This is a genomic window from Polaromonas sp. P5_D5 (assembly GCF_054049435.1).
The window spans coordinates 1-56,425 of the sequence record NZ_JBFUMJ010000004.1 but is presented as its reverse complement, the minus strand read 5'-3'; the positions used below and the strand labels follow the sequence as shown (position 1 = coordinate 56,425).

Sequence of the window (56,425 nt, the reverse complement as noted above, 5' to 3'; positions counted from 1 at the left end):
GCATCTGCTGGGCTCGCCGGCGCTTGCGGCCGCAGTGGGCGTGGCCACGGCCATCGCGCTCATGCTGGCGTTGCGCTGCCTGCACCCGCCGGGCGGCGCCACTGCCTTGATGGTGGTGCTGGGCGGAGTTTCCGACCCGCTGTTTGCCTTCTATCCCGTGATGCTCAACTCCGTGCTGCTGGTGGCGGTCGGCGTCGCCTACAACAACGCCACGCGCAGGGCCTATCCCCACACCCAATTGGCCCCGCCGGGCCCCGCGCCGTCCGTAGAAGACCAGTTGCTTGATGCGGATCTGGACGCCGTACTGGCGCGCTACAACCAGGTGCTGGACGTCAGCCGCGACGACCTCAAGACCTTGCTGGCCGAAACCCGGCTGCGCGCGTACGACCGCAAACTGGCGGAAGTCCGCTGCGCCGACGTCATGTCGCGCGATCTCGTCACGGTGGAATTCGGCACTCCGCTGGAAGAGGCCTGGGCCCTGCTGAGGGAGCGCCGCATCAAGGCCTTGCCGGTGGTGGACCGCAGCTTCCGCATCGCGGGCATCATCACGCAGGCCGACTTCATGCGGGCGGCTGAACTCGATTTGTACGAAGGCTTTGACGCCAAGTTGAGGCAGCTGGTGCGCACCACGCGCAGCGTGTACTCCGACAAACCCGAAGTCGTGGGCCAGATCATGACCCGCAACGTGCGCGTAGCGGGCATGCACCGGCGGCTGGTGGAGCTGGTGCCGCTGTTCGGCAGCACCGGTCACCACCACATTCCCATCATCGGGGAGGGAGAGCGGCTGGTGGGAATTATTACCCAGTCTGATGTGATCGCTGCGCTGGGGCGGGCTGCCGATCCATCGGCTTGATGCGCGCGGCGGCCCCAATGATTGAATACTAATGTATTTAATTGCCGCGTAGATTCAGGGGTTTTTGCGATAAAGCAGGCTATAAGAATTAATTATTCACCGGTACAGATGATTCGCTTCTGACATCCCGCCGCAAGCGGTGCACCCCAAGGCGAAACCTCGTACTTGTCCTACGCTGCGTTTTGGCACCTGCGCCGTAAGATAAGCCGCATGTGCTTTCTTCTTCATCAAGTGCAACATGCGTGCCCGCGCGGCTTGCATGCCAAGGCGACTTCGGGGCTGGTCACCAGCTTCTCCTGCGGCACCGCATCAAATAGCGCATGGCTGGCGCCAGCTTTCCGGATGCCATGACGCAACCCAACCCGGCCCTGCTCGCATTTCTGGAGGAGCAGCGCGCCGATTACACCCGCTCGTTGCCGCGTCGTCTTGAGCAGGTGGCGGCCTTATGGCAACAAATTCTCAACGGCGACGATCTGGCGCAGGCTCTGCCAACCCTGGAACGCCATGCGCACAGCCTGGCCGGATCTGCGGCAACCTTCGGATGGGCCGACCTCGGTCTTGCGGCCCAGGCGCTGGAACTGGCCATAGAACCTCATGTCGGTGCCGGCCGGCCGCTTTCGCCGCAGGTGCAGTCCGAAGTCGGACGGGCAGTTAAGGCACTGCAGCAACGCTTTCCCGGTACTGCGTGAACGCCTACGATCAGATCGCACAAAATGTCCATGTTTTCCTCCAACGCTTTTCTGGTCAAGATCAAAATCGCATTGGCTGCAGGCCTTGTGCTGATGATGGTTGTGGGTGCGGCCTCGTACATCGGCATCGACCGCCTGATTGAAACGGCGCAATCCCGGGTGCGCACGGAAGACACGCTGGTGATGCTCGAGCGTGCGGACTCCGGCCTCCGCACGGCCGAGTCCACATTGCGACAGTATCTTCTGAGCGGCAGCCCCCAGGAGCTGGAGGAGTTCCAGCGGGCTCGGGTCGAGTTGCGCGCGATCAGGGCACGCATGCGCAGCGCCAACGTGCTGCAGGAGGCCGTAGAGTTTGACGAACTGATCAATCAGCGCGCCCAGATCGCGAACCAGTCCATCGCGGCGCGCAAGGCGTCCGGCCCCGAAGCCGCTGCGACCGTTCTTGGCAGTGATGCCAGCCGGCAATTGAGGCTGCGCACCGACGGATTGCTGGAAAACGCGCGTAATCGCGAGGTCCATAAGTGGCGTGACGCGCAGGCTGCGGCGGAGCATAGCGCCCAGTGGGCTCAGGGCTTCATCATCGCGGGAAACCTGCTGTTTGCCTGCATGCTGGCCTGGATGGTCTATGTGGTCAAGCACTATGAGCACGTGCGAAAACGCGGCGAGGAGCAATTGCGCGACACAGAAGTGATGAGCCGCAGCATTACCGAGGGTATGGTCGAAACGGTGATCACCACCACGTCCGACGACATCGTTCTGGAGGCCAACGCGGCGGCTTTGCAACTCTTTGGGTACGAGAAAAGCGATCTGATCGGCCGTGACGTGTCGGAATTGGTGCCGCCGCGGTTTCGCCAGCAATACAAGGATTTCACTTCCATGATGCGGGAGCAGCCGGAAACGTTCCGGATATCCGGGCAGGAAGTGCGCGCCATGCGCAAAGATGGCAGCGAGTTCATGGTCAGTGTGTCTTTTAGTGATGTGCAAGTCGGCGGCCGCCGCCTTTTCACCGCCTTGATGCATGACATTACCGAGAGCAAGCGCATCAGCAAGGCCTTGCGGGCGAGCGAGTCCCAGCTGCGCCAGGTCACCGATACGGTGCCGGCCCTGATTGCTTACCTCGATACGGAGCAGCGCTTTCGCTTTCACAACCGCGCTTACGAAGCTGCTTTCGGCCTGAGCTTCGAGCAGATCGACGGGCACCCCCTGGCTGAAGTCCTGGGTCCGCAGATTTACGAAACCGTCCGGGAGAAAGTGGAAGAAGTGCTGAGCGGCAAGCCGGTCCGCTACGAACGCACCCAGGTGACGCCGCAAGGCGAGCGCAGGCACTTCGCGATGCAGTATTTCCCCCGCTACGGCGAAGGCGCCGCCAAAGACAAGGTCATCGGGTTCTTCTCAATGGGCACGGACATCACCGAGCTCAGGCGTATCGACCGCATGAAGACCGAATTCGTGTCCACCGTCAGCCACGAGCTGCGCACGCCGCTGACGTCCATACGCGGCTCCCTGGGGCTGATTTCCGGCGGCGTGGCCGGTGAGCTGCCTGCGGCGGTGAAGAACCTGGTGGGCATTGCCCAAAGCAACTGCGAGCGCCTGATCCGGCTGATCAACGACATCCTGGACAGTGAAAAAATCGAGTCCGGCAAATTGCGCCTGGACCTGCAGGTGGTGGACCTTCGGCAACTGGTGCAGCAGGCGCTGGTCGCCAACGAGGGCTTTGCCGGCCAGCACCGGGTGGACCTCGTGTTGCGGGCGCCTGACGTCGCCCTGCAGGTGCGGATCGACGCCGATCGCATGACCCAGGTTTTGACCAATCTTCTGTCCAACGCGGTCAAGTTTTCGCCGCCGGGCAGCCCGGTGGAGGTCAGGCTGTCAAGGTCGGCGCAGCGCGTTCGCGTCGAGGTGGTTGATGTCGGCCCCGGCATTCCCGAGGAGTTCCACGGTCGCATTTTCCAGAAATTCTCGCAGGCAGATTCTTCCGACACCCGGCAAAAAGGCGGAACCGGCCTCGGCCTGAATATTTCTCGCGCGCTGGTGGAAAAGATGGACGGCACGATCGGCTTCAGCAGCGCGGAAGGCGTGGGAACCACCTTCTTTTTTGAGGTGCCGGAATGGACCAACCCGGTGCCACTGCTGCAACCCGTGCGGATACAGCCGGCTGTTTCAACCCGGCCTCGCATCCTGATCTGCGAAGGCGATCCCGACGTGGCCAGGCTGATCAGCATGATGCTAAGCAAGGCCGGGTTCGACTCCGATATGACACACAGCGCGGAGCAGGCGCTGGCTTGCCTGGCAGCCAACAGCTACGACGCGGTGACGGTAGACCTGAAACTGCCGGGGCAGAACGGCGTGGCCTTTATCGGCCAGCTGCGGGAGGATGAAAGAACCCGCCACCTGCCTGTTGTGGTGATCTCGGCCATGGCCGAGCAGGGGCAGTTGCAGTTCAACCGCAAGCCGCACACGGTGTCGGACTGGCTCAAGAAACCCATTGACGAGCGGTTGCTTATTCACAGCTTGCGACGGGCCGTTGTCAGCGTGGATGAAGGCAAACCGCGCGTTCTGCATGTCGAAGACGACCAGGATATCCAGCAAATCACGGCCGCCATTGCACAGGATTTTGCGACCTTCGAATTTGCCACAACGCTGGACGAGGCTCGCGCCCTACTGCGCCAGCATTCATTCGACCTGATCCTGCTGGACCTGTCGCTCGGCAGCCATTCGGGCTGGGACCTGTTCGAGGATATCGACGCCCTGGATCCGCGTCCGCCGGTGATCGTGTTCTCGGCCGGCGACGTAAACCCGGCAGATGGCAAGCAGGCCGATGCGGTGCTGGTCAAGGCCCATACTTCCAATACCGAACTGCTCAATACAATCCAGCGTGTGCTCCAGATTCCCGCCGACTACCGCCCCACCCAATCCCAACCCCTGATCTGATCATGACCAAACCACTGACCCGTATCCTGTATGTCGAAGACGAACCCGACATTCGTATGGTTGCGCAGATGGCGCTGGAAGCCGTAGGCGGCTTCACCGTTATCGCCTGCGCTTCGGGCCAGGAGGCGCTGGATGCCGCACCGGGCGCCGGCGCCGACCTGCTGCTGCTGGACGTGATGATGCCCGGCATGGACGGGCCCAGCACGCTCAAAGGTCTTCGGGCATTGCCGGCCACGGCCGACACGCCGGTGATTTTCATGACCGCGAAGGTGCAGGCTGCAGAGGTCGCGGTGTACAAGGGCCTGGGCGCCATGGAGGTGATCCCCAAGCCGTTTGACCCGATGGAGCTGTCTAGCCAGATCCAGCGCATCTGGGCAGCACAGTAGAGCCCCCACGGTGGAGTAGAGCCCCCACAGTCGTTCACTGCGTGTAACTCCTTGCCCCCCGAGGGGGCCGCCCGCCTGCGGTCTGGCAAAGCCGAGAAATTGGCACACCCCTATCGGGCTCACTGCGTGTAGCCCTTTTCCCCTTGCAGGGGACTGCGCCTGCGGCCCGGCAAAGCCGGATCCGCGGCCCCGGCTGGGTTGAAATTCAGGGACTAACCAGCGGGGTATTCACCAGCAGGGGCCGCGGGACTGGCTTTGCCAGACCGCAGGCGCCGCCCCCTGGAAGGGGGGACAGGCTACACGCAGTGAGCCTGGGCGGGGGTCAAAGTCCAAACTCATAGTCCACGCTCATGGGCGCGTGGTCGGAAAACCGCTGTTCCTTGTAGATATGTTCGCTGCGGGCCAGCGCGGCAAATGACGGCGTGGCCAGGTGGTAGTCCAGCCGCCATCCCACATTCTTGGCATAGGCCTGGCCGCGGTTGCTCCACCAGGTGTAGGCCGCGTCCGTGGCTGTGGGTTGCAGCTTTCGGTAGACATCGACCATACCGCCGCCCTTGACCGAGGGGCCTGTGCGCTCTGTCAGCTCCTGTGCGGCTTCGTTGGCCAGCTCGGCATCGCGCAGCAGCTCGGTCATCCAGGCGCGCTCTTCGGGCAGGAAGCCGCTGTTCTTTTTGTTGCCCTTGAAGTTTTTCAGGTCGATTTCCTGGTGCGCGATATTGATGTCGCCGCACAGCACGAAGTCGCGCGTTTCCTTCAGGGCCAGCAGGCGCGGATAAAACTCGGCCAGGAAGCGGAACTTGGCGGCCTGGCGTTCCTCGCCCGAAGAGCCGCTCGGGAAATAGCAGCTGATGATGGACAGCTTGGGGCTTTGTTTGCGCCCGGGTCTGTCAAAGCGCAGTTCCACATAACGCCCTTCGGCGTCGAACTCGGTGGAGCCGTAGCCCACGATGACATCGCTGGGTTCGTGCCGCGTGTACACGCCGACGCCGGAGTAGCCCTTTTTCTCGGCGAAGTGAAAATGGCCTTTCATGCCGGCGATTTCCTCGAACCGGCCGCTCATGTCGGCGGCCTGGGCCTTGAGCTCCTGCACACAAATACAATCCGGCATGGATTGTGCAACCCAGTCCAGCAACCCCTTGCTGGCTGCGGAGCGGATACCGTTGAGGTTGAGGCTGGTTAATTTAAACATGGGACTTTCAAATGAGCACGGCAGGGAAACGGGACAACAAGGGCAAAGCGCATTCTGCGGACGATGCGCTGGCACTGGAATTCGTGCAGTTTGCCGTCGAATCAGGCGTACTGCGCTTCGGGCAATTCAAGACCAAGGCCGGGCGCATGAGCCCCTATTTTTTCAATGCCGGCCTGTTTGACGACGGAGCCAAGCTGGGCCGGCTGGCGCAATTCTATGCGCGCCACCTGCTGGCCGAAGAAGAGCGCAGCGGTCTTGAATTCGACATGATTTTCGGGCCCGCCTACAAGGGCATTCCGCTGGCTGCCGCGGTGGCCGTCGAGCTGGCGCGGCTGGGGCGCAATTTTCCGTTTGCCTACAACCGCAAGGAGGCCAAGGATCACGGCGAAGGCGGCACGCTGGTCGGCGCCCCGGTCAAGGGCCGCGTACTGATCATTGACGACGTCATGTCCGCCGGCACCGCTGCCCGCGAATCCATTGCCATCATCCGGGCAGCCGGGGCCATTCCCCACGCCGTGGCGCTGGCGCTGGACCGGCAGGAGAAGGCCACCGAAAACGGTGTGGATGTGAACCACAGTGCTGTGCAATATGTTACGAATCAGTTGGGGTTGCAGGTTTGTGCGATTGCGCGCCTGACCGACTTGCTGCAGTATCTCTCCAGGCAGGGCGGCACGTCGGCTACAAGCGCTCCTGAAACGTTATCTTTGCAAGCGCACTACCAGTCGGTGCTGGCCTATCGCGAACGATACGGCGTCAATTAAGGATTCGAATTGCTCCTGCGAACCCCGCTCACGGTCACCTGTATTTCACTCATGTGCCTGGCCGGCCCTGTTGCAGCGCAGAACATCTACACCTGTGTAGACGGCAAAGGCCGCAAGATCACGGCAGACCGCCCGATCATTGAATGCATAGACCGCACACAGCAGGAGCTGAGCCCGTCCGGCGCGGTCAAGCGCCAGGTGGGCCCGTCGCTGACCGTGCAGGAGCGCGCCGCCCTTGAGGAAAAAGAGAAGGTCGCCGCCGAAGTGCGCGCACGCGAAGCCGAGGAAAAACGGCGTGACCGCGCCCTGTTGCTGCGCTATCCGCGCCGGGAAGTGCACGACCAGGAACGCGTCACCGCGCTAGCCCAGATCGACGAGGTCATCAAGGCTGCGAGCAAAAGAACGGTGGAACTGGCCGCGCAGCGCAAGAGCATCAACAGCGAGCTCGAGTTCTACGCGAAAGACCCCGCCAAGGCGCCCCTCGCGCTGAAACGCAAGATCGAGGAAAACGACAGCAGCGCCCTGGTACAGAAGAAGTTCATCCAGGACCAGGAGCAGGAAAAAAAACGCGTCAACCAGCGGTTTGACGAAGAGCTGGCCAAGCTCAAGCAGCTGTGGACCATTGCCGGCGTGCCTGCCATTGCGGCCAGTGGTGTTGCTGGCGCCGCAAAAAATTAGCGGCTCGCCCCTGGGCCGCTGCTAACGCCGTCAGAACGGTCAGCCCAGTTTCTTTTTGAGCAACTCGTTCACCTGGGCCGGATTGGCCTTGCCTTTGGTGGCTTTCATGGCCTGGCCGACCAGTGCGTTGAAGGCTTTGGTATTGCCGGATCGAACTTCCTCGACGTTTTTGGCGTTGGCGGCAAGAACATCGTCGATGATTTTCTCGAGCTCGCCGGTGTCGCTCATCTGTTTGAGGCCCTTGGCCTCAATGATGACATCTACGTCCTGACCCTCGCCGGTCCACAACGCATCAAACACCTGCCTGGCGGCATTGTTGGAAATCGTGCCATCCGCAATCCGGCCAATCAGGGCGGCAAGTTGCGCTGCGCTGACGGTGGAAGTTTCAATCGATTTCTCTTCACTGTTCAGCCGCCGCGACAACTCGCCCATGACCCAGTTGCTGGCCAGCTTGGGCTGTTTGCTGAGTGTCGCCACCGCTTCGAAATAAGCTGCTGTTGCCTTGCTTTGCGTGAGCTGGCCGGCGTCGTATTCGGGCAGGGCGTAATCAGCCACAAAACGCGCGGCCATCACACGCGGCAGCTCTGACATGTCGGCGCGGGTCTTTTCCACCCAGTCTCGGCCGATCACCAGCGGCGGCAAATCCGGGTCGGGAAAGTAGCGGTAGTCCGCGGCATCTTCCTTGGTCCGCATCGAACGCGTCTCGCCCGTGTCCGGATCAAACAGCACCGTGGCCTGCTGGATCGCATGGCCGTCTTCGATCTGCTCGATTTGCCATCGCACTTCGAAGTCGATGGCTTGCTGCATGAACTTGAAGCTGTTCAGGTTCTTGATCTCACGGCGGGTGCCCAACTCGGTACCGGGCTTGCGCACCGACACGTTGGCATCGCAGCGGAAGCTGCCTTCCTGCATGTTGCCGTCACAAATGCCGATCCAGGTGACGATCTTGTGCAGCTCTTTGGCGTACGCCACCGCTTCGGCGGACGAACGCATGTCGGGCTCGGTCACGATTTCGAGAAGCGGCGTGCCAGCGCGGTTCAAATCGATGCCGCTCATGCCAATGAAATCTTCGTGCAGCGACTTGCCGGCGTCTTCTTCGAGGTGGGCGCGCACCAGGCGCACCGAGCGTTTCTCGCCGTCCAGGAAAAACTCGACGCTGCCGCCTTGCACCACCGGAATCTCGAACTGGCTGATCTGGTAGCCCTTGGGCAGGTCGGGGTAGAAGTAATTCTTGCGCGCGAACACGCTCTGCTCGGCGATATGCGCGTTCACGGCCAGGCCGAACTCGATGGCGCGTTGCACGGCGCCCTTGTTCATCACCGGCAACGCGCCGGGCAGCGCGAAGTCCACGGCGGAGGCCTGCGTGTTCGGCTCTGCGCCGAACGCGGTGGAAGCGCGGCTGAAGATTTTCGATTGCGTCGTGAGCTGCGTGTGGGTTTCAAAGCCGATGATGACTTCGTAGCCTTGCACCAGCGGCCCGGTGGGGCGACCGGCCTGCATTTCGGCGAAGGGGTTGACGGTGGGTTGGGTCTGGCTCATGTCAAATCACTTGGAGGCTTGGGGGCTGGCGCAGGTGCCAGTCGGTGGCCAGCTGGAACTGGTGCGCGGCGCCCAGCAGCTGCGCTTCCTTGAAATAGTTGCCGATCAGCTGCAGGCCGACGGGCATGCCGCCCGCGCCAAAGCCCGCCGGCACACTCATGCCGGGCAGGCCGGCGAGGCTCGATGAGAGCGTGTAGATATCGGCCAGGTAGCTGGCCACCGGGTCGTCCGACTTTTCACCGATCTTCCAGGCCACGGTGGGTGAAACGGGGCCCGCAATGATGTCGCACTGCGTGAAGGCGGTCTGGAAATCCTGCGCGATCAGGCGGCGGATTTTCTGCGCCTTGAGGTAGTAGGCGTCGTAGTAGCCGTGCGACAGCACGTAGGTGCCGATCATGATGCGGCGCGTGGCCTCGTCGCCAAAACCTTCCGAACGCGACTTCTTGTACATGTCGTTGAGGTCGGTGTAGTTGGCGGCGCGATGGCCGTAGCGCACGCCGTCAAAGCGGCTCAGGTTGCTGCTGGCTTCGGCCGGCGCGATCACGTAGTACACGGGGATGGAGAGCTCGGTCAGCGGCAGGCTCACGTCCACCAATGTGGCGCCCAGCTTTTCGTATTCGGCCAGCGCGGCGCGCACGGCGGCCAGCACGTCAGGTGCGCAACCCGCACCGAAGAATTGCGTGGGCAGCCCGATTCTCAAGCCATTTAACGGCTTTGCACCCGCAGATTGTGCGCCGGCAGCTATCAAATCAGTAGCATAGTCAGTGACAGGCAAGTCCAGCGACGTGGAGTCGCGGTCGGGGTCGGGCCCGGCCATGGCTGACAGCAGCAGGGCGCAGTCGAGCGCACTGCGCGCCATCGGGCCGGCCTGATCCAGGCTGGAGGCAAAGGCCACCATGCCGTAGCGTGAGCAGCGGCCGTAGGTGGGCTTGATGCCGGTGATGCCGGTGAGCGACGCAGGCTGGCGGATCGAGCCGCCGGTGTCGGTGCCTGTCGCGGCGGGCACCAGACGGGCCGCCACGGCGGCCGCCGAGCCGCCCGAGGAGCCGCCCGGAATGCGTTGCAGGTCCCAGGGGTTCTTCACCGGCTTGTAGGCGCTGTTGTCGTTGCCCGAGCCCATGGCGAACTCGTCGCAGTTGAGCTTGCCCAGTGTGACCATGCCGGCTGCGCCGAGCTTGCCCACCACGGTCGCATCAAAGGGGCTGCGGTAGTTTTCCAGGATTTTTGAGCCGGCTGTCGTGGGGAAGTCGCGCGTGACGAAAACGTCCTTGTGCGCCAGCGGTACGCCCAGCAGGGGTGTGCGTTCACCGGCGGCCCGTCGCGCGTCGGCGGCTTTGGCTTGCGCCAGCGACACGTCGGCATTGGTGGACAGGAAGGCGCCCAGCTTTTCCTGCTGGATCCGGGCCAGGAAATGTTGCGTGACCTCAACACTGGAGACTTCGCGGGCGGCCAATCTGGCGGCCAGCTGGGCAACACCCAGGTCGTGGAGGTCAGAAGAAGCGGAAGAAGATTTCATGGCGCCGCTCATTCGATCACCTTGGGCACGAGGAACAGGCCGCGTTCTACGGCGGGCGCACTCACCTGGCTGGCCTCGCGCTGGTTGGGCTCGCTGGCGACGTCTTCGCGCAGGCGCAGGGCCACTTCACCGATCACCGCGGCCGGATGGGCCAAAGGTTCCACCCCGTCGGTATTGACGGCTTCCATCTGCTCGACCAGGGCAAAAAAGCCGTTGAGCTGGGCCAGGGTGTGCTCGGTTTCGTCGGGGCGCAATTCCAGCCGCGCCAGATTGGCGACGCGGGCGATGTCTTGGGGTGTCAATGCCATGGGGTAGGGATGAAGGAAATACGGGAAAAATAAACCAGAAAACAGGGGCTGAAACGAGGTGTAAAGCTGAAAAAACAGGCAGGCTAAAGCTATTGATCTATAGGGGATGCGTTATTATCCCGCCTTTGGTGTGAAATCAGGGTTGGATGCGGGCTTTAGGCGTTTTTTAGGTGCCAGAAGCAGATTTCAGAGCGCCTCTGGCTCAACTTCCCCATAATTGCTTGATCAATAAAAAGGCGATGGAGCAACGAAGTTTGCTCATGCTCAACCGGACTCCTGCATATGTTTGAATCATTCCGTCGGTACTTCTCCACCGACCTGGCCATTGACCTTGGCACCGCCAACACCCTGATTTTTGTACGCGACCGCGGTATTGTGCTGGATGAGCCCTCTGTGGTTGCCATCCGCCACGAAGGCGGCCCCCAGGGCAAAAAAACCATCCAGGCCGTCGGCCACGAAGCCAAGGCCATGCTGGGCAAGGTCCCCGGCAACATTGAGGCCATCCGCCCGATGAAAGACGGCGTGATCGCCGACTTCACCGTGACCGAGCAGATGCTCAAGCAGTTCATCAAGATGGTGCACCCGCGCAGCCTGTTCAAGCCCAGCCCGCGCATCATCATCTGTGTGCCTTGCGGCTCCACCCAGGTTGAGCGCCGCGCCATCCGCGAAAGCGCGCTCGGCGCCGGTGCCAGCGATGTGTACCTGATTGAAGAACCGATGGCTGCCGCGATTGGCGCGGGCCTGCCCGTGTCGGAAGCCAGCGGCTCCATGGTGGTCGACATCGGCGGCGGCACGACCGAAGTCGGCGTGATTTCGCTGGGCGGCATGGTCTACAAGGGCAGCGTGCGTGTCGGCGGCGACCGCTTCGACGAAGCCATCATCAATTACATCCGCCGCAACTACGGCATGCTGATCGGCGAGCCCACCGCCGAGGCCATCAAGAAGAGCATCGGCTCGGCCTTCCCGGGCTCCGAAGTCAAGGAAATGGAAGTCAAGGGCCGCAACCTGTCCGAAGGCGTGCCGCGCAGCTTTACGATCTCCAGCAACGAAATCCTCGAAGCCCTGACCGACCCGCTCAACAACATCGTCAGCGCCGTGAAGAACGCGCTGGAGCAAACGCCGCCCGAGCTGGGCGCCGACATCGCCGAGCGCGGCATGATGCTGACCGGCGGTGGCGCCTTGCTGCGCGACCTGGACCGCCTGCTGGCCGAAGAAACCGGCCTGCCGGTGCTGGTGGCCGAAGACCCGCTGACCTGCGTGGTGCGCGGCTGTGGCATTGCGCTGGAGCGCATGGACCGCCTGGGTTCCATCTTCACCTCGGAATAAGCGTCTTCACTTCATGCTGCACGCCGGGCATGAAGCGGGGCCAGCCTGACAGCGAACCATGCCTTTAGGAACCCTCGACAGATCCCCGCCGCCCTTTTTCAAACAGGGGCCTTCGGCGCTGTCCAAGCTGGTGTTTTTCAGCGCGCTGTCGCTGTTCCTGATGGTGGCCGACACGCGTTTTCGCATTACCCAACCGGTGCGCGCCGCGCTGGCTACGGCCTTGTATCCGGTGCAATGGCTGGCGCTGCAACCGGTGCGCGCTGTCAAAAGCAGCGGTGAATATTTCACCACCCTCAATCAGGCCAAAACCAGCAGCGAAGAAGCCGGCCGCAAGCTCGCGCTCCAGTCGCTGCGCGCCGGCCAGGTCGAGCAGCTCACGCAGGAGAACAACCGCCTGCGCAAGCTCATGGGCCTGCGTGAACAGCTCGGCACGCCGGTGATGGCTGCCGAGGTGCTGTATGACGCAGCGGACCCTTACACCCGCAAGGTGATCATCGACAAAGGCATGGCGCAGGGCGTTGACCTGGGCTCGCCGGTGCTGGACGAGTCTGGCGTGCTGGGTCAAGTCACCCGCGTGCATCCGCTGGTCAGCGAAGTGACCTTGCTGGTCGACCGCGACCTGGCGATTCCGGTGCTCAATGTGCGCACCGGCGCGCGCAGCGTGGCCTATGGCGACCCGACCGTTTCGGGCAGCGGCCTGGAGCTGCGCTTCATGGGCAGCAACTCCGATGTGCAGCAAGGCGACCTGCTGACCACCAGCGGCGTCGACGGCGTCTACCCGGCCGGCCTGCCGGTGGCCAAAATCAGCCGCATCGAGCGGCGCGCGGAATCGGCGTTCGCAAAAATTTTCTGCACACCGCAGGCGCTCGTGACGGGTGCGCGGCACGTTATCGTGGTCAAGCCCGGCACCGGCCAGATCCCGCCACGGCCCGACGACACGCCCGAACCTGCACCCAAAAAGAAGGGGGCTTCGAAATGATCATGCGATCGGGCCAGCAGCTGCTGCTGCCGGCCAATCCCGTCTTCATCTGGTGCAGCCTGATCGCGGCGCTGCTGCTGGACATGCTGCCCCTGGGCCGCGTGCCGTGGATGCCCGATTTCCTGGCCCTGGTGCTGGTGTTCTGGAACGTGCACCAGCCGCTGCGTGTCGGCATCGGCGTGGCTTTCATGTTCGGTCTGGGCATGGACGTGCACCAGTCCTCACTGCTGGGCCAGCATGCGCTGTCCTATACGGCGCTGAGCTTTTTTGCCACGATGATCCATCGCCGCCTGCTCTGGTTCACGGTACCGTCGCAGGCCTTGCAGGTACTGCCGCTGTTTGCGGTGGCGCATGGTGTGGAGCTGGTGATCCGCATGATCGGCGGCGGCATTTTCCCGGGCTGGATCATGCTGCTGGCGCCGCTGATTGAGGCCGTTTTGTGGCCGGTGGTAAGCGTGCTGCTGCTGGTGCCGCAGCGCCGTGCACCCGATCCCGACCAGAACCGGCCACTCTAGATATGGCCCCCACGGTCACTCACTTCGTGTGTTCCCGAGGCCTTGCAGGCCGCGGCTCGCGAGACGCTTCGCCTCTATCGCCCGTCCAAGCCTGCGCAGGCAGGCTTGGAGCCGCGGGCTCCAGCCCCTCGGGGGCCGCCCCGCCTGCGGCCTGGCAAAGCCAGTTCCGCGGCTCGGATTGGCCTTTTTCGGCTCGCTTCGCATCGCCTCTTTGTTGTGGGCACTTTCTGGCGGTTGCAGGGTCAGAGTGTCATGACTGAACTTCGCAACGTTGAAGCGGATTTGTCGCGCTTTCGTGCGCGGGTGCTGGTGGCCAGCTTTGCGGTGCTGTGTGCTTTTTCTCTGCTGGCGGCGCGGCTGGTGTATTTGCAGGTGTACCGCCATGCCGACCTGAACGAGCAGGCCGAAAGCAACCGGACGGCCATCGTGCCCATCGTGCCCAACCGGGGGTTGATCCTGGACCGCAATGGCGTTGTGCTGGCCACCAACTATTCGGCCTACACGCTGGAGATCACGCCTTCCAAGGTCGACAACCTGGAAGAAACCATTGCCGCGCTGGAAAAGGTGGTCGACATCCAGGTGCGCGACAAGCGGCGTTTCAAGCGGTTGCGCGAAGAATCCAAAAGTTTTGAATCGCTGCCCATACGCACGCGCCTGACCGACGAGGAAGTCGCCCGGTTTGCGGCGCAGCGTTTCCGTTTTCCGGGTGTTGACATCAAGGCCAGGCTGTTTCGCAGCTACCCCTATGGCGAGCTGGGCAGCCACGTGGTGGGCTACATCGGCCGCATCAACCAGGCGGAAAAAGAAATCATTGAAGGCAGCGAAGACGAAGGCAACTACCGCGGCACCGACTACATCGGCAAGCTCGGCGTCGAGCAGAGTTTTGAGCAGCAGCTGCACGGCACCACCGGCGTCGAGCAGGTCGAGACCTCGGCGGGCGGCCGCGCCATGCGCAAACTCGCCAGCAACCCGGCCACGCCCGGCAACACCGTCATGCTGTCGCTGGACATCCGCCTGCAGAAGCTGGTGGAAGACATGTTCGGCGACCGGCGCGGCGCGCTGGTGGCCATGGACCCGAAGACCGGCGACGTGCTGGCGTTTGTCAGCAAGCCGACTTTCGATCCCAACCTGTTCGTGGACGGCATCGACACGGAGAGCTGGCAATACCTGCGGGATTCGCTGGACAAGCCCCTGCTCAACCGCGCGCTGCGCGGCACCTACCCGCCGGGCTCCACCTACAAGCCCTTCATGGCCATGGCGGCGCTGGAAACCGGAAAGCGCTCCGCCAGCTTCATCGTCAACGACAACGCCTCCTGGAGTTTCGGCGGCCACGTCTTCCGCAGCCACGGCGACATTGCGCTGGGGGCGGTGGACATGTACCGCGCCATCGTGAAGTCGAGCAACGTGTACTTCTATTCGCTGGCCAACGAACTCGGCGTGGACGCCATGCACGACTTCATGCAGCCGCTGGGCTTTGGGCAGATCACCGGCATCGATATCAGCGGTGAAGTCACGGGCGTGCTGCCCAGCCAGGCCTGGAAACGCAAAGCCTATAAAAGGCCGGAGCACCAGAAGTGGTACCCCGGCGAAACCATCTCACTGGGTATCGGGCAGGGCTACAACACCTTCACCATGCTGCAGCTGGCGCAGGCCACGGCCGTGCTGGCCAACAACGGCGTCAAGCACCGGCCGCGGCTGGTGATCGGCACGCAGGACCCGGTGACGCGCGTGATGCACCCGCTGCCGGCCGATGCGCCGGAAAACCTGGGCTACAAGGCTGAAAACATCGCGATCGTGCGCAAGGCCCTGGTTGGCGTCACCCAGGAAGGCACCTCGGCACGCGTGTTTGCCGGCGCGGGTTACCTGAGCGGCGGCAAAACCGGCACGGCGCAGGCGGTCACCATCGGCCAGAAAGACAAGTACAACAGCAGCAAGATGGAAGAGTACCAGCGCGACCACGCTGTTTACATGGCGTTTGCGCCGGCGGAAGACCCCAAGATCGCGCTGGCAGTGATCGTGGAAAACGCCGGCTGGGGCGCCGGGGTGGCGGCGCCGATTGCACGGCGTGTTTTTGACTATGTGCTGCTGGGCCAGTACCCGAGCGAGGAAGACATGGTGGCGGTGCAGAAGGGGCTGGCGGCAGCGCCCATCGGCAAGCCGCGCCAGGCCGCCGACGTGGCCGGCCAGCTGTCGGCCGGCGCAGCAGGCGCTTCCCCCGGCCCCACGAACGCCGCGGCTGCCGCTGCCGCCAAAGCCAGGACGGCGGCGATTGCGGAGGCGCTCAGCAAGCTGCCGCCGCCCATGGCGGCAGCGGGCATCAACCCCGATTAAGCCGGCCGTCGCTATCGATTTGATAGCTGCTTGCGCATGCCCCTATTGGGCCGGGCGCCAATTTGGTCATTAAACGGTGATGGCCGGATTTCAAGCCAAATTTGCCGGAAACCCATACAGCACATGCGCAAGCAGCTATTAAATCAATAGCAAACGGCCTGCGCACAGTCAGCGCGCAAATGCGTCAAAACCGGTTTTCAGGATCAGCGAGCTGACCACGGCGATAAACACCCCGCGCACAAACCCGGCCCCATGTTTGAGGGCCAGGCGGGTGCCCAGCAGGCTGCCCGCCACGTTGGCCACGGCCATCGTGAGGGCGAAATGCCACCAGACATGGCCCTTCCAGGCAAAGAGCGCCAGCGCTGCGAGGTTGGTGGCGGTGTTGAGCAGCTTGGCCGAAGCCGACGCGTTCAAAAAGTCATAACCCAGCCAGCGCACAAATAAAAATACAAAAAAGCTGCCGGTGCCCGGACCGAAGAAGCCGTCGTAAAACCCCAGCACCAGCCCGATGCAGCAGGCCGCCGCGGTTTCGGCATGCCCGGTAAAGCGGGGCGTATGGTGGCGGCCCAGCTCCTTCCTGGCCAGCGTATAGAGCAACACCGCCAGCAGCACAAAGGGCAGGGTCTTGCGCAAAAAGCCCGGCGAGATGACGGTGACCAGCCAGGCGCCCGCCAGCGAGCCGGTGAACCCGGCGGCCGCCGCCGGCAACAGTGCCGCCCAGCGAAGCTCCACCCGACGGGCATATTGGGCCGTGGCAACCGCGGTGCCCCAGACCGAGGCCCCCTTGTTCACCCCAAACAGGGTGGCAGGATGGGTGGTGGGGAAAACCGCAAACAGGGCCGGCACCAGGATCAGCCCGCCGCCCCCGACGATAGAGTCCACAAAACCGGCGAGCAGGGAGGCCAACGAGACGATGAATAATTCCATGGCCCGGATTGTCCCATCGCATTGAACAGACTCATTGCTATCAAATAGATAGCTGCTTGCGCCCGACAGTCAATGGCTGCGAGGGTTTTTGAGGGTTGGGCCCCGTCAGGGCGGAGGCATAAAAAAAGCGCTGGGGTTGCCAGCGCTTTTTGCAAATCTGCATCTCTTGTGGAATGCCGCTTTGCTTGTGTACTTCTTAATGACTCTCTCGTGTCTCCTCGGCTCCTCGCGTTGCGAGCAGCAAGGCTCGTCAGCAAGTCATCCAATATAGCGGGCGCACTGTCCCAGTGCATTGGGGGTTTCCCGGCCCCGGGCTTTGGGCGGCCGCTGGTTCTGTGGATGTTTTTGGGGCACCACGCCAATCGTTTGCGCACTTTTGCAGTACATATTTTCCGTTGCAGTCCCATCACACGAGCTACTGCGGTATTGGCACGACTTATGCCTGTTGTTACCAATTGTTGGTTGATTGAACAGGCGGGCACCGTATGCATATGAACAGATTTCTGGCCTTGGGTATGTCTTTATGCTTGGGCCTGGCATGCCAGCAAGCCCTGGCACAGACCACGGCTCCCCCGGCGGTGGCGCCGCCAGCAGTCACTGCCAGCGCTCCGGAAGTCGCACCGTCCCCCGCACCGGCCGCTGTTCCTGCTCCTCCCGCCGCACCGGTGGCTGCGGCCTCTGCGCCGCCTGCAGCGGCCGCCCCGGCGCCGCTGACCCAACCGGGACTGGTCGGCGTGGAGACCCTCAATGGTGCCGACACCGCCTGGATGATGACCTCCACCGCACTGGTATTGCTCATGACCCTGCCCGGCATCGCCCTTTTCTACGGCGGCATGGTGCGCAGGAAAAGCGTGCTCAATGTCATGGCCTGCGTTGTCGCCATCTGTGCCGTTGTCAGCCTGCTCTGGTTTGCGGTGGGCTACTCCATCGCCTTCACGCCCGGCAAAGGTGCGCTTGGGCACTATCTGGGTGGTCCCGAGCGGCTCTGGTTCACCGGGCTGGACTACGTGAAGGACGCGCAGAAGGTGGCCGTGAGCCATATTGCGCCCAACATTCCCGAGTCGGTCTACGCCATGTTCCAGCTGACCTTCGCCATCATCACGGCCGCGCTGGTGGTCGGCTCGTTTGTGGAACGCATGCGGTTCTCCGCGATGCTGGTGTTCATGTCGCTGTGGACCGTCGTCGTCTACGCACCCATTGCCCACTGGGTCTGGGAGCCCAATGGCTGGCTGGCGCGCATGGGCGCGCTGGACTTTGCCGGCGGCTCGGTCGTGCACATCAATGCCGGCATTGCCGGGCTGGTCTGTGCCTACGCGCTCGGGCCGCGCCACGGCTATGGCCGTGAACCGTTTACGCCTTTCAACCTGGGTCTGACCATGGCCGGTGCCGGCATGCTGTGGGTCGGCTGGTTTGGCTTTAACGCCGGCTCCGCCGTGGCCTCCGACGGCCGGGCCGGCCTCGCGATGGCCGTCACGCACATCGCGGCGGCCGCGGGCGCTCTCTCGTGGATGGCGGCCGAATGGATTGTTCGCGGGCGTCCTTCCCTGCTGGGACTGTGCTCGGGCCTGGTCGCCGGGCTGGTCGCCATCACGCCGGCGGCGGGCTTTGTCTCGCCGCGCGCGGCCCTGGTGTTTGGCCTGGTGGCCGGCGTGGCCTGCTACTGGGGCGCCACGGGCCTCAAGCGCCTGCTCAACGCCGACGATTCGCTGGACGTGTTCGGCGTGCACGGCGTGGGCGGCATTGTGGGTTCGCTGCTGACCGGCATTTTTGCCAGCAAGGCCATCTCCGGTGTCGAGGGCAGCCTGATGACCCAGGCGATAGGCGCAGGCGCCGTCATGCTCTACAGCCTGTTCATGACGGCGCTGGCCTTGTGGGTCACCTCGCTGATCGTCAGCCTGCGCGTCAGCGAAGCCGCCGAGAGCGACGGCCTGGACATCACCCAGCACGCCGAGCGGTTGGGCACGTAACTGACAAACAACGGACTCCACTTTCAAGGATTGCGCACCATGCCCTCCAGTGAAAAAATTGCCGTTGCGGCCCACCTGCATGTGCTGTTGCGCCGCAAAACCGGCCGCGTGACCGACACCGAGTGGATGGCCGGTAACCAGGAATACGCCGCCGAAATAGCGCGTTTTGCGCGGGAAAAAGCCGCCGAGGATGGCCACGTGGACCTGGCGGTGTGGGCCGACCGGCTGGAAGAAATCATGGCCACCCCCGAGCCCAAGGCACGCGTGCCGCTGGTGCAGTTGGTGTCCGAGGTGGTGAAGGAGCGCAGCCAGCCGGTGCTTGCCCCGGCGCCAGTGCCCGACCGCCAGAGCGCCCGGTCCATCGATACCGAGGAAGAGGTCTATCCTGAATCAGGTTTTATCGAGTCGACATTCGGTGCCATCTTCGGCGAGGGCGAGTCGCCGCGGGAGCGCCGCCAGCGCGACCCGAACGCGCCGCGCTATGTGAAGGGCCTGCGATAACTTGTAGACCCCTGTCTCGGCTCACTGCGTGTAGCCGGAACCCCCCTCAGGGTGGCAACACCTGCAGCCCGGCAAAGCCGGTTCTGCGGTGTTCTTGCCCCGAACACGCCGCGCTTCGTGAAGAGCTTGCGATAGGCCGGCGCAGGGCCGGCGGCCGGTTTATTTCGCCGGTTGTGGTTGCGCTTCCCGCGCACGGTTCAGGCTGTGCGCCAGTATGTTGCGGGTGCGAATGCGGATGTTGGCGCTGGCCTCTTCAGCAAACGCAGCCACATACGGGTGGCCTGCGTTGTCCGCCAGGATGCTGCGTCGCACCTGCTCCAGGCCGGCATCGCAGGCCGCCAGTGCGGCATCGGCGAGCACAAACACGGACTGCTCCGGGTTGTCTTTCAGCGGCTGCAAGGCGCTTTGGGCGCAACGCTGGTAGTCGTTGATGGCCGCGGCCACCGGAGCGCGGGCAATCGACAGCGGGTCCTGGCTGGCGCGCGGCGCCGGGCTACAGGCAGACAGCACGCCCAGCAGGAGGGCGATCGAAAGGGTGGTCAGGTGTTTCATGATGTCAATGCGACACCGGCTGTTTCCGGCGTGGTCCGCATTGTGTCATCGGTGTGCGAACGCAGGATGCTCCCCCGGGGCATAAAGACTGCCGGAAAACGGACCGGGGGTAAATTGCGCTAGCCAGCGCAGGACGCACGCAGTAGCATGCGTGAGCTTTATATATAAGGAGGGACTTATGCGGTGGAATTGCATGTCAGGGGCCTTGGTGTTGGGGTTCGGCGCGTTTTGTATGGGCACTGCCAATGCCCAGGCGCAGGCCCAGCAACTAATACTGGGCATCAGCGAAGGAAGCTCGGGCGGGTTGGACCACGCCCAGGTGATTGCCAAATACCAAGGGCTGGCCGAGGTGATCGGCAAGGCCATGAAGGCCAAGGTCAGCGTGGTGTTTGCGCGCGAGTTCAAGCAGCTGGAAGAAGGCATGCAGACCGGCCGCTTCGACCTGGTGATGGCGCGCCCGAGCGACTACCCGGCGCGCGGCATGCGCGACTACGGCTACAGCTATATCGCCAGCACCAAGCCCGACGGGCAGTGCTTCATCATTGCGCCCAAGGGCTCGGCCCTCAAGACCATCGACGACGTCAAGGGCAAGCGGATTGCCTTGCCCGAGCAGATTGCCTATATGTCCCGCTTCTGTGCCGCAGAGCTCAGGGACAAAGGCATCCTGGTGGACAAGGAAAACGTGCAGTTCGTGCGCGAACAGGCGGCTGTCGGCTTTTACCTCGACAACAAATTCGCCGATGTGGGTGGTGTCGCCTCTTACTCAGGCATTGCCAAGAAATGGGAAAAAGAGGGCGGCCGTATTTTGCACAAGAGCGTGGCGCAGCCCTACTTCCCGCTGGTAGCCCATAAACGCGTCAAGCCCGAACAGCTCAAGGCGATCCAGGAGGAATTGCTGGCGCTGCCCGCCAGCGATGCCGGCAAGGACGTGCTCAAGCGTATCGGCATCGAGCAGTTCGACATCACGTCGGAAGCCCGCATGCGCGAGCTGCTGAAGTGGCTCAATATTTGAACCAGGCCTTTGCCGGCTGTTGCCGGCCCCAGGCTGTGCCGCAGCGTAACTGACTGACCACAAGCGCACCAGCGTCAGCAGTGGCACACCCCCGGTGTGCCGAATCGCCGTCTGCCGGGCGACCCATTTTTCTCCATCCCCTGCGGGGAAGGTCATCCTTCACCCAGTGTTTCCTCCTGCGGATTGCCTTGCGGGGCCGGTTGGTCCGCCGCGCAAACATGCCTTGGCACGCCCTAGGGTTTTCACTAGAAAAAAAAGGCTTAATCACGTTGTAATAGTTATTATTCATAACCATAATTGGCTTCCGGAAACACACTTCACATGACCCCAAAATACCTTCATCTCGAAATGCACGGCAATGTCGCCGTGGTCCGCCTGGCGCGTCCTGCCAAACGCAACGCCCTGGGTGATGCCCTGATCCTGGCACTGCGGAACCTGTTCGAAAGCCTTCCTCCCGAAACAAAAGCCGCCGTGCTTTGCGGCGAGGGTGACCACTTCTGCGCGGGCCTTGACCTGAGCGAACTCAAGGAGCGTGACGCCAGCCAGGGCCTGCACCATTCGCGCATGTGGCACGCAGCGCTGGAGCGGGTGCAGTACGGCCCGGTGCCCGTGATCGCGGCCCTGCACGGTGCCGTGGTCGGTGGTGGCCTGGAGCTGGCAAGTGCCTGCCATATCCGGGTTGCCGACGAAAGCGCCTTCTACGCGCTGCCCGAAGGCTCGCGCGGCATCTTTGTCGGTGGTGGCGGTGCGGTGCGCATCCCGCGGCTGATCGGCGCCGCACGGATGACCGACATGATGCTGACCGGCCGTGTCTACAACGCGGTGGACGGTGAGCGCATAGGCATCGCGCAATACCTGGTTCCCGAGGGCCAGGCTTTCACCAAAGCCCTTGAACTGGCCACTCGCGTGGCAGAAAACGCACCGCTGACCAACTACGCCCTCATGCATGCGTTGCCGCGCATTGCCGAGCAACCGGCAGACCAGGGGTTCTTCACCGAGGCCCTGATGGCCGCAGTGGCGCAAAGCGCACCCGAAGCCAAGAGCCGCGTGAAAGACTTCCTGGACGGCAAGGCCCGCAAGGTCCAGAAGGGCTGACCAGGCCGGGCGGGCAGGCAAGAGAGACATCCAGAAAAGAGACAGCAGACAGAAGACAGAACAGAAGAGACAACCATGAGCGCCCCGAAATTTCGTCCCATGGCCTTTGGCGTGACCCGTGTGGTCCTGCGCGACGGCGTACCCGGCGTGCGCTACCTGCGCGCAGACCAGGACCTGCAAGCCTTCCCGACCCGTATCACCGACCGCCTGCAGCATTGGGCGCTGACGGTCCCAGGCCGCAGCTTCATGGCGCGGCGCGAAAAACTGGAAGGCGGTAAAACCGGCGACTGGCGGCACATAACTTATGCCGAAGCTTGGGTCTCGGCCCGCAACATCGCGCAGGGGCTGATTGACCGGGGCCTGAGTGCCGAACGCCCGGTGGTCATCCTGTCGGAAAACGATCTGGAGCATGCGCTGCTGGCGCTGGGTTGCATGCTGGCCGGCGTGCCTTTTGTGCCGACGTCTCCGCCCTACAGTCTGGTCAGCCAGGACTACGACAAGCTGCGCCACGTGCTCAAGACCGTGACGCCGGGCCTGGTGTTTGCCGCCGACGGCGCGCGCTACGCCAGGGCCATCAACGCAGCCATCGGCGACGACGTCGAGGTGGTGTTGGCCACCGGGCAGGTCGAAGGGCGCGCCACCACGGCGTTTGCCGAACTGGCTGCAACGCCGGCCACGGATGCCGTAGGCCGCGCCATGCAGGCCACGGGGCCGGACACGATCGTGAAATTCCTGTTCACCAGCGGCTCCACCAAGATGCCCAAGGCGGTGATCAATACCCAGCGCATGTGGTGTGCCAACCAGCAGCAAATGGCGCAATCCATGCCGGTGCTGCAGGACGAGCCACCGGTGCTGGTCGACTGGCTCCCCTGGAACCACACCTTCGGCGGCAACCACAACTTCGGCATGGTGGTGTTCCATGGCGGAACGCTCTACATCGACGACGGCAAGCCGACCCCGGCGCTGATGCACGAAACCCTGCGCAACCTGCGCGAGATTGCCCCCACGGTGTACTTCAACGTGCCCACCGGCTTTGAGGCCATCGCCAGCGCCATGAAAACGGACGCAGAGCTGCGGCGCAACCTGCTGTCGCGCGTGAAGATGTTTTTTTATGCCGGCGCTGCGCTGGCCCAACCCGTGTGGGACAGCCTGTACGAGTCCGAAGAAAAAGAAGTGGGCGAGCGCATTGTCATGGCGACCGGCCTGGGCATGACCGAGTCCGCGCCGTTTGCCATCTTCGTGACCAACCCCAACGTGAAAGCCGGCGACCTCGGCGTACCCGCGCCCGGCATCGAGCTCAAGCTGGTGGACACCGACGGCAAAACCGAGGTGCGCTACAAGGGCCCCAACATCACGCCCGGCTACTGGCGCGCACCGCAGGAGACGGCAGCAGCCTTTGACGAAGAAGGCTTCTTTTGTACCGGCGACGCCGTCAAATGGATTGATGAGGGCAACATTCACCTCGGGCTCAAGTTCGACGGGCGCATCGCCGAGGACTTCAAACTGGCCACGGGCACCTTTGTCAGCGTGGGCCCGCTGCGTGCAAAGATCGTCGCTGCGGGAGCGCCTTACGTGCAGGACGTGGTACTCACGGGCATCAACCTCAAGGAAGTGGGCGCGCTGGTGTTTCCGACACCCGCCGTGCGCGCACTGGCCGGACTACCGCCCGATGCGCCGCTGCGCCAGGCCGTCGAAAGCCCGCAGGTAGTGGCGCACTTTCAGGAGATGATGAACAAGCTCGCAGAGGGCGCGACCGGCAGCGCCAGCTGCATCCGGCGCCTGCACCTGATGCATGAGCCGCCCTCATTCGACAAGGGTGAAGTCACCGACAAAGGCTCCATCAACCAGCGCGCCGTGCTGACGCACCGTGAAGCTTTGGTGGTGGCCCTGCACGATGACACGGCGCACCCCATTGTCAAACCCGCACCATAAAACCCGACGCACAAACACCATGCAACCCAAAGGATTTTTCTCCGCTTTCCAAGACGTCTGGATGCTCGACGGCATCCGCACGCCCATGGTCGACTACTGCGGCGCCATTGGCCATATATCGCCCACCGACCTCGGCATCAAGGCGGCACGCGCCGTGCTCCAGCGCTCGGGTGTCAGTGGCGGCGATGTCGATTCGGTGCTTGCCGGCAACATGGCTCCCGGTGATTTTGAGCAGTTCATGCTGCCACGTCATATCGGCCTTTACGCCGGCGTTCCCGTGGAGGTGCCGGCCATCATGGTGCAGCGCATCTGCGGTACCGGCTTTGAATTGTTCCGCCAGGCCGGCGAGCAGATCCAGAGCGGTGCCGCCAGCGTGGCGCTGGTCGTCGGCGCCGAGAGCATGACGCGCAACCCGATCGCCGCCTTCGAACACCGCACCGGTTTCAAGCTGGGCGCGCCCGTCGGCTTCAAGGACTTCATGTGGGAGGCCCTGAAGGACTCCGCCGCCGGCATCGACATGATCCAGACCGCGGAAAACCTCGCGAAGAAATACGGCATCACGCGGGAAGCCGTCGATGAATTTGCCTCCAGCTCGTTTGCCAAAGCCGTGGCGGCCCGCGAGGCAGGTTTTCACGCCGGTGAAATTGTGCCGGTGGTCACGGAAGAATTTGAACTCGCCGGCTACGCCAAGCGCGGCATACGCCTGCAGGGCAAAGTCACGGAAGTCGCACAGGACACCCACGCACGCTTGTCTCCTGTCGAGGTGCTGGCCAAACTCCGGGTGGTTCACGCCGGCGGGGTGCAGACCGGCGGCAACAGTGCAGCGCTGGTGGATGCGGCAGCTGCTGCCGTGGTGGCTTCGGGCGAGTACGTGAAGGCGCATGGAAAAAAACCGCTGGCACGTGTCGTGGCTGCCGCGGTGGTGGGGGTGCCACCCGAAATCATGGGCATAGGCCCCGCGCCGGCGATTCGCCTGCTGCTGGAGCGCTGCGGCCTGAAGCTGGACCAGATCGGCCGCTTCGAGATCAACGAAGCCCAGGGCGCGCAAACGCTGGCAGTGGCGCGTGAACTGAACCTCGATCTGCGCAAGCTCAATGTCAATGGCGGCGCCATCGCGATGGGTCACCCGCTGGCGGTCACCGGTGTCCGCCTGACGGTCACCGTCGCGCGTGAAATGCAGCGCGCGGGCCTGCGTTACGGCATTGCATCCGCATGCGTGGGCGGCGGGCAGGGCATTGCCCTGTTGCTTGAAAACCCCGAAGGGGCCGAAATTTCTTGAGCAAATAGTCGCTGCAGCGCACAACGGACGAGCGCAAGCAGCTATAAAAACAATAGCAACCGATCTGGAGAGAAGGCATGAAGATTGAAGGACTTGCGGCACTGGTGACGGGAGGCGGCTCCGGGCTGGGCGAAGCCACTGCCCGTGAGCTGGCACGCCTGGGCGCCAAGGTTGCCGTGCTGGACGTGAATCTCGCCGGTGCGGAAAAAGTCGCGGCCGACATTTGCGCTATGCACGGAAGCGGTGCCGCAGTGGCGTGCCAGTGCGACATCACCGACAGCGCCAGCCTGGCGGCCGCGCTGGAAAAAGCCGCAGCTGCGCATGGCCCGGCCCGCATCCTGATGAACGTTGCCGGCATCGGCTCGGCCAAACGCGTGGTGGCCAAAGACGGCAGCCCTGCGCCGCTCGAAGAGTTTGCCAAAGTCGTCACCATCAACCTGGTGGGCACCTACAACGCCAGCCGCCTGTTTGCGGCCGCCTGTGCCAAACTGCCCGCGCTGGAAGACGGCCAGCGCGGCGTCATGATGTTCACGGCCTCGGTGGCAGCCTTTGACGGCCAGGTGGGCCAGCAGGCTTACAGCGCCTCCAAGGGCGGCCTGGTCGGCATGACACTGCCGATGGCGCGCGACCTGGCGCAGCACGGTATCCGCGTCTGCACAGTGGCGCCGGGCCTGTTCGCGACGCCGCTGATGCAGCAATTGCCCGAAGCGGTGCAGGCTTCGCTGGCCGCCAGTATTCCTTTTCCGCAGCGCCTGGGCAAGCCCGAGGAGTTTGCCCAGCTGGCCGCGCACATCGTGGCCAACGACCATCTCAACGGCGAAGTCATCCGGCTGGATGGCGCATTGCGCATGGCGCCAAGGTGAACAGCATGAGCAAGACCGTTGTTTACGAAGTTTCCGTTGCGTTTGGCGACTGCGATCCAGCGGGGATCGTGTTTTTCCCCAATTTCTCGCGGTGGATGGACGCCTCGTCGCTGAACTTTTTTGTCAAGTGCGGCGTGCCAACATGGCGTGAGCTTGTCAAGACCACCGGCATCATCGGCACGCCGCTGCTCGAGATCAATACCCGGTTCAGCCAGCCTGCCGTCTATGGTGAGACGCTGCAGATTCACACCAGCATTGAGGAATGGCGCGACAAGGTCTTCATCCAGAAGCATGTGATCAAACGCGGTGACGACCTGATCTGCGAAGGCCGTGAAACCCGGGCCTTCTGCATCCGCCGTCCGGAGAATCCTGAGCGCATCAAGGCCATTGCCGTGCCGCAAGACATTCGGGCCCTGTGCAGCTGACGCTTCGCGTTCCGCTTTTGTTTCCGTCTTTCAGTTTTTGATTTCGGTTTTGTTTTTCGACCCGTTGGACATCATTAAAAAAGGAGACATTTCATGCAAACACGCCGTCATTTTGTGCAGGCCGCCGCAACGCTCACCGCAGCCGCCGGCTTCGCCCCGTTCTCTGCCCATGCGAGTCCGCTGGAGCAGGTCAAGATCATTTACGGATTCCCCGCCGGCAGTGCGGGCGACATCTGCGCGCGCCGTGTCGGCGACAGAATGGGCGGCACGGCCTATTCCAAAAACAACGCCATCGTGGACACCAAGGCCGGCGCCGGCGGCCGCATCGCGCTGGAGACGCTGAAGATGGCACCCGCGGACGGCTCCGTCATTGCCATGACGCCGTTTTCCTGCATGTCCCTCTATCCTCACATCTACAAAAAGCTGGCCTATGACCCGTTCGCCGATTTTGTGTCCGTGGGCACTGCGTCCATGATTCACCATGGGCTGGCTGTGGGGCCCCTGGTGCCTGCTTCCGTGAAGACCGTTCAGGACTTCCTGGTATGGGCCAGGGCCAATCCGAAGGATGCAAGTTATGGCTCGCCCGCTGCGGGATCAACACCCCACTTTTTGGGCGCCTTGCTGGGCCTGAACAACCAGGTTGAACTCAAACATGTGCCTTACCGCGGTTCCGTGCCCGGCGTGACCGATGTGGTGGGTGGCCAGCTTGCGGCCATGTTCACGCCGCACGGCGACTTCATCCCCAACCACAAGGCCGGCAAGCTGCGCATCCTGGCAACGTCCGGGAAGCAACGCTCACCCTTTGTGCCGGAAGTACCGACCTTCGCCGAGCAAGGCTTTGCCGACCTGACCGTGGAGGAGTGGTTCGGCTTTTGCGCCCCCGCCAAAACGCCGGCCGGTGTGGTCGCTGCCGCCAATGCCGCCATCAACGCAGCCATCAAGGACAAATCCGTCATTGATTCGCTGACGGTGGTGGGCCTGATTCCCTACGGCGGCACGGCAGAGGACATGGCCACCAGCCAGAAGCGCGAACTCGATCGCTGGGGCCCGCTGATCAAGAAAATCGGCTTTACCGCCGAGTCCTGATCAGAACGCGGTGCCGACGACTGATGCCGGGCGCCCTGAGGCCCCGTCATGGATCGGCACCGCTTGGCATAATCGGGGCTGGACTGGCCGCATGCCGTGCGGCGGTCCGTATTGCCCGATGACGAAAGCTTCCTGACCACCTATGCCAGCGTCCCTCAAACCAGCGCCCGCTGTCGAAGAAGTCGATACCTCCTACCTTGAAACCCTGATTGGCTACAACGCCACGCGTGCGTCGCTCAAGGTCATTGAACTGTTCATGAAACGCATGGCGGTGTATGACCTGCGTCACGTGGACTTTTCCATCCTGTCGCTGATCACGCACAACCCGGGCATCACCTCGCGCCAGCTGTGCAGTGCGCTGAGCATCTTGCCGCCCAACCTGGTCGGGAAAATCGGCACGCTGGAAAAGCGAGAGCTCGTTCACCGCAAGCCGCACCCGCAGGACGGCCGCGCTGTGGGCCTGTACCTCACCGAGGCAGGCGAGGCGCTGATGCGGGAGGCCGAGCGCACCGCCACCAGCCTCGAATCAGATGCCACCGAACGGCTGAGCGCGGCGGAAAAAAAGACGCTGGTGCGTCTTCTGCAAAAAATCTATCTTTGATCTGTTTCGAAGGGGCGGTGCTGCCTGAGGCTTGCGGGCAGCTTCGACACGGCGCTGCCTTCAAATGCCGGCCTGAATCCACCCGGCGGCCTTTTCCGCAATCATGAGCGTGGGCGAATTGGTGTTGCCGCTGGTGATCAGTGGCATCACGCCGGCGTCCACCACGCGCAGGCCGCGAATGCCGCGGACCCGAAGGTGCGAATCCACCACCGCCATGGGGTCGTCTTCCTTGCCCATTTTGGTCGTGCCCACCGGGTGGAAGATGGTGGTGGCAATGTCGCCCGCCAGCCGTGTGAGTTCTTCGTCCGTCTGGAACTGCACGCCGGGCTTGAATTCCTCGGGCTTGTATTTGGCCAGCGCGCCCTGGCTGACGATCTTTCGGGTCACGCGCAGGGAGTCGGCTGCCACCTGCCGGTCTTCGGCCGTGCTCAGATAGTTGGGCGAAATCGCCGGTGCATCCTCAAAGCGGTTGCTCTTGATGTGCACGGTGCCGCGGCTGGTCGGGTTGAGGTTGCATACGCTGGCGGTGAAAGCGTTGAAGCTGTGCAGCGGCTCGCCGAAAGCGTCCAGCGACAGCGGCTGCACGTGGTATTCGATGTTGGGGTAGGGCTGGTCGGGTGATGAGCGCGTGAAGGCGCCCAGCTGCGACGGTGCCATGCTCATCGGGCCGGTCTGCCGCAATGCGTACTCCAGGCCGATGCGGGCCTTGCCCCACAGCGTGTTGGCCATGGTGTTGAGCGACAGCCCCCAGCGCTGGTCACCGTGCACCTTGTAGACCGAACGGATCTGCAAATGGTCCTGCAGGTTGGCGCCCACGCCGGGCAGGTCTTGCAGCACAGGGATGCCGTGCTGTTGCAGCAGGGTGGCCGGGCCAATGCCTGAAAGCTGCAGGATTTGCGGCGAGCCGATGCTGCCTGCACACAGAATGACTTCGCCCATGTGCCCCGAGTCGCGTGTCGAGTGCGCCGTCACCCGCTCGTCGCCGGCCCACACTTCCACGCCGGTGCAGCGCTGGCTGCCGTCGGCCTGCGGCTCAATCACCAGCTTGCACACCTGGGCGTTGTTCCACAATTCGAAATTGGGCCGGGCATAGCAGGCCGGCCGCAAAAAGGCCTTGGCGGTATTCCAGCGCCAGCCTTTTTTCTGGTTGACCTCGAAGTAACCCACGCCTTCGTTGTCGCCGCGGTTGAAGTCGGAAGTTGCCGGGATGCCGGCTTGCTGCGCAGCTTCGGCGAACGCATCGAGGATGTCCCAGCGCAGGCGCTGTTTCTCGACACGCCATTCGCCGCCTGAATTGTGGTGGCGCAGCAGCTTCTGGTAGGGCTGGCTCTTGTCCTGCATCAGCTCGGGTGCCACGCCGCGCGCGCCGTGCATCGCGTCAGCGCCCTTGTGGTGGTCTTCGTGCAGTTTGAAATGCGGCAGCGCGTTGTCCCATCGCCAGGCCATGTCGCCCGTCAGCTGGGCCCACTGGTCGTAGTCGCGTGCCTGGCCGCGCATGTAGATCATGCCGTTGATGCTGGAGCAGCCGCCCAGCGTCTTGCCGCGTGGATAGCGCAGCGCCCGTCCGTTGAGGCCGGCGTCCGGCTCGGTGTTGTAGAGCCAGTCGGTGCGCGGGTTGCCGATGCAGTGCAGGTAGCCTACCGGGATGTGGATCCAGTGGTAGTCGTCCTTGCGGCCGGCCTCAATGAGCAGCACGCGTTTGGATGCGTCGGCGCTCAGGCGGTTGGCCATCAGGCAACCTGCCGTGCCTGCGCCGACGATGATGTAGTCAAAAACCTGGCTGTCGTCTTGCATGGATGTTTTGTCTCTTGGCTTTCAGCCGTGTGTTTTGATGGGACGGGTGGCCGTGTTGTTTTGGCCGTGCTCCTGCGCCGCAGGTTCACATCCTGCCATTCCAGCCTAACGCGAGGCTGACCGCGCGGCAGTGGCTCGATTGTGGCAAAAATGGCGCTATCCCTGCGGCGGGGATTACCCGCTGGCCTTTCCTTCCGGCACAGGGTCCCGGCGGGTTGTAGGACCAAGGCGATAGCGCGTTTTTGGGCTGTGTATTTGTGTTTCCTGCAGTTACCATGACTGTTTTGCAAATCGGGCGCCGCCCGTCATTGCAGACTGCCGGCAAGCGCCGGGCACCACCGGACGCCTTTACCGAATGCACATGGAAGAATCCACGCCCCGCATCGAACAGCAGGACACGCCGCAAGGCCGGCTGTTTGTCGTTCGCGGTGCCTGGACGGCGGCCGGCCTCACGGCCCAGGAGGTCTGGCAAGGTTTGACTGCGCAACTGCAAGCCCTGCAGGGCGGCGCAGTCCAATCCGCCGGCTGGAATCTGGAGCCGCTCGAAAAACTCGACCACCTGGGTGCGCAGGTGCTGTGGAACCATTGGGGGCGCGACTGGCCTGCGCAACTGCAAGTGCATGCGAGCCAGCGCGCGGTGCTGGAAACCGTCGCCAAGTTCAGTGCGGATCCGCCCAAACCCCGCAAGTCTGACTGGACCGGGCCCTTCATCCTGCTCGGCACAAGGGTGCTGCGCCTGGTCGACCACCTCAAAGGCCTGGTGCGCCTGATCGGCCAGCTGCTGCTCGACATCATCCGGCTTTTCAGGCACCCGCAGGAAGGCCCGTGGCGCGACCTGTCGGGCCACCTGTTTCATATTGGCGCCACCGCCTTGCCCATCACGGCGCTGGTGGGATTTTTGATTGGGGTGGTGCTGGCCTACCTGATTTCGCAGCAGCTGCGCCAGTTCGGCGCCGACGCCTTCATCGTGAACATCCTGGGCATCTCGCTGATCCGCGAACTCGGGCCGGTGCTGGCCGCCATCCTGATCGCCGGGCGCAGCGGTTCGGCCATCACTGCGCAGATCGGTGTCATGCGGGTCACCGAAGAGCTCGACGCCATGCGCGTCATGGGCATCGCGCGGGGCTTTCGCCTGGTCATGCCGCGCGCGCTGGCGCTCGCCGTGGTGATGCCGCTCATCAGCGTCTGGACCACCATCGCGGCGTTACTGGGTGGCATGCTGGCCGCCGACATTTCCATGGACGTCACGCCGTCCTATTTCATCAACTCGCTGCCGGCCGCGGTCGACGTGGCCAACCTCACGCTGGCCACGGCCAAATCCGTCGTGTTCGGGGTATTGATCGCGCTGGTCGGCTGTCACTACGGCCTGCGTGTCAAACCCAACACCGAAAGCCTGGGGCAGGGCACGACCGCTTCAGTGGTCACGTCCATCACGGTAGTTATTCTGGTGGATGCATTGTTTGCCGTTCTGTTTAAAAGCGTTGGAATATGACCCCCACGCTTGTCACTTCGTGTACTGCGCTGCCCCCCGAGGGGGCCGCTGCTCCTGCGGCCCGGCAAAGCCGGTTCCGCGGCCCCTGCTGGAAAGAGAGTGTGCCTGCGCGGTCGCTTGTTGCGTCGTTCTTCCGGAAGAGGAAAGAAGCGGGAAATCAGCCATGACCGAAGCCATCGTCGACATCAAAAAACTCTGGACCGTATTCCAGAACGGCGACAAGAAGGCCGTGGTGCACAAGGACCTGGACCTGACGGTGGAGCGGGGCGAGGTGTTGTCGCTGGTGGGCGGCTCGGGTACCGGTAAAACGGTGCTGCTGCGCCAGATACTGGGGCTGGAAAAACCCACCCAGGGCGAGATCACCGTGCTCGGCCGGCCGGCAGCCGAACTGGGCAAACGGGGCGCGGCCAGCCGCGTCGGCATGCTGTTCCAGCAGGGTGCGCTGTTTTCGGCCTTCACCGTGCTCGAGAACATCGCCTTCCCGTTGCGTGAGCTCAAGACCTTGCCGCGCGCACTGGTCTATGAGGCGGCCATGGTCAAGCTGCAAATGGTGGGCCTGAGTCCCGACGCAGCCGACAAGATGCCGAGCGACCTCTCGGGCGGCATGGTCAAGCGTGTGGCATTGGCGCGCGCCCTCATCATGGACCCGCCGCTGCTGCTGCTTGACGAGCCCACGGCGGGCCTGGACCCGGAAAGCTCCGACAGTTTCGTCTCGCTGCTGCGCTCGCTGCACCGCGACATGGAGCTCACGGTGGTGATGGTGACGCACGACCTGGACACGCTCTTTGAGCTCAGCACGCGCATCGCCGTGCTGGCCGAACAAAAAGTCATCGTTAACGATGTGCCCAAGGAAGTGGTGGCGTTTCCGCACCCCTTCATTCACGAATTTTTCCTTGGCGAAAGGGGTCAGCGCGCGATGGAATTGCTGCGCGAATACCCCTTTACTGTTTAGAAAGGCTTCGATATGGAAAACAAAGCCCATGCCATGGCCGCCGGCGCATTTGTACTGGTGGTGACCGCCCTGCTGGCCCTGCTGGCGATCTGGCTGACGCGCGACAACACCCAGCGCGACCTTTACGACATGAGCACCAGCGAAACTGTTTCGGGCCTGCAGCCGCAGGCCACGGTGCGGTTTCGCGGCGTGCCGGTCGGCAAGGTCGAGGTCATCGGATTTGACACCAAGGTCAAGGGCAATGTGCTGATCCGTGTCTCGATCGACCGCACCGCGCCGGTCACCAAATCCACTTTTGCCACAGTGGCATCGCAAGGTGTCACGGGGCTGGGTTTCATCCAGCTCGACGATGACGGAAAGTCCGCCGAGCGGCTGGTGGTGAACGACGACGACCCGCCGCGCATTCCGCTCAAACCAGGTGGGCTGGACAAGCTGCTCAAGCAAAGCGAGGTGATCTTCAACCAGGTCGAAGAAGCCAGCACGCGTTTGAACAAACTGCTGTCCGACGAGAACCAGGCGGCAGTGACTTCCGCCATCACGCAACTCGGCGAAGCGGCCAGCGGCATCAACCGTGTGGCCAAAGGCCTTGAGCCTACGGTGGCGAGCCTGCCGGGCCTGTCGCGCGATGCCACGGCTACGCTGAAATCCGTCAGGACGGCTGCCGACGACGTCAGCGCTACCGCCACGCGCCTGAGTGAAAAGGGCGGGCCGCTCGACAAACTGTCCGAGGGCGGCGCCGCGCTGGCCTCGGGGGTGGAGACCTTCAGCGCCGGCACCTTGCCCAAGCTGGGCGAAGTGGCTGACGAAACCGCCCGCGCGATGCGCCAGTTGCGCCGCACCGTCAGCGCGGTGGATGACAACCCGCAGTCACTGATTTTCGGCAACGGTCCACCGGTGCCCGGTCCGGGCGAGCCCGGTTTTTCTGCCAACGGAGAGAAAAAATGACATTCGATTTTCTCGCAATCTGCCCATCCGCTATGAATTTAATAGCTGCTCGCGCTTATCTGGAAAGGGCTGTCGGCATTTTTTCATTGATATTCATGGCGCTGGCGGTCGGCGGCTGCTCGGGCCTGCCCGACAAGCCCACGCGCGCCACCATGTATGACTTCGGCCCCGGCCTCCTGGCTGTTCAGCCCAGCACGCGGCAGGCGCCGTTGCCGCCGCTGGCGCTTGACGACATCTCCACCTCTGGCGGCGCGCTCGACAATATGGCGGTGCTGTACCGCCTGGCGTATACCGACGCGCAGCAGCTGCGGCCGTACTCGCAGGCGCGCTGGAGCATGCCGCCTGCGCAGCTGGTGCGCCAGCGCCTGCGCGAACAGCTTGGCCAGCGCCGCGCCGTGTTCAGCGCCGGTTCCAGTGTGGCCCTCAACCGCAGCCAGAACGCGGTATTGCCGCTGCTGCTGCGCCTGGACCTGGAAGAATTCAGCCACTTCTTCAGCGCGCCCAACACGAGCGTCGGCCTGATCCGCCTGCGCGCCACGCTGGTCGAGGTGACGCCCGCGGGCGAAAAGCTGGTCGGCCAGCGCAATGTCATCGTGCAGCGTCCTGCGCCCAGCAACGACGCTCCCGGCGGCGTCCGTGCCCTCACGGCAGCCACCGACGCCGCCATCGAGGAACTGGACCAATGGCTGCAGCAAACCCCCGCGCGCTGAAACGCCTTGTGCCATGAAAACGCTGGAAGAACAACTGGATGCCGCCGGGCTGCATGTGTTCGGCTGCTGCGAGCAGCTGAGCGCTTACGGCCCCGACCTGCTGCAGAATTCGCAACTGCTACAGGACTTCACGCCTGCTGAAGCCGACATCCTGGGAGCGTCCATGTTGCTGGTTCGCGCCGACCCGGGGCAGGTGATGATCCGCGAAGGCGAAGCCGGCGACTGGATGATGCTGATCCTCAAGGGTACGGTCGATGTCACCAAACGACTGGAATCAGCCGCCGAAGCGGCGCAGGCCGAATCCGGCGCGGAACCGATCGTCTCGCGCGTGGCCGTGGTGCGCAGCGGCGCGGCAATAGGCGACATGTCCATGCTCGACAGCGAGCCGCGCTATGCCACCTGCACCGCCATCGAACCCGTCGAGGCCGGCGTCTGGGGGCGCCATGAAATTGCCTTGCTGATTCGCGACCACCCCGGCGTGGGCGCCAAGCTGCTGGTCAAGATCACGCAGATGATGGCGCAGCGCCTGCGCAACACCAGCAATCAGCTAGTAAAGTTGCTTCGCAAGAAATAACCCACCCCCGTCCGGGCTCACTTCGTGTAGCCCGTTCCCCCCTACAAGGGGGCGCTGAAATTGGTACACCCCCGTCGGTCGCTCACTTCGTGTAGCGCCTTCCCCCCTCAAGGGGGCGGCGCCTGCGGCCTGGCAAAGCCAGTTCCGCGGCTGCCCGCTGGTAAATACTCCCACTGCATACGCCATTGAGCGCTGAGGTTTCACATTCCACTTCACATTCAGCTCACACAGGCCGCCCGCAGCTCATTCTGACCTCACACACGGTTTGCACACTTCCCTTCGTTGTTCAAACGAAAGGAAGTCATGAAACAAAAATTCTTCGCGCTGGCCCTGGTGGTGGTTTTGCTGGTCCTCGCGCTGTTCCAGATCAGCGGCGTGGTGCACGACCGCCAGACCTACCGGCAGATTGCCATCCAGAGCGTGGCGCAGAGCCTGGCCGGCCCGCAGACGCTGACCGGCCCGCTGATCCACCGGGCCTGCACCGAGGAGTGGGACGTCAAGTATGAGGACAAGAAAGTGCAAACCGAGCGGCGCGAGTTCACCCTGGTGGCCGCGCCGGCTTCGTTGATCGTCAAGGGCGGCAGCAAACTCGAGGCGCGCGCCCGCGGCCTGCATGCGACGCAGGCCTTTAATCTCAAGGCCGACATCGTGGCCGAATGGACCGACACCGCAGCGCTGAAGCCTGTGGCCGAACATGCCAGCTCACGCATGAACTGCGGCCAGCCGCTGTTGATGATGGCGGTGTCCGATTCGCGCGGCATACGCCATGCCAGCGTCAAGATCGGCGAGCAGGTGCTGGCGCTCAAGCCCGGCACCTTCTACGGCAGCTACCCGCGCGGCGTGCATGCGCCGCTGTCCATGGCCATGATGGGCATGGCGCCGCTGCAGGCGCAGCTGGCACTGGAACTGGTCGGCACCGAAAGCATTTCAGTCGTGCCGCTGGGCGGCGACACCCGGGTACAGCTCACGTCCAACTGGCCGCACCCGAGTTTTGGCGGGCAGTTTCTCCCGGTGGACCGCAAAGTGACGGACCAGGGTTTTGAAGCCAGCTGGCGTGTCAGCTCGCTGGCCAGCACGGCGCAGCAGGAGGTGACGCAACAGGACCCCGGCAAGCGCAGGGGCGTCTGCCCGAACTATGCCGATGGATCGGCCAACGCCTCTTGCGTCGAAGCCTTCAGCGTGACCTTTGTCGACCCCTCCAACACCTATGCGCTCAGCGACCGGGCTACCAAATACGGTCTGCTGTTCATCGGCCTGACTTTTTTGGCCGTGGGGCTGTTTGAGTTCATGAAGTCACTGCGCGTGCACCCGATCCAGTACCTGCTGGTGGGTGCGGCCATGAGCATGTTTTTCCTGTTGCTTGTGAGCCTTTCGGAGCACATGCCCTTTGAAACTGCTTATGCGATTGCCGCTGCCGCCTGTGTGCTGCTGCTGACCTATTACGCCAGCCATATGCTGGGACGCTGGTCGCGCGGCCTGCCTTTTGGCCTGGGCATCGCCACGCTGTACGGCATGCTGTTTGTGCTGCTGCGGATGGAGCAAACAGCCTTGCTGCTGGGTGCAGTGGCCTTGTTCGCCGTGCTCGCGGCCATCATGATGCTGACGCGGCAGGTGGATTGGTACGCACGGTTCAAACAGGCTGAACCGGTCAAACCTGAACAGGCAAAGGTGGCCGCGTGATGCGCGCGCCGCGGTTAGAAATGCAGCTCGACCCGCAGCCCGGGCTGCGTGTTGCGCACCACCATGCGCCCGCCGTGCAGCAGCATGATCTGCCGCACGATGGCCAGCCCCAGGCCCGAGCCTTTGGTGTGTCCGTCGGGCCGCACGGTCGAGAAAAAGCGCTCGCCCAGGCGGGGCAGGGCGTAGTCCGCCACGCCGGGTCCGGTGTCTTGCACGACGATGAAGTCTGGCCCCGCTTCCAGGGTGATCGCAGAGCCCTCGGGTGCGAACGAGCGCGCGTTTTCCAGCAGGTTGCTCAGCGCCAGGCCCAGGAGGCCGGGCTCCGCATGCACGCCGGCATGTTCCGGACGGATTACGACTTTGATCGCATGCTGGGTCCGGCCGGCGCCGGTCTCCAGCTCAAAAGACTGGAGGAAGCCGGCCCACGCAAGGCGCTCGCGCTCTACCTGTGCATGGCGCTGCTCCAGCTTCGTCAGCTCGAGCATGCGGTCCACCAGCGCCTGCATGCGGCCGGACTGGGCCAGTACCTGCCCCGAAAACTCGCGGCGCGCGTGTTCGGGAAGCTCGTCCTGCAAGAGCTCGCCTGCGCTGCGGATCGCGGCGAGCGGGCTCTTGAGCTCATGGGTCAGGGCGCGCACGTAATCTTCTATGTACTCGTGGCCCTCCAGCTTCAGGCGCATGGCATCGACTGCCATGGCCAGATCGCCAAGCTCGCCCGGTATCTGCGGAACCGCGGGTTTCTCGCCCTGGCCGACGGCGTTGGCATAGCGGCGCAGCTTGCGAATGCTCCACACCACCCACAGCGTCACGGCCACACCGATGGCCAGCGACAACACCAGCAACAGCAGGCCGCTTAGGAAAATCTTCCGTTCAGCCCGGTCGATGAAGGCCTGGATGGTGGACATCGGTTTGGCGACGGTCAGTACGCCGATGATTTTGCCGTCCTGCTGCACCGGCGCGGCAACGTACATCACGGAGCTTCGATCGTCCTGCTGCACTTCACGGGTGGCGCGCGCACCGTACTCGCCGCGCAGCGTGCGGGCCACATCGCGCCAGCGCGAATAGTCCTGGCCGGTTGCCGCGTTCTCCGAGTCAAACACCACCTTGCCGGCGGCGTCGGTCACGTACACCCGGAAGTCCAGCGACTGCTTGGACAGGCCCCAGATCTGCGCGTCAATCGGCCGCTGCGCATAGTTGCGCACGTGGCCGGCGAAGCGTCCGTTGGCGATGGCGCCGGCCGAGAGGTCGTCGCTGGCCAGTTCGGCCAGGATGTTGGCTGTGTCCACCATCATGTCTTCCATAACCTCGCGCACGCTGGGCTTGACTTCGGCCATGAAGACGCGCAGCACAAAAAAAGCCGCAAGGCCCGTGACCAGAAAAAAACCGAACAGCAGCCGTATGCCCAGGCGCATGTCAGCTGCCTTTGGTGCGGTTGATATCCAGGGAGTAACCCATGCCGCGGTGTGTGACGATGTAGTCATGCTCCGGCGCTGCTTCCTGCAGCTTGGCGCGCAGGGTTTTGATGTGAGTGTCTACGGTGCGGTCTGTGCTGTCCGAATCCGTGCCCCAAACCGCAGTGAGCAACTCATCACGCGAACGGATGCGTTCGCGATGACGCAGCAGCTCGGCCAACAGGCCGAATTCGCGGCGCGTCAGGTTGAGTGGGAGGCCGTGCAGGTTTGCGCGTTGGCCCGCGGTGTCAATCATGAAAGGACTGGCGCCAGCCGGCGCCGCTGCGGGGGCAGGCATGCGCGCGCGCCTGAGCAGGCTGCGCACGCGCGCCAGCAACTCGCGCGGACTGAAGGGTTTGCTCACATAGTCGTCGGCGCCCAGTTCCAACCCGAGCACACGGTCGATCTCCTCGCCCTGCGCGCTCAGCATCAGCACCGGCAGGCTGCCAGCAGCGCGCAGTTCGCGGCACAGATCGAAACCGCTGCCGTCGGGCAAGCCGACATCCAGGATCACGGCGTCGGGCAGCTGGAGCGCAAGCTGGCGGCGCGCATCGCCCAGCAGCAGGCTGTGTGTCACGCTGAGGCCGTCGCGCTCCAGCGTGTAGATGATGGACCGGGCAATCGCCGGGTCGTCTTCCACCAGCAGGATGCGCGCACTGGTCATTGGCCCCACCGGGCTTTGCTGTACGTTTCAGCAGGGGCCGCGGAACCGGCTTTGCCGGGCCGCAGGCGCAGCGCCCCCTCGGGGGGCAGAGAGCTACACGCAGTGAGCGAACGTGGGGGCTCCATTAGCTTCGCAGAATGGGGAACAACTTGCCGAGGCCGCCGGCCATCACCTCAACGGCCAATGCAGCGAGGATCAGACCCATCAGCCGCGTCATCACGTTGATACCGGTCTTGCCCAGCACGCGGGCAATCGGCTCGGCCAGCGAAAAGCTGATGGCAGTCACCAGCGCAATCACCACACCGTAGCCGACCAGCGCGGCAACCTGCAGGGCCGTCTGTGCCTTTTCGGCGTAAATCACTACCGTCGACATGGTGGCCGGGCCGGTCAACAGCGGAATGGTGAGCGGCACCACCGCGATGCTGGCGCCGCGCGCGGCCTTCTCTGCACCGTCTTCCATTTCATTGGTCAGGGGTTTGGCTTCGGCCGGTTGCGCATTCAGCATGTTCATCGAGCTGATCAGCAGCAGCATGCCGCCGCCGACCTGGAAGCTCGCCAGCGAGATACTGAAGAAGTCGAGGATCTGCAGACCCAACAGCGCGCTGATGGCGATAACGACAAAAGCCGAAAAGGCTGCCACCAGGATGGTGCGGCGGCGCTGCTCGTCGGAGAAGCCCTGCGTGTAGTGGATAAAAAACGGCACGATGGCCAGCGGGTTGACGATGGCCAGCAGCGTGACAAGCGGTTTGAAATCCATCGTTTTTCCTTAGAGGCAATTCAAGTGGCAAGCCCAAAAGCGGTCTGCCCAACAAATTCCAGCAGGAGCTGCGGAACCGGCTTCACCGGGCCGCAGGCGCAGCGCCCCCTCGGGGGGCAGAGAGCTACACGCAGTGAGCGAACGTGGGGGCACTACCTCCCTCCGGCGACATCAAGCAGTGCACCTGTTGTATAGCTCGCATTGTCGCCGAGCAGCCAGACGATCGACTCCGCCACTTCGCCGGCGGTACCCGGCCGCTGCATCGGCACCAGCGGCGCCAGTTCACGGGCCCGGTCGGGCAAGCCGCCCGAAGCGTGAATGTCGGTGTCGATGATGCCCGGGCGCACGCCGTTCACACGAATGCCTTCGGTGGCCACTTCCTTGGCCAGCCCGACCGTGAAGGTGTCGATGGCGCCCTTGGCGGCTGCGTAGTCCACGTACTGGCCAGGCCCGCCCAGCCGCGCTGCGGCGCTCGAGACGTTGACGATGGCGCCGCCCGTACCGCCGTAGCGCGTGCTCATGCGTTTGACGGCTTCGCGTGCGCAGAGGAACGAGCCGAACACATTGATCTCGAACATGCGCCGCACCCTGTCCAGCGTCATGGCGTCAACGCGGCTGGTGCGGTCGACCACGCCGGCATTGTTGACGAGGCCGTCCAGCCGGCCGAGCTTGGCATCCACTTTTTCAAACATGGCAAGCACCTGCGCCTCGTCGGCCACGTCGGCCTGAACCGTGATGGCCTGGCCGCCGCCCTGGCGGATTTGCCGCACCACTTCGTCGGCTGCCAGCGAGTTGCTGGTGTAGTTGACGGCCACCACCCAACCCTGGCGCGCCGCGAGCAGGGCGCTTGCGGCGCCTATGCCGCGCGAGCCGCCTGTGATCAAAACAACTTTTGACAAACCGGATCTCCTGCAGAAAATGGCAATCCCGGGTAAAAACGGGGATTGCATCGGGTCAATGTACTTGAACAGGCCCCAAAAACCGGAGACGATCATGAGCACCGTTGTGGATTATTACTTTACGCCGCAAAGCCCATGGACTTATCTGGGCCACGAACGCTTTGCGCAGATCGCCCGTGCGGCGGGCGCTACCGTGAATGTGTTGCCTATCGATCTGGGCGGCAAGGTGTTTCCCATCTCGGGCGGGCTGCCGCTGGCCCAGCGCGCGCCACAGCGCCAGGCTTACCGCCTGCTGGAATTGCAGCGCTATTCAGACTACCTGCATGCGCCGCTGAACCTCAAGCCCAAGTATTTCCCGGTGTCCGGCGATGAGGCCTCGCGCCTCATCATCGCGGTGAACCTGCACGACGGCACCGAAGCCGCGATGAAAATCGGCGGCGCCATCTTCAGCGCCGTGTGGGTGCGCGAGCGCCATATTGCCGACGAAAAAGTGTTGGCCGAGCTGCTGGCCGAATGTGGGCTGGACGCGGCGCGGCTGGAACAATCCTTCAGCCAGGCCGTGCAGGAGCGCTATGAAGCCAATACCCAGCAGGCGATCGACGCCGGCGTGTTCGGCGCGCCCAGTTATGTCATCGACGGCGAACTGTTCTGGGGCCAGGACCGGCTCGATTTCGTGGAGCGCAAGCTTAAGGCCGGGGCATAAACCGCTGGCCGTTTCCCCTCCAGTTCGCCCTTCATTCATACCGATCAACCAATTCAAAGGAACATCCATCTCATGGGCCAATTCACCAATCTCACCGCCGCCGACGGCTTCGTCGTGCCGGCTTATGTGGCGCAACCGGAAGGCAAGCCGCGCGGCGGCATCGTCGTCGTCCAGGAAATTTTCGGCGTCAACTCGCACATCCGCGGTGTGGCGGACCGCTTTGCGGCGGAAGGCTACCTGGCAGTGGCACCCGCCACGTTCGAGCGCGTCAAGCCCGGTGTCGACATGGGTTACAGCGAGGCGGACATGAAGATCGGCTTCGAGCTGAAAACTGCTGTCAGCGCGCTGCCTGGCGCCGGTGTGCTGCAAGACATCCAGGCGGCGATTGACCACGCGGCCAAGGCCGGTGGCGGCAAGGTCGGCATCATCGGGTTTTGCTGGGGCGGCCTCTTGACCTGGCGTGCGGCCAGCCTGCTCAAGGGCTTATCGGCGGCCGTTCCCTACTACGGCGGCGGCATCACGGCCGAGGAAGAAATCGAGCGCCAGCCCCAGTGCCCGGTCATGGCCCATTTCGGCGACCAGGACCACTGGATTCCGATGGAAGGCGTTGAAGCCTTCCGCAAGGCGCACCCGGAAGTCGAGGTGCATGTGTACCAGGCCAACCACGGTTTCAACTGCGACCAGCGCGGCTCCTACAACGAAGCGGCGGCGAAGCTGGCACGCGAACGTTCGCTGGCGTTCCTTGCCGCCAAACTGGCCTGACCGTGCGCCCTGCCCCCGGATTCAAGCCTTTTTGGGCTGTAGCCCTTTGCGGATGTGCGCGAGCAGCTATCGTTTTGATAGCGTTTTCGACGGTTGCCCGAGCGGCCGACTACGCCGGCCCGTTGTTTGACACGCACCTGCATTACAACGAAGAGGCTTGGAACGGAAACAGCGGTCCACACGCGCCCGCTGATGTTCTTGCGCGCATGAAGCGCAATGGCGTCAAAGCCATCGTCGCCAACTCCCGGCCCAACGACGGCACGAAGTCGCTGGCTGCCATGCCGGAAACGCGCAAGGCCGGCGTTACCGTGGTCCCGTTTATCCGCCTGTACCGTAACCGCGCCGACTATGACAACTGGTTTCGCGACGAGTCCATTTACGAAATGGTGCAGGCCGAGTTTGCCCGCGGCGTCACGGGTGACCAGGCCGGCCCGTACAAGGGCATCGGCGAATTTCATTTGTACGACAGCGCCAATGCCAACGGCCCGGTGGCCAAAAAGCTCATGCAGTTCGCTGCGAAGAACAAGCTGGCAGTGCTCTCACACGTAGACGACACGGCGATCGACTTGTTGATGGCCCACGCACCAGATGCGCGGCTCATCTGGGCGCACACCGGCATAGGCGGCGCACCTGTGGCACGCGTTGATGCGCTGCTGGGCAAATACCCGCAGTTGATGGGTGAGCTGTCCTATCGCCCCGGCCTGACCTGCGAAGGCGGAAAGCTGTGTGCGGAGTGGCGCACGCTGCTGCTCAAGTACCCAGGCCGCTTCATGATCGGTTCCGACACCTGGGTCAACCAGCGCTGGCTGTATTACGACGAGCTCATGAAGGGCTATCGCGTCTGGTTGGGTGATTTGCCAGCCGATGTGGCCCGCAAGATCGCCTGGGGCAATGCGGCCGGTATCTTCGGCCTGTAAAACCCACCCCCGTCCAGGCTCACTGCGTGTAGCCTGTTCCCCCTCGAGGGGGCGGCGCCTGCGGTCTGGCAAAGCCAGTCCCGCGGCACCTCGCTTGCAGATCGGGGAGGAGCGTGCGGCAAAATACGCCAGATGTACCAGCTTCATTTCTCTCCCAGCTCTGCCGCCATGGCGCCTCACATCCTGCTCCAGGAACTGGGCGTGCCGTTTGAAAAAGTCCTCGTCGACACCAGCACCGGCGAGCACCGGTCGGAGGCTTACCGCAAGCTCAACCCCAACGGCCTGATCCCGACGCTGGTCGACGGTGACCTGGTGTTGTATGAAACCGCCGCGATCTGCCTGCACCTGTGCGATGCGCATCCCGAGGCCGGTCTGGCCCCAGCCGTCGGCACCAGCGAGCGCGCGCATTTCTACAAATGGTTGATCTGGCTGACCAACACCATGCAGTCGGCGCTGATCATTTATTTCTACACCGACCGCTGGATGAACCCCGGCAACGACGCCGGCGTAGCCGAGTTGAAGTCGCATGCCGAAGCCAAAGTCGGCCTGATGCTGGACCAGCTGGACGCGGAGCTGGCAAGGCTGGAGAAAATCCATGATCAACCCTGGCTGTTGGGTGCGACGTATTCGGCGGTAGATATTTATGCGCTGACGCTGTGCCGCTGGACTCGCAACTTTGCGTCGTCGCCGGCACGCAACCGGCCCCACCTCGGCCCTTACCTGCAGCGTGCGCTGGCGCGGCCTGCCGTGATCAAGGCCTTCCACGCCGAAGGGCTGGCCCAGCCTTGGGTCTGAGTCTCTAACCTTTCGCCGCAGGCGGGTTGTCGCGCTGCGCCTGCTCGATCTGGGCGACCAGCTTTTCGGGGTCGGTGTTTTCCTTGAGGATGGGAATGTCCGGGTCGCCCTCGATGTTGGCGCCTACCTTTTTGGCGATGCGCTCCAGGATCTGGATCATCTTGGTGTTTTCCTGCTCGGTCAGCAGGTTGATCTGAAGGTCCAGCTGGTTGCGCCTGTCGCTGATGCGCAATTCATAGTTCTGGCTGATCAGGATGAAGGAGGACAGGAAGATGGCTTCCAGTGACACCATCAAGGTCAGGAAGGTAAAGGGGTAGGGGTCGAAATGCGCCAGCCCCGGCCATGAATTGAAGCTGATCCATAACGCAAACGCAGCCACGTGCATCCAGACAAAAGGCATGGAGCCGCAAAAACCGGCGACAAAGGCGGCGATGCGGTCGGCCCGGCTCCGGTTGGCCAGTGCCGTTTCTTCCACGCGCCGCATGGCTTCGACATTTTCGCGCGTCAGGTCATCGGCGCAGGTTGTATTGCCGTTCAGCGCCTTCTTGCCTGCTTGATTGCTCATGGGACATCCTTTTCGGGGGTGCCGGATCAGCGCCGTGCCAACTCCCGGCTGAGACGCAGCGCATCAGGCACTGCGGCGCCATTGGCCGTATTGTCAAAGATGCACCAGACAGAAGCGTCAGACGCCGCCGCAAGCTTGAGCCGGACGGCAAGCGCACCCGGGCGCCGTGTCAGCGGCGCGTCCTGGCCAGGTACTGCTTGCGCCAGAACACCGTGGCGACCACCACGACGATCAGGACCATGAACCCGAAGGTCCACCAGAAACCGGTGGACGCGTGAAGAAAGGGCATGAACTCGAAGTTCATGCCGAAGAACCCGGTGATCAGGTTCAGCGGCAGGAAGATGGCGGTGAGCGCCGTCAGCGTGCGCATGATGTCGTTGGTGCGGTTGCTTTGCGCCGAGAAATGCATCTGTACCGCGGTTTCGGCGCTTTGCTCCATGCGGCGCACATGGTGCACCACACGCTCGATGTGCTCGAGCACGTCGCGTGAGCGGATCTTGAGCAGCTCGCGCTCGCGCACTGCGGCGGGTGTTCCGCCTTCGGGCCAGGTTTCAATCGAATCAATCCAGTCCTGCAGCGCAGCCCGCTGGTCTTCGCAAATCTCATCGAGGTGGTGCATGGCCAGCCGCGCATCGAGCACCGAGCTCCAGTTGGTAAAGCGCGTGCCGGGCCGCAGCAGTTCGGACTGCCAGTGGTCGAGCTGGCGCGTGAGCTCGCGCCGCAGCTCGAGGTAGCCGTCCACCATCTGGTTGACGATGCGCAGCATCAGGTCGGCGGGGCTGGCGGGCAGCTTGACGCCGCTGGAGCGCGACTCGGCCGTGGTCGCATTGAGCAGGCGGGTCGCATAGGCATCGCGCACCGCGCAGTCGGCGGGGTGCACCGTCAGCACCACCTTGTCAAACACGGCAAAGCCGACCGGGCTGGTATCGATGCGCTTGAGGACCGGCGGGCCGCTGCGTTTCATGCGCTCATGCAGCGGTTCGCCGGGCTGGCTGAGGTCGGTTTCGCTTTGCCCGGCCGCCAGGCGGCGGAACACCAGGATGTCGTACTGCGAGGTGTAGTCGTAGTGCGAGGGGAGCTGGTTGTTCAGCAGGTCGGCCACATGCAGGTCGACCAGCTGGGTGCCGCACAGCGTTTGCAGCGCAGCCTGGATCTGCGCCTGCATCACCTCGAACTCGCGGCGGGCACAGGCAATCCAGACAAATCCCTGCGCCGGCAACTGGGCCGGCAGGGTGTCTGTCTCGATGATGCCCTGGGTGCCGGAAGCGATGGTGAAAACGCGCATGAAAGCCCTGTTTAGCCTTGTTTTGAGGTGTTAAATCGGCATTTCGAGCAAGCAGGACGGGCGCAAGCAGCTATGATTTTGATAGCAGTTAGTGCGCAACACCTGCCGCCCGGTTCAGCCTTGCCGCAGCTTGCGGGCAGCGTCGATGGCGAAATACGTCAGCACGCCATCTGCGCCCGCACGCTTGAAGGCCAGCAGGCTTTCCATCATCACGGCGTCGTGGTCCAGCCAGCCGTTTTGCGCGGCTGCTTTGATCATCGCGTATTCGCCGCTGACCTGGTAGGCGAAGGTGGGCACGCCGAATTCGTCTTTCACGCGGCGCACCACGTCCAGGTAGGGCATGCCGGGTTTGACCATCACCATGTCGGCGCCTTCGGCGATGTCCATGGCCACTTCGCGCAGCGCTTCGTCGCTGTTGCCCGGGTCCATCTGGTAGGCCTTTTTGTCGGCCTTGCCCAGGTTGTTGGCCGAACCGACCGCATCGCGGAACGGGCCGTAAAACGCGCTCGCGTATTTGGCGCTGTAGGCCATGATGCGGGTGTGGATCAGCTTTTTGGCCTCCAGTGCCTGGCGGATGGCGCCAATGCGGCCATCCATCATGTCGCTGGGCGCGACCATGTCCACGCCGGCTTCGGCCTGGCAAAGCGCCTGCCGCACCAGCATGGCCACCGTCTCTTCGTTGAGGATGTAACCGTTTTCATCCGGCAGCCCGTCCTGCCCATGCGTGGTGAAGGGGTCCAGCGCCACGTCGGTCATTACGCCCAGGTCGGGAAAGTGCTTTTTCAGTGCCCGCACCACCCGCGGGATCAGGCCATCGGGATTGGTGGCCTCGACGCCGTCGTAGGTTTTGAGCGAGGCGTCCACCACGGGGAACAAGGCCATCACCGGGATGCCCAGCTTCACGCACTCTTCCGCCACCGGCAGCAGCAGGTCAAGGCTCAGCCTTTCGACGCCGGGCATGGAGGCCACCGCCTGGCGCTGCTGCTGGCCGTCCACCACAAAGACGGGATAAATGAGGTCGTGCGGGGTAAGTGCGTGTTCACGTACCAGGTTGCGGGTGAAGGCATCACGGCGCAGGCGCCGTGGGCGCCCGGCGGGGAAGGGCGCGAAGTTGGAGGCGTGCTGTGTCATGCGCAAATTGTGCCAAAGGTTGATCAAGGCCTGAAAGTATTTGGCCGGGCGTCATCTGCTATCTATATATATGGAGACATGCTTGGTGCCGCGCCATTTCGGAGGTGGCAGGCTTTACATGGAATTACTTAGTTAACTTATGAAATCATTGCCAATGCGCAGCCAGCGTGGTTAGAATTGCTACGTGTGGTTACCAATTTGGCAACTGCATCCCGCTTTTCCTCCCTGAGCGGGGCCTTTGCGTGTGACAGCAAAAAGGCTTACCAGCCCGGTTGGCCCAGTGCCATCCGGGCATTTTTTTGGCCCGTGGCCACGGCGCCGCCATCGTCTCAGGGGATGGGTGCGGGTTTTAAACCAGCATAAGCCGCGGAACCGGCTTTGCCGGGCCGCAGGCGGGCGGCCCCCTCGGGGGGCAGCGACCCACACGAAGTGGGGGAGCGTGGGGGCTACACTTCCTTATGCTCTGGGTCAAATCACTCCACATCGTTTTCATCGCCAGCTGGTTTGCCGGGCTGTTTTACCTGCCGCGCATTTTTGTGAACCTGGCCATGGTGCCGCCGGAAAGCGTGGCTGAGCGCGAGCGGCTCATATTGATGGCACGCAAACTCATGCGTTTCACCACCATCCTGGCCGTGCCTGCGTTGGGCTTTGGCCTGTGGCTGTACCTGGGTTACGGCATAGGCCGCGGGCCCGGCAACGGCTGGATGCACGCCAAGCTTGCCGTTGTGGTGCTGGTGATCGGCTACCACCACGCCTGCGGCCGCCTGCTGGCCAGGTTCGTCGCCAACCGCAACGCCCGCAGCCACAAATGGTTTCGCTGGTTCAATGAAGTGCCGGTGCTGTTGTTGTTAGCGGCCGTCATCCTGGTCGTGGTCAAGCCCTTCTAACAATCAAAGGGAACGCAGTGCCTTCCCCGAATTCACCAGCAGACGCGGGCGAACCGGCTTCGCCGGGCGCCTCGCGTCGCCCCCTGCAAGGGGGGGAGGAACTACACGAAGCGAAGCGTAGTGAGAACGGCGGGGGTGTGCAACATTCCAATAGGGGTGTTCACAAGACAACCGCGTGGCCGCTGGCGGTGGCCACCATCTGCCTGATTGTTTACGCCAGCCTCTATCCCTTTGCCGACTGGCGCGACCAGGGCATTTCGCCCTTCAGATTTCTGGCGGCGCCTCTGCCGCAGTACTGGACCGGTTTTGACGTGGGCGCCAACCTGTTGGGCTACGCGCCGCTGGGTTTCCTGCTGGCGCTGTCGGCACTGCGCAGCCGGCGCGTTTCCTGGGCTGTGACGGTGGCGGTGCTGGTCAGCGCGCTGCTGTCGCTGGCAATGGAAACGCTGCAAAGTTACCTGCCTTCGCGCATTCCCTCCAATGTCGATCTGGCGCTCAACACCACCGGCGCATGGCTGGGCGCGTGCTGTGCGTGGGCGCTGGAAAAAACCGGCATCGTCGATCGCTGGAGCCGCTTTCGGGCGCGCTGGTTCGCGCAGGATGCGCGGGGTGCGTTGGTGTTGCTGATGCTCTGGCCGCCCGCGTTGCTGTTTCCTGCCTCCGTGCCCCTGGGGCTGGGGCAGGTGTTCGAGCGTCTGGAGTCGGCGCTTGCCGAGGTGCTGACCGACACGCCTTTCCTCGAATGGATGCCGGTGCGCGACATGGAGCTGCAGCCACTGGTGCCGATTGCCGAATTGCTATGCGTGGCGCTGGGTGCGCTGATTCCCTGCCTGCTCGGCTATTGCGTGATCCGCACACTCTGGCAGCGTGCGGCGTTTTCGGCGGCCATCATCGCGGTCGGCATTGCCGCATCGGCGCTGTCGGCCGCGCTGAGCTACGGCCCGGACCACGCCTGGGCCTGGCTGGACCTGCCGGTGCAAGCGGGTGTCGGGTTTGCCGTTGTGGTGGCGGCGCTCTTGCTGCCTGTGCCGCGCCGGGGCGCAGCGGCGCTGGCACTGTTGGCGCTCACGGTTCACCTGGGGCTGCTCAACCAGGCGCCCGCCGACCCGTATTTCGCACAGACCCTGCAAACCTGGGAGCAGGGCCGCTTTATCCGCTTTCACGGCCTGGTGCAGTGGCTGGGCTGGCTGTGGCCGTACGCAGCCCTGCTGTATGTGCTGGTGCGGCTTTCAGGCCGCGAGCCGCGCGTTGATGCGCGCCAGTGATTCGCGTCTGCTAATATTCGCCTGCGATCTCCCTCAAGAGTTGCCGTAAGCGTTTACGTCAATCAACGCGCCTACTACCGCCGGCCATGCCGGGGTTGTGTTTCCGGCATGCCATTGGCTGCCGGAAAGGCGCCTTGACTGGACGGCTTATGGAACCCTGTATGAACTCTTCGAAATCTTCATCGCGCACCCTTTTCAGTTTCACAAAACTCCCCGCCCGCAGCGCGCGCTGGGTCACACCCTTGCTGCTTTCCGTGTTGATGACCTGCATCGTGTCGATCATCAGCACGCTCAAGGGCGTCGGTATCGCGCCCGGGGTCCTGCGCATCTGGCTGGGCGCATGGGCGCTTTCCTGGGTCGTTGCATTCCCGGTGCTGCTGCTGGTGCTTCCACTGGTGAAAAAAGCCACGGCGCTGGTCGTTGAGGCACCTTGATCCCCGGGGGCAATGCGGGAACCTTCTCCGGTACACATCCACTAAAGTCACACCATGCCTGAACAAAATTCCTATTACGAACGCCATGTCTTCTTTTGCCTGAACCAGCGCGCCAATGGCGAAGACTGCTGCGCTGATCACCGGGCGCAGGAGGGCTTTGACCGCTGCAAATCGCAGGTGAAAGCCGCGGGGCTGGCCGGGCCGGGCAAGGTCAGGGTCAACAAGGCCGGCTGCCTGGACCGCTGCGCAGCCGGCCCTGTGGCCGTGGTCTACCCCGAAGCGGTCTGGTACACCTATGTCGACGCCAGCGACATTGATGAAATTGTCGAGTCGCACCTGAAAAACGGCAAAGTCGTCGAGCGCCTGCTGGTGCCCGCGCACGTCGGGCGGTAGGTCGGGGGCGGCTGCAGCGTCCGGAAGTTTGCATTTTTTGCCTTCCAACCCAATAGGGACGTGCGCGAGTAGCTCCTTATTTGATAGCAACCTGTTTGAATGGATCCGTCACCGTGAATTCGCAGACCCGCAAATCGATCATCCAGGGCCCAGCCGGCGCGCTTGAAATTGCCGTAGACCTTCCCGCTGGCGACCCGCGCGGCGTGGCGGTCATTGCGCACCCGCACCCGCTGTTTGCGGGCACCATGGACAACAAGGTGGTGCAGACGCTGGCCCGGGCCTTTGTGCAATGCGGATGGACGGCCGTCCGGTTCAACTTCCGTGGTGTGGGTGGCAGCGCCGGCAGCCATGACGAAGGCCGGGGCGAGCTCGAAGACCTGCTGGCCGTGGTGGAACATTCGGCGCCGGCCAGCAGCGGCCAGGTGCTGGCATTGGCCGGGTTTTCGTTCGGCGCCTTTGTCACCACCCACGCCTTTGAGCGCCTCAGCGCCGCCCGCACCATTGAAAAGCTGGTGCTGGTCGGCACCAGCGTGAGCCGCGCGCCTGCTGCGCCGATTGACGAAGCCGCCCACCTGAAAACCCTGGTCGTGCATGGTGAGCAGGACGATACGGTGCTGTTGTCTGCCGTGCTGGACTGGGCCCGGCCGCAGGCACTGCCTGTTACCGTTGTGCCGGGGGGAAGCCATTTCTTTCATGGACAATTGCCCCTGCTGAAAAACCTCGTGGTTCGCCACCTGTCTTCGCCCTCCGCCTGATGCTGTTTGCCAGGCGCTCCCTGACCCTTACTCCTTCACCGAATTTCACTGAACCCCTACTGATGCAAGCTTCACTCAAGGCCCTCCGCGCCGCCCCCAGCCTGCGCGCTTTTGCCGCCACCGTGTTCCTGGCTTTCTCCGCGGTGCTGCCCGTGGTGCATGCCCAGGTGCCGCAAGCGCCCGAAATCGCCGCACGCTCCTATTTGCTGCTGGATATCACCGCCAACCAGATTCTGGCCGCCAAGGACATCGATTCGCCGGTGGAGCCTGCATCGCTGACCAAGCTGATGACCGAATACCTGGTGTTCGATGCACTCAAATCCAAAAAAATCGACCTGAAGCAGACCTTCCCTGTCAGTCAGCGGGCCTGGAAGATGCCGGGTTCGCGCATGTTCATCGACCCGAAGATGCAAGTGCCCGTGGAAGATCTGATCAAGGGCATGGTGGTGCAGTCAGGCAATGACGCCACCATGGCGCTCGCCGAAGGCGTGGGCGGCTCGGCCGAAAACTTTGTCCGCCTCATGAACGAGCAAGCCAAGGCGCTGGGCATGAAGTCCACGTCCTATAAAAACCCTGAAGGCCTGACCGAGCCCGGCCACACGACCACCGCGCGTGACCTGAGCATCCTGTCCACCCGGCTGATGCAGGACTTCCCTGATTACATCGGCTATTCGGCGATCAAGAAATACCGCTATCCCGGCACACCGGCGGCCAACGACACCAACCGCAATACCCTGCTGTTCCGCGACCCGACGGTGGACGGCCTGAAAACCGGCCATACCGACGCCGCCGGCTATTGCATGATCGCCACCGCAAAGCGCGACTTTCCCAATCTGGGCGCTGCCGGCGCGCCGGGCGGGCGCCGGTTGCTGGCTATCGTGCTGGGCACCGCCAGCGACAGCGCACGCGCCAATGAATCACAAAAACTGCTGAATTGGGGCTACACGGCCTATGAAGCCGTGAAGCTGTTCGACGCCGGCCAGGCCGTGGTCACTCCGTCGGTCTGGAAAGGCACCTCCTCGACCGTGAAGCTGGGCCGTCCGCAGGCCATCGTGGTGGCCATCGCTGCCGGCGGTGCCGCCAAAGTCAAAACCCAGGTGGCGCGGCCCGACCCGCTGGTGGCGCCGTTTGCCAAGGGCCAGGCTGTTGGCACGCTGAAGGTCACCCTGGGCGATAACCCTAGCCCGGTGGCCGAAGTGCCGCTGGTGGCGCTGGAGGCGGTGGGTGAGGCCGGCATCCTGGGCCGTGCTTGGGACGCCATCCGGCTATGGATTAAATAAGACGAACACGCGGTGGGTGGCGTGGCTAAGGCCGCGCTCCCCGCCGCTACGGCCGGCCGTCGCTTGCACAGCCCTTGCCGTGACCTTTTTTCTCCCCGCGCTTTGGCCGGGAATGCAGAAGCCTGCCCCCCAAAGCGGCTCTTCGCGAATCAAACGCCTCCTGGGTGCCATCAAATTCGGTGGGAGTGGGTACTAACATCCCCACTTTGGGCGCCGGATTACCTGTTGTCAGCTCCTTCATGCGTCCTGGCCGCGCGTTCTGCTTGAGGGATTCCCCTATCCGGTTTATACTAGAAGGCTTTTCCGCTTTCGTGGCGGGAAATATTTGTGGCCGTATCAACACGGTAAATTAGTTTTCAGACGTTTAGGGACGTTTTCAATGCCAACCATCAATCAGTTAGTCCGTCAGGGGCGCGAGGTCGAAAAGATCAAGTCCAAGAGCCCTGCGATGGAGAATTCTCCGCAGCGCCGCGGTGTGTGCACCCGTGTGTACACCACGACGCCTAAAAAGCCCAATTCCGCTCTGCGTAAGGTTGCCAAAGTGCGCCTGACCAACGGTTTTGAAATCATTTCCTACATCGGCGGCGAAGGCCACAACCTGCAGGAACACAGCGTGGTGCTGGTTCGCGGCGGTCGTGTCAAGGACTTGCCCGGTGTGCGTTACCACATCGTCCGTGGTTCGCTCGACTTGCAGGGCGTGAAAGACCGCAAGCAGTCGCGCTCCAAGTACGGTGCGAAGAAGCCAAAGGCCAAATAAGCCGAACCGGCTCGGGTGTTTCTCTTCACTGAGAGCTCGCGCCAGAAGAAGTTGTCACAGAAGCCTGTGATAGTTCCTTCAAAACAAGGTGTTTCACTCGCCCTGGCAGGTGTCTGAAACGAAGTGACCCAAGTGCAAATAGTTGCACCGGTCGAGTAAGTGAGGGTTTTGATAACTCTCGCGGTGTTGCCAAAAGCAATGCTAACTGAAGCAAAGAGGTGAAAAAATGCCACGTCGTCGCGAAGTCCCTAAACGTGAAATTCTTCCTGATCCAAAATTTGGCGATGTTGATCTCGCCAAGTTCATGAACGTGATCATGCAAGGCGGCAAGAAGGCCGTCGCAGAGCGCATCATTTATGGCGCGCTCGACTTTATCGAGAAAAAGAACCCCGGCAAAGATCCGCTTGAGGCTTTCCACATGGCCATCGGCAACATCAAGCCCATGGTTGAAGTGAAATCGCGCCGCGTCGGCGGCGCCAACTACCAGGTGCCGGTTGAAGTGCGTCCTGTCCGCCGTATGGCTCTGGCCATGCGCTGGCTCAAAGAGGCCGCCAAGAAGCGTGGCGAGAAGTCCATGTCTTTGCGTCTGGCCAATGAGCTGATGGAAGCGACCGAAGGCCGCGGCGGCGCCATGAAAAAGCGTGACGAAGTTCACCGCATGGCAGAAGCCAACAAGGCGTTCAGCCACTTCCGCTTCTAATTTTCGATTGCAGTAATTGCTGCGCTGAATTGACGGGTTGCTGGTTGGTTTCAAGGTGCTGGGTGCCTTGATTGCCGGCCGTTCAACCCCAATTTCTGCCAGCCGGGTGTGGTGCACAACACCCTTCCCGGCCAGCAGACGCGTAGAAGAAATGAAGGATGCCCGGACTGCGGGCAGTCCTTCAACGAGTCTTTGTTCGTAACCCCGAACTGAAAGTAATTTATGTCCCGCGCTACCCCCATTTCACAATACCGCAACATCGGCATTTCCGCGCACATTGATGCCGGCAAGACCACCACCACCGAGCGGATCCTTTTTTACACCGGCGTGAACCACAAGATTGGTGAAGTTCACGACGGCGCTGCCACCATGGACTGGATGGAGCAAGAGCAGGAGCGCGGCATCACGATTACTTCGGCTGCCACCACCTGCTTCTGGAAGGGCATGGACACGTCCCTGCCTGAGCACCGCATCAACATCATCGACACCCCGGGCCACGTGGACTTCACGATTGAAGTCGAGCGCTCCATGCGCGTGCTTGACGGCGCCTGCATGGTGTACTGCGCCGTGGGTGGCGTTCAGCCCCAGTCTGAAACCGTCTGGCGCCAGGCCAACAAGTACAAAGTTCCCCGCCTTGCGTTCGTCAACAAGATGGACCGCACCGGCGCGAACTTCTTCAAGGTCGTCGAGCAGATGAAGCTGCGCCTGAAGGCCAGTCCTGTGCCCATGGTGATCCCCATCGGCGCTGAAGAAAGCTTCACCGGCGTGGTCGACCTGCTGAAAATGAAGGCCATCATCTGGGATGAGGCCTCGCAAGGCATGAAGTTCACCTACAGCGATATCCCCGCCGAGCTCGTCGAGCTGGCCAAGGAATGGCGCGAGAAGATGGTCGAAGCTGCCGCCGAGTCGTCTGAAGAGCTGATGAACAAATACCTTGAAGAAGGTGACTTGACCGAAGCTGAAATCAAGCTGGGCATCCGCACGCGTACCATCGCCAGCGAAATCCAGCCGATGTACTGCGGCTCTGCCTTCAAGAACAAGGGCGTGCAGCGCATGCTGGACGCCGTGATTGAATTCATGCCGTCGCCGATCGACATTCCGCCCGTCAAGGGCATGGACGAAGATGAAGCGCCTGTCACCCGCAAGGCTGACGACGAAGAGAAATTCTCTGCGCTGGCATTCAAGCTGATGACTGACCCGTTTGTGGGCCAGCTCACCTTCGTGCGCGTTTACTCTGGCGTCCTGAAAAAGGGCGACAGCGTTTACAACCCGATCAAGGGCAAGAAAGAGCGTATCGGCCGTATCGTGCAGATGCACGCGAACAACCGCGAAGAAGTCAGCGAAATCCGCGCCGGCGACATCGCCGCCTGCGTGGGCCTCAAAGACGTGACCACGGGCGAAACCCTGTGCGATCCCGATGCCATCGTCATGCTCGAGCGCATGGTGTTCCCTGAGCCTGTGATTACGCAGGCTGTGGAACCCAAGACCAAGGCCGACCAGGAAAAAATGGGTATCGCGTTGCAACGTCTGGCTCAGGAAGATCCTTCTTTCCGCGTCAAGACCGACGAAGAGTCCGGCCAGACCCTAATCGCCGGTATGGGCGAGCTGCATCTGGAAATTATTGTTGACCGCATGAAGCGCGAATTCGGCGTGGAAGCCAACGTCGGCAAGCCGCAGGTGGCTTACCGCGAAACCATCCGTAAAACGGTGGAAGACGCTGAAGGCAAGTTCGTGCGCCAGTCCGGCGGTAAAGGCCAATACGGTCACGTTGTGCTCAAGATTGAGCCGAACGAAGCCGGCAAGGGCATCGAATTCGTTGACGCCATCAAGGGCGGTGTGGTTCCTCGCGAATACATCCCCGCAGTGGAAAAGGGCATCAACGAAGCCGTCACGTCCGGCGTGCTGGCAGGTTATCCGGTGGTTGACGTCAAAGTCACGCTGCACTTCGGTTCGTACCACGATGTGGACTCGAACGAACTGGCCTTCAAGATGGCTGCCATCTTCGGTTTTAAGGAAGGCTGCCGCAAGGCCAGCCCCGTGATCCTGGAGCCCATGATGGCCGTGGAAGTGGAAACGCCTGAAGACTACGCCGGCAACGTGATGGGCGATCTGTCCTCACGCCGCGGCATGGTGCAGGGCATGGAAGACATGGTTGGTGGCGGCAAGGCCATCAAGGCAGAAGTGCCGCTGTCTGAAATGTTCGGTTATTCGACCACGCTGCGTTCGATGTCGCAGGGCCGTGCAACGTACTCCATGGAGTTCAAGCACTACTCTGAAGCTCCGCGCAATGTGTCGGAAGCCATCATGGCTTCGCGCGCCAAGTAAGTAACGTTCGCTGCCGGCTCCTGTGGAGCCGGCAGCATTTTTCCTTGTCTGCGATTGTGTGCCACTTCGTGCCCGTGCGAAGTGAATCAGCAATACAGTGCAGACGTTAAACCGTACACGGGCAAGTTCTTTATCTGGAGAGAAAAATGGCAAAAGGTAAATTTGAGCGGACCAAGCCGCACGTCAACGTAGGCACGATTGGCCACGTGGACCATGGCAAGACGACGCTGACGGCGGCGATCACGACCGTTCTGGCATCCAAGTTCGGCGGCGAAGCCAAGGGCTACGACCAAATTGACGCGGCGCCCGAAGAAAAAGCGCGCGGCATCACCATCAACACCGCCCACGTCGAGTACGAAACGGCCAACCGCCACTACGCCCACGTCGACTGCCCAGGCCACGCCGACTATGTGAAGAACATGATCACCGGCGCCGCCCAGATGGACGGCGCTATTTTGGTGTGTTCGGCCGCTGACGGCCCCATGCCCCAGACCCGCGAGCACATCCTGCTGGCCCGCCAGGTGGGCGTGCCCTACATCATCGTGTTCCTGAACAAGTGCGACATGGTTGACGACGCYGAGCTGCTCGAACTCGTCGAAATGGAAGTGCGCGAGTTGCTCGACAAATACGATTTCCCYGGCGACAAGACCCCCATCATCCACGGCAGCGCCAAGCTCGCCATGGAAGGCGACAAGGGCCCCCTGGGCGAAGAAGCCATCATGAAGCTGGCCGAAGCGCTGGACACCTACATTCCCCTGCCAGAGCGCGCTGTTGACGGCGCCTTCCTGATGCCCGTGGAAGACGTGTTCTCCATCTCCGGCCGCGGCACCGTCGTGACCGGCCGTGTCGAGCGCGGTGTGATCAAGGTCGGCGAAGAAATCGAAATTGTCGGTATTGCCGACACGCAAAAGACCACCTGCACCGGCGTGGAAATGTTCCGCAAGCTGCTCGACCAGGGTCAAGCTGGCGACAACGTCGGTATCCTCTTGCGCGGCACCAAGCGCGAAGACGTCCAGCGCGGCCAGGTGCTGTGCAAGCCCGGCTCCATCAAGCCACACACGCACTTCACCGGCGAGATCTACGTTCTGAGCAAGGACGAAGGCGGCCGCCACACGCCATTCTTCAACAACTATCGCCCCCAGTTCTACTTCCGCACGACGGACGTGACCGGTGCGATCGAGTTGCCAGAAGGCAAGGAAATGGTCATGCCAGGCGATAACGTGTCGATCACCGTCAAGCTGATCAACCCGATCGCCATGGAAGAAGGCCTGCGCTTTGCCATCCGCGAAGGCGGCAAGACCGTCGGCGCCGG

General features: G+C 62.9%; 54 protein-coding genes (1 of these 54 cut by a window edge). 40 read left to right on the top strand and 14 right to left on the bottom strand.

The features are described from left to right. The 4 genes from ACXJKE_RS16690 to ACXJKE_RS16675 form a co-directional block, all read left to right on the top strand. Nucleotides 1-853: the 3' portion of an HPP family protein gene (locus ACXJKE_RS16690; RefSeq protein ID WP_457281715.1), read on the top strand. It extends 305 nt beyond the left edge of the window; 853 of the gene's 1,158 nt are visible here — the last part of the coding sequence; its start codon lies beyond the left edge, outside the window; its stop codon occupies nt 851-853. Nucleotides 854-1,173: 320 nt separating this feature from the next. Further along, nucleotides 1,174-1,542, top strand: a complete 369-nt coding sequence (locus tag ACXJKE_RS16685) for an Hpt domain-containing protein (protein ID WP_457281714.1) — start codon at nt 1,174-1,176, stop codon at nt 1,540-1,542. 30 nt (nt 1,543-1,572) lie between these two features. Further along, on the top strand, nt 1,573-4,473 hold the full coding sequence (locus tag ACXJKE_RS16680; RefSeq protein WP_457281713.1) for a PAS domain S-box protein: 2,901 nt from the start codon (nt 1,573-1,575) through the stop codon (nt 4,471-4,473). A gap of 2 nt (nt 4,474-4,475) precedes the next feature. Beyond that, complete coding sequence (locus ACXJKE_RS16675; RefSeq protein WP_457281712.1) at nt 4,476-4,859, top strand: response regulator; 384 nt, start codon at nt 4,476-4,478, stop codon at nt 4,857-4,859. Between the two features lie 322 nt (nt 4,860-5,181). On the opposite strand, the gene ACXJKE_RS16670 is transcribed toward ACXJKE_RS16675, so the two are convergent. Next, nucleotides 5,182-6,048 (bottom strand): exodeoxyribonuclease III, encoded by an 867-nt coding sequence (locus tag ACXJKE_RS16670; RefSeq protein ID WP_457281711.1) that lies wholly within the window; start codon nt 6,046-6,048, stop codon nt 5,182-5,184. An 11-nt stretch (nt 6,049-6,059) separates the two neighbouring features. Between ACXJKE_RS16670 and pyrE the strand changes: the two genes are divergently transcribed. Then, nucleotides 6,060-6,809: an orotate phosphoribosyltransferase gene (pyrE, locus tag ACXJKE_RS16665; RefSeq protein WP_457281710.1), complete on the top strand. Its 750-nt coding sequence runs from the start codon at nt 6,060-6,062 to the stop codon at nt 6,807-6,809. Nucleotides 6,810-6,818: 9 nt separating this feature from the next. Next, nucleotides 6,819-7,487 carry a DUF4124 domain-containing protein gene (locus tag ACXJKE_RS16660; protein ID WP_457281709.1) on the top strand — a complete coding sequence of 223 codons (669 nt, stop codon included), beginning with the start codon at nt 6,819-6,821 and terminating at the stop codon, nt 7,485-7,487. Between the two features lie 39 nt (nt 7,488-7,526). Here the strand turns inward: ACXJKE_RS16660 and gatB are convergent, their stop codons facing one another. The 3 genes from gatB to gatC are packed head-to-tail and all read right to left on the bottom strand — an operon-like array spanning nt 7,527 to nt 10,850. Continuing rightward, complete coding sequence (gatB, locus tag ACXJKE_RS16655; RefSeq protein WP_457282079.1) at nt 7,527-8,987, bottom strand: Asp-tRNA(Asn)/Glu-tRNA(Gln) amidotransferase subunit GatB; 1,461 nt, start codon at nt 8,985-8,987, stop codon at nt 7,527-7,529. 40 nt (nt 8,988-9,027) lie between these two features. After that, nucleotides 9,028-10,542: an Asp-tRNA(Asn)/Glu-tRNA(Gln) amidotransferase subunit GatA gene (gatA, locus tag ACXJKE_RS16650; RefSeq protein WP_457281708.1), complete on the bottom strand. Its 1,515-nt coding sequence runs from the start codon at nt 10,540-10,542 to the stop codon at nt 9,028-9,030. Nucleotides 10,543-10,550: 8 nt separating this feature from the next. After that, nucleotides 10,551-10,850, bottom strand: coding sequence for an Asp-tRNA(Asn)/Glu-tRNA(Gln) amidotransferase subunit GatC (gene gatC, locus ACXJKE_RS16645; protein ID WP_457281707.1), 300 nt, complete (start codon nt 10,848-10,850; stop codon nt 10,551-10,553). A 282-nt stretch (nt 10,851-11,132) separates the two neighbouring features. Here gatC and ACXJKE_RS16640 point away from each other — a divergent pair, with 282 nt between their 5' ends. From ACXJKE_RS16640 to mrdA, 4 genes are all read left to right on the top strand, one after another. After that, entirely contained in the window at nt 11,133-12,176 is a 1,044-nt protein-coding gene (locus ACXJKE_RS16640; protein ID WP_457281706.1) for a rod shape-determining protein, read from the top strand. A gap of 58 nt (nt 12,177-12,234) precedes the next feature. Then, the gene (gene mreC, locus ACXJKE_RS16635; RefSeq protein WP_457281705.1) at nt 12,235-13,155 is read left to right on the top strand and encodes a rod shape-determining protein MreC; all 921 of its coding nucleotides are present in this window, start codon (nt 12,235-12,237) and stop codon (nt 13,153-13,155) included. Continuing rightward, nucleotides 13,152-13,670, top strand: a complete 519-nt coding sequence (gene mreD / locus ACXJKE_RS16630) for a rod shape-determining protein MreD (protein WP_457281704.1) — start codon at nt 13,152-13,154, stop codon at nt 13,668-13,670. Before mreC ends, mreD begins: the two co-directional genes overlap by 4 nt. 252 nt (nt 13,671-13,922) lie before the next feature. Further along, entirely contained in the window at nt 13,923-16,001 is a 2,079-nt protein-coding gene (mrdA, locus tag ACXJKE_RS16625) for a penicillin-binding protein 2 (protein ID WP_457281703.1), read from the top strand. Nucleotides 16,002-16,169: 168 nt separating this feature from the next. Here mrdA and ACXJKE_RS16620 read toward each other — a convergent pair whose 3' ends face one another. Then, nucleotides 16,170-16,928: a sulfite exporter TauE/SafE family protein gene (locus ACXJKE_RS16620; protein WP_457281702.1), complete on the bottom strand. Its 759-nt coding sequence runs from the start codon at nt 16,926-16,928 to the stop codon at nt 16,170-16,172. 515 nt (nt 16,929-17,443) lie between these two features. Between ACXJKE_RS16620 and ACXJKE_RS16615 the strand changes: the two genes are divergently transcribed. Then, complete coding sequence (locus ACXJKE_RS16615; protein WP_457281701.1) at nt 17,444-18,895, top strand: ammonium transporter; 1,452 nt, start codon at nt 17,444-17,446, stop codon at nt 18,893-18,895. Nucleotides 18,896-18,934: 39 nt separating this feature from the next. Further along, nucleotides 18,935-19,396: a hypothetical protein gene (locus ACXJKE_RS16610; RefSeq protein WP_457281700.1), complete on the top strand. Its 462-nt coding sequence runs from the start codon at nt 18,935-18,937 to the stop codon at nt 19,394-19,396. A gap of 159 nt (nt 19,397-19,555) precedes the next feature. Here the strand turns inward: ACXJKE_RS16610 and ACXJKE_RS16605 are convergent, their stop codons facing one another. Further along, nucleotides 19,556-19,948 carry a hypothetical protein gene (locus tag ACXJKE_RS16605; RefSeq protein ID WP_457281699.1) on the bottom strand — a complete coding sequence of 131 codons (393 nt, stop codon included), beginning with the start codon at nt 19,946-19,948 and terminating at the stop codon, nt 19,556-19,558. Between the two features lie 232 nt (nt 19,949-20,180). On the opposite strand from ACXJKE_RS16605, the gene ACXJKE_RS16600 reads away from it, so the two are divergent. The 8 genes from ACXJKE_RS16600 to ACXJKE_RS16565 all read left to right on the top strand — a co-directional run bounded on the left by ACXJKE_RS16600 (nt 20,181) and on the right by ACXJKE_RS16565 (nt 28,241). Next, a complete protein-coding gene (locus tag ACXJKE_RS16600) occupies nt 20,181-20,960 on the top strand; it encodes a phosphate/phosphite/phosphonate ABC transporter substrate-binding protein (RefSeq protein ID WP_457281698.1) in 780 nt (259 codons plus the stop codon). Between the two features lie 321 nt (nt 20,961-21,281). Next, nucleotides 21,282-22,055, top strand: coding sequence for a crotonase/enoyl-CoA hydratase family protein (locus ACXJKE_RS16595; RefSeq protein ID WP_457281697.1), 774 nt, complete (start codon nt 21,282-21,284; stop codon nt 22,053-22,055). Between the two features lie 75 nt (nt 22,056-22,130). After that, the gene (locus ACXJKE_RS16590) at nt 22,131-23,987 is read left to right on the top strand and encodes a feruloyl-CoA synthase (RefSeq protein ID WP_457281696.1); all 1,857 of its coding nucleotides are present in this window, start codon (nt 22,131-22,133) and stop codon (nt 23,985-23,987) included. Nucleotides 23,988-24,006: 19 nt separating this feature from the next. Then, on the top strand, nt 24,007-25,266 hold the full coding sequence (locus tag ACXJKE_RS16585) for a thiolase family protein (protein WP_457281695.1): 1,260 nt from the start codon (nt 24,007-24,009) through the stop codon (nt 25,264-25,266). Nucleotides 25,267-25,343: 77 nt separating this feature from the next. Beyond that, complete coding sequence (locus tag ACXJKE_RS16580; protein ID WP_457281694.1) at nt 25,344-26,129, top strand: SDR family NAD(P)-dependent oxidoreductase; 786 nt, start codon at nt 25,344-25,346, stop codon at nt 26,127-26,129. Nucleotides 26,130-26,134: 5 nt separating this feature from the next. Then, the gene (locus ACXJKE_RS16575; protein ID WP_457281693.1) at nt 26,135-26,554 is read left to right on the top strand and encodes an acyl-CoA thioesterase; all 420 of its coding nucleotides are present in this window, start codon (nt 26,135-26,137) and stop codon (nt 26,552-26,554) included. A gap of 93 nt (nt 26,555-26,647) precedes the next feature. Continuing rightward, nucleotides 26,648-27,640 carry a Bug family tripartite tricarboxylate transporter substrate binding protein gene (locus ACXJKE_RS16570; RefSeq protein WP_457281692.1) on the top strand — a complete coding sequence of 331 codons (993 nt, stop codon included), beginning with the start codon at nt 26,648-26,650 and terminating at the stop codon, nt 27,638-27,640. 142 nt (nt 27,641-27,782) lie between these two features. Then, entirely contained in the window at nt 27,783-28,241 is a 459-nt protein-coding gene (locus ACXJKE_RS16565; RefSeq protein WP_457281691.1) for a MarR family winged helix-turn-helix transcriptional regulator, read from the top strand. 60 nt (nt 28,242-28,301) lie between these two features. On the opposite strand, the gene ACXJKE_RS16560 is transcribed toward ACXJKE_RS16565, so the two are convergent. Further along, complete coding sequence (locus ACXJKE_RS16560; RefSeq protein WP_457281690.1) at nt 28,302-30,035, bottom strand: GMC family oxidoreductase; 1,734 nt, start codon at nt 30,033-30,035, stop codon at nt 28,302-28,304. Nucleotides 30,036-30,396: 361 nt separating this feature from the next. On the opposite strand from ACXJKE_RS16560, the gene ACXJKE_RS16555 reads away from it, so the two are divergent. The 6 genes from ACXJKE_RS16555 (at nt 30,397) to creD (ending at nt 36,388) form a co-directional block, all read left to right on the top strand. Beyond that, entirely contained in the window at nt 30,397-31,527 is a 1,131-nt protein-coding gene (locus ACXJKE_RS16555; protein ID WP_457281689.1) for an MlaE family ABC transporter permease, read from the top strand. A gap of 163 nt (nt 31,528-31,690) precedes the next feature. Then, a complete protein-coding gene (locus tag ACXJKE_RS16550; protein ID WP_457281688.1) occupies nt 31,691-32,479 on the top strand; it encodes an ABC transporter ATP-binding protein in 789 nt (262 codons plus the stop codon). Between the two features lie 12 nt (nt 32,480-32,491). Further along, entirely contained in the window at nt 32,492-33,424 is a 933-nt protein-coding gene (locus ACXJKE_RS16545) for an MlaD family protein (RefSeq protein WP_457281687.1), read from the top strand. Then, nucleotides 33,421-34,134, top strand: a complete 714-nt coding sequence (locus ACXJKE_RS16540; RefSeq protein WP_457281686.1) for an ABC-type transport auxiliary lipoprotein family protein — start codon at nt 33,421-33,423, stop codon at nt 34,132-34,134. Before ACXJKE_RS16545 ends, ACXJKE_RS16540 begins: the two co-directional genes overlap by 4 nt. A 13-nt stretch (nt 34,135-34,147) precedes the next feature. Then, on the top strand, nt 34,148-34,708 hold the full coding sequence (locus ACXJKE_RS16535; RefSeq protein WP_457281685.1) for a Crp/Fnr family transcriptional regulator: 561 nt from the start codon (nt 34,148-34,150) through the stop codon (nt 34,706-34,708). Nucleotides 34,709-35,011: 303 nt separating this feature from the next. After that, complete coding sequence (gene creD, locus ACXJKE_RS16530) at nt 35,012-36,388, top strand: cell envelope integrity protein CreD (RefSeq protein WP_457281684.1); 1,377 nt, start codon at nt 35,012-35,014, stop codon at nt 36,386-36,388. Nucleotides 36,389-36,402: 14 nt separating this feature from the next. Here the strand turns inward: creD and creC are convergent, their stop codons facing one another. The 4 genes from creC to ACXJKE_RS16510 all read right to left on the bottom strand — a co-directional run bounded on the left by creC (nt 36,403) and on the right by ACXJKE_RS16510 (nt 40,159). Next, nucleotides 36,403-37,800, bottom strand: a complete 1,398-nt coding sequence (gene creC / locus ACXJKE_RS16525; RefSeq protein WP_457281683.1) for a two-component system sensor histidine kinase CreC — start codon at nt 37,798-37,800, stop codon at nt 36,403-36,405. Nucleotide 37,801: 1 nt separating this feature from the next. Further along, nucleotides 37,802-38,503, bottom strand: coding sequence for a two-component system response regulator CreB (creB, locus tag ACXJKE_RS16520; RefSeq protein ID WP_457281682.1), 702 nt, complete (start codon nt 38,501-38,503; stop codon nt 37,802-37,804). A 124-nt stretch (nt 38,504-38,627) separates the two neighbouring features. Then, entirely contained in the window at nt 38,628-39,260 is a 633-nt protein-coding gene (locus ACXJKE_RS16515) for a MarC family protein (RefSeq protein ID WP_457281681.1), read from the bottom strand. 152 nt (nt 39,261-39,412) lie between these two features. Next, on the bottom strand, nt 39,413-40,159 hold the full coding sequence (locus tag ACXJKE_RS16510; RefSeq protein WP_457281680.1) for an SDR family oxidoreductase: 747 nt from the start codon (nt 40,157-40,159) through the stop codon (nt 39,413-39,415). A 94-nt stretch (nt 40,160-40,253) separates the two neighbouring features. Between ACXJKE_RS16510 and ACXJKE_RS16505 the strand changes: the two genes are divergently transcribed. From ACXJKE_RS16505 to ACXJKE_RS16490, 4 genes are all read left to right on the top strand, one after another. Beyond that, nucleotides 40,254-40,862, top strand: a complete 609-nt coding sequence (locus ACXJKE_RS16505; protein WP_457281679.1) for a DsbA family protein — start codon at nt 40,254-40,256, stop codon at nt 40,860-40,862. 72 nt (nt 40,863-40,934) lie between these two features. Further along, a complete protein-coding gene (locus tag ACXJKE_RS16500) occupies nt 40,935-41,624 on the top strand; it encodes a dienelactone hydrolase family protein (RefSeq protein ID WP_457281678.1) in 690 nt (229 codons plus the stop codon). Between the two features lie 68 nt (nt 41,625-41,692). Continuing rightward, a complete protein-coding gene (locus ACXJKE_RS16495; protein ID WP_457282078.1) occupies nt 41,693-42,541 on the top strand; it encodes an amidohydrolase in 849 nt (282 codons plus the stop codon). A gap of 132 nt (nt 42,542-42,673) precedes the next feature. Further along, complete coding sequence (locus ACXJKE_RS16490; RefSeq protein WP_457281677.1) at nt 42,674-43,336, top strand: glutathione S-transferase family protein; 663 nt, start codon at nt 42,674-42,676, stop codon at nt 43,334-43,336. A gap of 4 nt (nt 43,337-43,340) precedes the next feature. Here ACXJKE_RS16490 and ACXJKE_RS16485 read toward each other — a convergent pair whose 3' ends face one another. From ACXJKE_RS16485 to hemB, 3 genes are all read right to left on the bottom strand, one after another. Next, nucleotides 43,341-43,901 carry a DUF1003 domain-containing protein gene (locus tag ACXJKE_RS16485; RefSeq protein ID WP_457281676.1) on the bottom strand — a complete coding sequence of 187 codons (561 nt, stop codon included), beginning with the start codon at nt 43,899-43,901 and terminating at the stop codon, nt 43,341-43,343. Between the two features lie 169 nt (nt 43,902-44,070). Further along, nucleotides 44,071-45,186 carry a magnesium transporter CorA family protein gene (locus ACXJKE_RS16480; RefSeq protein WP_457281675.1) on the bottom strand — a complete coding sequence of 372 codons (1,116 nt, stop codon included), beginning with the start codon at nt 45,184-45,186 and terminating at the stop codon, nt 44,071-44,073. A gap of 114 nt (nt 45,187-45,300) precedes the next feature. After that, nucleotides 45,301-46,317, bottom strand: coding sequence for a porphobilinogen synthase (gene hemB, locus ACXJKE_RS16475; protein WP_457281674.1), 1,017 nt, complete (start codon nt 46,315-46,317; stop codon nt 45,301-45,303). Nucleotides 46,318-46,775: 458 nt separating this feature from the next. Here hemB and ACXJKE_RS16470 point away from each other — a divergent pair, with 458 nt between their 5' ends. The 10 genes from ACXJKE_RS16470 to tuf form a co-directional block, all read left to right on the top strand. Beyond that, nucleotides 46,776-47,204, top strand: coding sequence for a CopD family protein (locus ACXJKE_RS16470; protein ID WP_457281673.1), 429 nt, complete (start codon nt 46,776-46,778; stop codon nt 47,202-47,204). A 137-nt stretch (nt 47,205-47,341) separates the two neighbouring features. Beyond that, nucleotides 47,342-48,469, top strand: coding sequence for a VanZ family protein (locus ACXJKE_RS16465; protein ID WP_457281672.1), 1,128 nt, complete (start codon nt 47,342-47,344; stop codon nt 48,467-48,469). Between the two features lie 161 nt (nt 48,470-48,630). After that, nucleotides 48,631-48,903, top strand: a complete 273-nt coding sequence (locus ACXJKE_RS16460) for a DUF2798 domain-containing protein (protein WP_457281671.1) — start codon at nt 48,631-48,633, stop codon at nt 48,901-48,903. Between the two features lie 54 nt (nt 48,904-48,957). Further along, nucleotides 48,958-49,296 carry a (2Fe-2S) ferredoxin domain-containing protein gene (locus tag ACXJKE_RS16455; protein ID WP_457281670.1) on the top strand — a complete coding sequence of 113 codons (339 nt, stop codon included), beginning with the start codon at nt 48,958-48,960 and terminating at the stop codon, nt 49,294-49,296. 113 nt (nt 49,297-49,409) lie between these two features. Continuing rightward, a complete protein-coding gene (locus tag ACXJKE_RS16450) occupies nt 49,410-50,051 on the top strand; it encodes an alpha/beta hydrolase (protein WP_457281669.1) in 642 nt (213 codons plus the stop codon). 62 nt (nt 50,052-50,113) lie between these two features. Next, complete coding sequence (locus tag ACXJKE_RS16445) at nt 50,114-51,331, top strand: D-alanyl-D-alanine carboxypeptidase family protein (RefSeq protein ID WP_457281668.1); 1,218 nt, start codon at nt 50,114-50,116, stop codon at nt 51,329-51,331. Between the two features lie 379 nt (nt 51,332-51,710). Continuing rightward, on the top strand, nt 51,711-52,088 hold the full coding sequence (gene rpsL / locus ACXJKE_RS16440) for a 30S ribosomal protein S12 (RefSeq protein WP_092130055.1): 378 nt from the start codon (nt 51,711-51,713) through the stop codon (nt 52,086-52,088). 226 nt (nt 52,089-52,314) lie between these two features. Beyond that, the gene (gene rpsG, locus ACXJKE_RS16435; protein ID WP_011481226.1) at nt 52,315-52,788 is read left to right on the top strand and encodes a 30S ribosomal protein S7; all 474 of its coding nucleotides are present in this window, start codon (nt 52,315-52,317) and stop codon (nt 52,786-52,788) included. 222 nt (nt 52,789-53,010) lie between these two features. Then, nucleotides 53,011-55,113 carry an elongation factor G gene (gene fusA, locus ACXJKE_RS16430; protein WP_457281667.1) on the top strand — a complete coding sequence of 701 codons (2,103 nt, stop codon included), beginning with the start codon at nt 53,011-53,013 and terminating at the stop codon, nt 55,111-55,113. 146 nt (nt 55,114-55,259) lie between these two features. Continuing rightward, a partial coding sequence (tuf, locus tag ACXJKE_RS16425; protein WP_457281666.1) for an elongation factor Tu occupies nt 55,260-56,425 on the top strand: 1,166 nt, incomplete at its 3' end.

Coding starts and splice junctions, on each gene's coding strand:
- ACXJKE_RS16590 (WP_457281696.1), top strand. CDS start 22,131: ATGAGCGCCCCGAAATTTCGTCCCATGGCCTTTGGCGTGACCCGTGTG.
- ACXJKE_RS16610 (WP_457281700.1), top strand. CDS start 18,935: ATGCCCTCCAGTGAAAAAATTGCCGTTGCGGCCCACCTGCATGTGCTG.
- pyrE (WP_457281710.1), top strand. CDS start 6,060: ATGAGCACGGCAGGGAAACGGGACAACAAGGGCAAAGCGCATTCTGCG.
- ACXJKE_RS16585 (WP_457281695.1), top strand. CDS start 24,007: ATGCAACCCAAAGGATTTTTCTCCGCTTTCCAAGACGTCTGGATGCTC.
- ACXJKE_RS16500 (WP_457281678.1), top strand. CDS start 40,935: ATGGGCCAATTCACCAATCTCACCGCCGCCGACGGCTTCGTCGTGCCG.
- ACXJKE_RS16470 (WP_457281673.1), top strand. CDS start 46,776: ATGCTCTGGGTCAAATCACTCCACATCGTTTTCATCGCCAGCTGGTTT.
- ACXJKE_RS16565 (WP_457281691.1), top strand. CDS start 27,783: ATGCCAGCGTCCCTCAAACCAGCGCCCGCTGTCGAAGAAGTCGATACC.
- hemB (WP_457281674.1), bottom strand. CDS start 46,317: ATGACACAGCACGCCTCCAACTTCGCGCCCTTCCCCGCCGGGCGCCCA.
- ACXJKE_RS16600 (WP_457281698.1), top strand. CDS start 20,181: ATGGGCACTGCCAATGCCCAGGCGCAGGCCCAGCAACTAATACTGGGC.
- creC (WP_457281683.1), bottom strand. CDS start 37,800: ATGCGCCTGGGCATACGGCTGCTGTTCGGTTTTTTTCTGGTCACGGGC.
- ACXJKE_RS16615 (WP_457281701.1), top strand. CDS start 17,444: ATGTCTTTATGCTTGGGCCTGGCATGCCAGCAAGCCCTGGCACAGACC.
- gatA (WP_457281708.1), bottom strand. CDS start 10,542: ATGAAATCTTCTTCCGCTTCTTCTGACCTCCACGACCTGGGTGTTGCC.
- gatC (WP_457281707.1), bottom strand. CDS start 10,850: ATGGCATTGACACCCCAAGACATCGCCCGCGTCGCCAATCTGGCGCGG.
- ACXJKE_RS16460 (WP_457281671.1), top strand. CDS start 48,631: ATGAACTCTTCGAAATCTTCATCGCGCACCCTTTTCAGTTTCACAAAA.
- ACXJKE_RS16540 (WP_457281686.1), top strand. CDS start 33,421: ATGACATTCGATTTTCTCGCAATCTGCCCATCCGCTATGAATTTAATA.
- ACXJKE_RS16640 (WP_457281706.1), top strand. CDS start 11,133: ATGTTTGAATCATTCCGTCGGTACTTCTCCACCGACCTGGCCATTGAC.
- mreC (WP_457281705.1), top strand. CDS start 12,235: ATGCCTTTAGGAACCCTCGACAGATCCCCGCCGCCCTTTTTCAAACAG.
- creB (WP_457281682.1), bottom strand. CDS start 38,503: ATGACCAGTGCGCGCATCCTGCTGGTGGAAGACGACCCGGCGATTGCC.
- ACXJKE_RS16670 (WP_457281711.1), bottom strand. CDS start 6,048: ATGTTTAAATTAACCAGCCTCAACCTCAACGGTATCCGCTCCGCAGCC.
- ACXJKE_RS16445 (WP_457281668.1), top strand. CDS start 50,114: ATGCAAGCTTCACTCAAGGCCCTCCGCGCCGCCCCCAGCCTGCGCGCT.
- ACXJKE_RS16545 (WP_457281687.1), top strand. CDS start 32,492: ATGGAAAACAAAGCCCATGCCATGGCCGCCGGCGCATTTGTACTGGTG.
- ACXJKE_RS16580 (WP_457281694.1), top strand. CDS start 25,344: ATGAAGATTGAAGGACTTGCGGCACTGGTGACGGGAGGCGGCTCCGGG.
- ACXJKE_RS16560 (WP_457281690.1), bottom strand. CDS start 30,035: ATGCAAGACGACAGCCAGGTTTTTGACTACATCATCGTCGGCGCAGGC.
- ACXJKE_RS16685 (WP_457281714.1), top strand. CDS start 1,174: ATGGCTGGCGCCAGCTTTCCGGATGCCATGACGCAACCCAACCCGGCC.
- ACXJKE_RS16675 (WP_457281712.1), top strand. CDS start 4,476: ATGACCAAACCACTGACCCGTATCCTGTATGTCGAAGACGAACCCGAC.
- gatB (WP_457282079.1), bottom strand. CDS start 8,987: ATGCAGGCCGGTCGCCCCACCGGGCCGCTGGTGCAAGGCTACGAAGTC.
- ACXJKE_RS16455 (WP_457281670.1), top strand. CDS start 48,958: ATGCCTGAACAAAATTCCTATTACGAACGCCATGTCTTCTTTTGCCTG.
- rpsG (WP_011481226.1), top strand. CDS start 52,315: ATGCCACGTCGTCGCGAAGTCCCTAAACGTGAAATTCTTCCTGATCCA.
- ACXJKE_RS16515 (WP_457281681.1), bottom strand. CDS start 39,260: ATGGATTTCAAACCGCTTGTCACGCTGCTGGCCATCGTCAACCCGCTG.
- mrdA (WP_457281703.1), top strand. CDS start 13,923: ATGACTGAACTTCGCAACGTTGAAGCGGATTTGTCGCGCTTTCGTGCG.
- ACXJKE_RS16505 (WP_457281679.1), top strand. CDS start 40,254: ATGAGCACCGTTGTGGATTATTACTTTACGCCGCAAAGCCCATGGACT.
- rpsL (WP_092130055.1), top strand. CDS start 51,711: ATGCCAACCATCAATCAGTTAGTCCGTCAGGGGCGCGAGGTCGAAAAG.
- ACXJKE_RS16570 (WP_457281692.1), top strand. CDS start 26,648: ATGCAAACACGCCGTCATTTTGTGCAGGCCGCCGCAACGCTCACCGCA.
- creD (WP_457281684.1), top strand. CDS start 35,012: ATGAAACAAAAATTCTTCGCGCTGGCCCTGGTGGTGGTTTTGCTGGTC.
- ACXJKE_RS16485 (WP_457281676.1), bottom strand. CDS start 43,901: ATGAGCAATCAAGCAGGCAAGAAGGCGCTGAACGGCAATACAACCTGC.
- ACXJKE_RS16595 (WP_457281697.1), top strand. CDS start 21,282: ATGACCCCAAAATACCTTCATCTCGAAATGCACGGCAATGTCGCCGTG.
- fusA (WP_457281667.1), top strand. CDS start 53,011: ATGTCCCGCGCTACCCCCATTTCACAATACCGCAACATCGGCATTTCC.
- ACXJKE_RS16680 (WP_457281713.1), top strand. CDS start 1,573: ATGTTTTCCTCCAACGCTTTTCTGGTCAAGATCAAAATCGCATTGGCT.
- ACXJKE_RS16620 (WP_457281702.1), bottom strand. CDS start 16,928: ATGGAATTATTCATCGTCTCGTTGGCCTCCCTGCTCGCCGGTTTTGTG.
- ACXJKE_RS16480 (WP_457281675.1), bottom strand. CDS start 45,186: ATGCGCGTTTTCACCATCGCTTCCGGCACCCAGGGCATCATCGAGACA.
- ACXJKE_RS16550 (WP_457281688.1), top strand. CDS start 31,691: ATGACCGAAGCCATCGTCGACATCAAAAAACTCTGGACCGTATTCCAG.
- ACXJKE_RS16555 (WP_457281689.1), top strand. CDS start 30,397: ATGGAAGAATCCACGCCCCGCATCGAACAGCAGGACACGCCGCAAGGC.
- ACXJKE_RS16490 (WP_457281677.1), top strand. CDS start 42,674: ATGTACCAGCTTCATTTCTCTCCCAGCTCTGCCGCCATGGCGCCTCAC.
- ACXJKE_RS16535 (WP_457281685.1), top strand. CDS start 34,148: ATGAAAACGCTGGAAGAACAACTGGATGCCGCCGGGCTGCATGTGTTC.
- ACXJKE_RS16605 (WP_457281699.1), bottom strand. CDS start 19,948: ATGAAACACCTGACCACCCTTTCGATCGCCCTCCTGCTGGGCGTGCTG.
- ACXJKE_RS16575 (WP_457281693.1), top strand. CDS start 26,135: ATGAGCAAGACCGTTGTTTACGAAGTTTCCGTTGCGTTTGGCGACTGC.
- mreD (WP_457281704.1), top strand. CDS start 13,152: ATGATCATGCGATCGGGCCAGCAGCTGCTGCTGCCGGCCAATCCCGTC.